Below are 56,032 nucleotides of genomic sequence, written 5' to 3'. Positions count from 1 at the left end.
GCCAGCGTTTTATGCTTCTTCGTCGTCACGCAGCGGAACAATCAACATGTCGACGTGGACAGTGTTGATCAGTTGGCGCGCGGAGGACATTAGCTTGCTCCAGAAATCCTGGTGGTGACCACAAACGACCAGATCCATGTCGTATTTTTTGATGGCATCAACCAGAACCTGACCCAGGTCGCCGCTACCGCTCAGGGTTTCGGTGATAGGGTAGCCTGCGTTGGTGGAAAGCTCGGTTAGCGCGTGGTGGGTTTCTTCAGAAATGCGTTTCTGCATGTCGCCCAGATTCACGTCGATAAGCCCGGTGTACAGGTCGGAATAGTTTACGTCAACGTGGATAAGGGAGACTTTAGCATTGTAAGGCCGCGCCATAGAGACCGCTTTTTCAACCAGAACTTTGCTTTCCGGAGAAAGATCAACCGCGATAAGAATGTGTTTATAAGCCATAGTGTTACTCCTTCCATAAGTTGTCGATGACTAGCCTGCTGGCGTTTACCTGCCGCCGCGTCATCCGCATCCTGCGAACCTTGCGCGCGGGGCTAGCCCAGTCGTAAAAACGTACCATATAAGGACTATCCTTACATTATAGCGACCAGGATAATCCGTCAATCCGCCTTGCTTGCCAAGCAGTTAAACAAATTTTTTAGTTAATTGCATTGATAGCGATTAACCTTCTGGCAAAAAAATTAACTAATCTCCTACACTATCTAGAGAGGCGTTCGGATGCGTGATACTAATACGAACGGTTCGGCTGTACTCTTCACTGAATGGTTTGGCAGGGTATCGGGGAGCGGTAGTCCCGGAAAGGAGTTCCGTGGGCGGGTCGCCGGGGAGGAGGTATGATAAGCACCATTGCATTGTTCTGGGCTTTATGTGTCGTTTGCATTGTTAATATGGCGCGCTATTTTTCTTCGCTACGCGCACTGTTAGTGGTACTTCGTGGTTGCGATCCATTGCTTTACCAGTATGTAGATGGTGGGGGCTTTTTTACCTCGCATGGGCAACCGAACAAGCAGATGCGTCTGGTGTGGTATATCTACGCTCAGCGTTACCGCGATCATCATGATGATGAGTTTATTCGCCGCTGTGAGCGGGTTCGCGGTCAGTTCATCCTCACCAGCGCGCTATGTGGCCTGGTGCTAATCAGCATGGTTGCGCTGATTATCTGGCACTGATGCCAACGACAGATACAAAAAAAGCGGGTCAGAAAACTGACCCGCTTTTTTACCGTGCATTCGCTTAGATAAGCTTCAGAGAGAGCCAGTAAAGCCCGCCGGAAAGAAGAATTGCGGCTGGCAGGGTGAAGACCCAGGCCATCAGAATGCTGGTCACCGTTTTACGCTGTAAACCGCCGCCATCAACAACCATCGTCCCCGCAACGGAAGAGGAGAGAACGTGGGTGGTGGAAACGGGCATACCGGTGTAACTGGCGAGACCGATAGAGACTGCGGCGGTCATCTGTGCCGACATCCCCTGGGCATAGGTCATGCCTTTCTTACCGATTTTCTCACCAATGGTGGTGGCTACGCGACGCCAGCCGATCATGGTACCAATGCCCAGCGCCAGTGCGACGGCCATAATGATCCAGATAGGCGCGTACTCAATGGTGCTCAGCATGTCAGCTTTCAGTTTCTTCAGCAGACGCTGATCGTCAGTGCTTACGCCAGGCAGTTTCACCACTTTATCGGTGGTATCAGAGATGCACAGCATAATGCGACGCAGTTGACCGCGCTGTTCGACGCTTAACTTGTCGTAGGTTTCCAGGTTCGCCAGCATACCTTTCGCACGTTCCAGCGCGTTGATGGTATTCGCCGGGTGGCAATGGAACTCTGTCGTCGTCGCTGGTGCCGCGTCCGTCGGGGACGGAATCAACTGGTCTACGCCTGTGGCCTGTTTAAGCAGGTCAGGACGCTGCTGGAAGAAGACTTCGACGTTATTGATGGCATCACGGGTACGGGTAATCTCGTAACCGGAAGCATTCATATTCACCACGAAGCCTGCAGGCGCTACGCCAATCAGCACCAGCATCACCAGACCAATGCCTTTCTGCCCGTCGTTAGCGCCATGAGAGAACGCCACGCCGATAGCGGAGAGGATTAGGGCAATACGGGTCCAGAACGGCGGCTTTTTCTTGCCATCTTTCTTTTCACGTTCTGCTGGCGTCAGGTGGATACGGGCACGTTTTTTTGTACCGCTCCAGTAGCGACGCAGAATGAAAATAAGACCGCCCGCAACCACCAGACCAACAATTGGCGAGATGATAAGCGAGGCAAAAATACCGATAACTTTCGGAATGTTAAGTGCATCCACCACAGAAGTGCCAGTCATCAGCGCATTGGTTAAACCAATACCGATAATGGCGCCAATTAGCGTGTGGGAGCTGGATGCAGGCAAACCAAAGTACCAGGTACCCAGGTTCCAGATAATTGCCGCCAGCAGCATGGAGAACACCATGGCGAGGCCATGTGACGATCCCATATTGAGCAGCAGATCCGTTGGCAGCATATGCACGATGGCATATGCCACGCTGAGACCGCCCAGCAAAACACCAAAGAAGTTGAACACCGCAGCCATGACCACCGCCAATTGCGAACGCATTGCACGGGTATAGATCACGGTTGCGACAGCATTGGCTGTATCATGGAAGCCGTTAATCGCTTCGTAGAACAGCACAAAAGCCAGAGCAAGCAATAGTAAAAGCCCGGTATGTAAATCCAGGCCAGCAAACAAATGTAGCATAGGACGTTACGCCATTTTGAGGACATGAACGCGGCGCATTATCAGTGACTTTGGCGGCGCGGGCAAAGTGAAATATAGAGTTTTTTTGATTTGTCTCCTGCTTTGTTTTACACCACTAAAGAATTATCCTATATATTTCAGTTAAATACCCTTTATCGGTAGTTTGGTGCTGGTGCGACCACTGAGGAATCTTTACAATTCACACCCGCTTTTTAGAGAGGATCGCAACGTGGAAAGGTTTGATACCGTTATTATAGGCGCTGGCGCAGCGGGTATGTTTTGTGCCGCGCAGGCAGGACAAGCAGGTAGTCGCGTACTGCTGATTGATAATGGTAAAAAGCCGGGGCGTAAGATTCTCATGTCTGGCGGGGGACGCTGCAACTTTACCAATCTTTATGTCGAGCCTGCCGCCTATTTGAGCCAAAACCCCCATTTTTGCAAATCGGCGCTGGCGCGTTACACGCAGTGGGATTTTATCGACCTGGTGGGCAAACACGGTATTGCCTGGCACGAAAAAACGCTAGGCCAGCTGTTCTGCGATGATTCCGCACAGCAAATTGTCGATATGCTGGTAGACGAGTGTGAAAAAGGTAACGTAACTATGCGGTTACGTAGCGAAGTCCTGAGCGTCGAGCGAGAGGGTGAGGATTTCATTCTCGAATTGAACGGGATGACCGTTGGCACGAAAAAGCTGGTTATTGCCTCCGGTGGTCTCTCTATGCCGGGTCTGGGGGCAACGCCGTTTGGTTATAAAATTGCCGAACAGTTCGGTCTGAACGTATTGCCAACGCGCGCAGGACTGGTGCCCTTTACGTTGCATAAGCCACTGCTGGAGCAGCTTCAGGTGCTCTCTGGCGTGTCCGTTTCTTCCGTTATCACCGCCGAGGACGGCACCGTCTTTCGTGAAAATCTGCTCTTTACGCACCGCGGGCTTTCTGGTCCGGCCGTACTGCAGATTTCCAGTTTTTGGCAGCCAGGCGAATTTGTCAGCATTAATTTGTTGCCGGATGTTGACCTTGCGAGCTTCCTCGATGACCAACGCAGCGCCCACCCTAATCAGAGCTTAAAGAATACGCTTGCTATGCAGTTGCCAAAACGGCTGGTGGAATGTTTACAGCAGTTAGGGCAAATCCCGGACGTCTCGCTGAAACAGCTTAATGTGCGTGATCAACAAACGCTGGTTGAGACGCTGACCGATTGGCGGGTGCAGCCGAACGGTACAGAAGGGTATCGTACCGCTGAAGTCACGCTGGGCGGCGTTGATACCAATGAGCTTTCATCGCGCACGATGGAAGCACGTAAAGTGCCGGGACTCTATTTTATCGGCGAAGTTATGGACGTTACCGGCTGGTTGGGAGGCTATAACTTCCAGTGGGCATGGTCGAGTGCCTGGGCGTGCGCGCAAGATTTAGCGCCAGCCTGACTGTGACGCCCGACAACCTGAGCTGCCGGGCGTTATCATTAGTTCAGACCAAGAAAGTGCTGGGCGATTTTAAAGTAGATAATTAACCCGGTACCGTCGATAAGCGTGGCGATAAACGGGGCCGAAACCACGGCGGGATCAATGCCGATACGCTTGAGCACCATGGGGATCACTGATGACACCACGGCGCTCCACAGCGTAATGCAAACCAGCGTCAGGCTGACGATCAGCGTGATTTCCATACCGATGCCCATCATCCACGCGCGCAAGCACCCTGCCAGGCCCAGCGTCAGAGCGATCAGCAGCGAAGTTGAAACTTCTTTGCGGATCACCCGGCCCATATCGCGCAGCCGCACTTCTCCCAGCGCCATTGAACGTACCAGCGTCGAAGTAATCTGCGTACCGCTGTTGCCGCCAGTACCAATTAATAGCGGAATAAAAAAGGCCAGGGCAATTGCAGATTCCAGCGCCTCTTCAAAATGCTGAAGCACGCTGCTGGTATAGGCTTCTGCGACAAACAGCAGCAGGAGCCAGACCGAACGTTTTTTCCACAATGTCCACGGACTAATTTCCAGATAGGGTTTTTCCAGCGGTAGCGTGGCGCCCTGAAGCTGAACGTCTTCGGTAACATCATCTTCCTGTAGATGAGCGATCTCTTTTTCCATCAGACAACCGACCAGCTCACCTCTCTCAACGACAGCAACCAGATCGACTTCGCGTTCGGCTAACTCGGCAACGACCTGCGCCCGTTCATCATCAGGCTTTACATGAAATAAACAGCTGTCCGTAAGATGATTGATGTTCAGCGACGTATCTTTTTCCTGCAATAAGCGCTTGATGGATAACACCCCGCGCAGCGCTTTTCCGGCCACAACAAAGACCTGGCCTGGGATGTCATCCGTTGTGAGTTGGGAGACAAAGTACTCGCGAGCGCCGTTCACGCTGAGATGGTCCGGCAGAGTAATAAAATCGGTGCGCATATATTGGGCGATAGCGTCGCCGTTGAAATCCGGCATAGGATGATGAGCGGCGCAGAGTGGCATAGATGACATGGTGTAATTCCCTATAAAAATCTCTCATAGGGGCGAACAAGACAGGGTTAGCACAGGCAGATCCCTACGTCCTGGTTTTAGCACTGAACAACGTATCTGTCCGATGGTGAAATCGTCAGAAGTTACCTTGGCAACACCTTGATTCGATGGATGCCTGTATTTCCCTGAGTGGTCTCTCTCGATACCAGCAGGGCGGTAACTTGTATTTGTACAGGAGCCTCGCCATAACGAGATCGGTAAATGGGCCGCTATTATAGGGATGCCTAATCATTGATTATGTTTATAGTTGCGATTGTTTATCAATCGTTGATATACGAAATATTTCTTGTGCCAGGGCTGAACTGGAAACGACAACCGAATAGACATATTGAATCCAGGTGTTAGTATTCAATAGACAGCAGTTATGAGTATGCGTGTTTCATTTCCGGCCAGGAACGCTGATGATGACAACATTAGTACCCGATTTCGCAGCATTTTCATCACTCACTTCTTTCGCGGCGTGCGTTGCTATTACGCCTGTCCGCACTCTGGCCATTATTTCTCATTCCTTCTCATCCCGGATGGAATCTCCCGCTGAATAGCTGTTCAGTGGGCTTTGTGACACGCATCGTTTGATAACAGGGATTACGGCGGGTCGGATATGGAAAAGATTAAGCGTCATCTGGTGTGGTGGGGCGCGGGTATTGTGGTGGTTGCTGCAATAGCATGGTGTATGTTGCGTCCTGCGGGGATTCCGGAAGGTTTCGCGGCCAGCAACGGCAGAATAGAAGCTACCGAAGTGGATATTGCCACCAAAATTGCCGGGCGTATCGATACGATCCTCGTATCGGAAGGACAGTTCGTTCGTCAGGGCGAGGTGCTGGCGAAAATGGATACCCGCGTGCTGCAGGAGCAGCGACTGGAAGCTGTCGCACAAATCAAAGAAGCCGAAAGCGCGGTGGCGGCGGCACGAGCGCTGCTGGAACAGCGGCAAAGTGAAATGCGCGCCGCGCAGTCGGTGGTAAAACAGCGAGAGGCGGAACTGCAGTCGGTCTCTAAACGTCACGTTCGCTCCCGTTCGCTATCCCTGCGTGGGGCTGTATCCGAGCAACAACTGGATGACGACAGGGCAGCGGCTGAAAGCGCTCGCGCGGCACTGGAATCCGCAAAGGCGCAGGTCTCTGCGGCAAAAGCCGCAATTGAAGCCGCTCGTACCAGCATCATTCAGGCGCAAACCCGCGTAGAAGCCGCGCAGGCTACCGAACGTCGCATTGCCGCTGATATTGATGACAGCGAGCTGAAAGCCCCGCGCGATGGTCGCGTGCAGTACCGTGTCGCCGAACCGGGCGAGGTGCTTTCCGCGGGCGGTCGCGTACTGAATATGGTCGATCTCAGCGATGTCTACATGACGTTCTTCTTACCTACCGAACAGGCTGGTTTATTGAAGATTGGCGGTGAAGCTCGCCTGGTGCTGGATGCTGCGCCGGATCTGCGTATTCCGGCGACCATTAGCTTTGTGGCTAGCGTCGCGCAGTTCACGCCGAAAACGGTCGAAACCAGTGATGAACGGCTGAAGCTGATGTTCCGCGTTAAAGCGCGTATCCCGCCAGAGCTGTTGCAGCAGCATCTGGAGTACGTGAAAACCGGTCTGCCGGGCATGGCGTGGGTGCGTGTTGATGAAAATCGCCCCTGGCCTGACGACCTGGTGGTGAGGTTGCCGCAATGACGCATCTGGCGCTGGTTCCCGTTCCTCCCGTGGCGCACCTTGACGGCGTGAGTCAGCATTACGGGAAAACGGTCGCGCTGAACAACATCACGCTGGATATCCCTGCCCGCTGTATGGTGGGGCTTATTGGCCCGGATGGCGTCGGAAAATCGAGCCTGCTGTCGCTCATCTCCGGCGCGCGGGTCATTGAACACGGCAACGTGATGGTGTTGGGCGGCGATATGCGCGACCCAAAACATCGACGGGATGTCTGCCCGCGCATTGCCTGGATGCCGCAGGGGTTAGGGAAAAACCTGTACCATACGCTGTCGGTGTATGAGAACGTCGATTTCTTTGCCCGGCTGTTTGGTCATGATAAAGCGGAACGCGAAGCGCGGATTACCGAGCTGCTGAACAGCACCGGCCTGGCACCGTTTCGCGACCGTCCCGCCGGGAAACTCTCGGGCGGGATGAAGCAAAAACTGGGGCTGTGCTGCGCGTTAATCCACGACCCGGAACTGTTAATTCTCGATGAACCCACCACCGGGGTCGATCCGCTGTCCCGCGCCCAGTTCTGGGATCTAATTAACAGCATTCGCCAGCGGCAGACCAACATGAGCGTGCTGGTTGCGACCGCTTACATGGAAGAAGCCGAGCGCTTTGACTGGCTGGTAGCGATGAACGCCGGGGAGGTGTTAGCCACCGGGAGCGCCCAGCAGCTACGCGAACAAACCAACAGCAACACGCTGGAGCAGGCGTTTATCGCGCTGCTACCTGAAGCCCAGCGCCAGGCACATAAGCCGGTGGTGATCCCGCCGTATCACGCTGAGCAGGAAGAGATTGCCATCGAGGCGAAAGACCTGACTATGCGCTTCGGTAAGTTTGTCGCCGTTGACCACGTTAACTTTCGTATTCCGCGCGGGGAAATCTTCGGTTTTCTCGGCTCCAACGGCTGCGGTAAATCCACCACCATGAAGATGCTCACCGGTCTGCTACCCGCAAGCGAAGGTGAGGCCTGGTTGTTTGGGCAAGCGGTTGACCCGAAGAATATCGATACCCGCCGCCGGGTGGGCTATATGTCGCAGGCGTTTTCGCTCTACAGCGAGCTGACCGTCCGGCAAAACCTCGAACTACACGCGCGGCTGTTCCATATCCCCGAAGCGGAAATCCCCGGGCGTGTACAAGAGATGAGCGAGCGTTTTTCGCTGACCGATGTCGAAGACGCGTTGCCCGGCGCGCTGCCGTTGGGGATCCGTCAACGCCTGTCGCTGGCGGTGGCGGTGATCCATCGCCCGGAAATGCTCATTCTTGATGAGCCGACCTCCGGGGTCGATCCGGTGGCGAGGGACATGTTCTGGCAACTGATGGTCGATCTGTCGCGGCAGGACAAAGTGACCATTTTTATCTCCACCCACTTTATGAACGAAGCGGAGCGCTGCGACCGGATGTCGCTGATGCACGCCGGAAAAGTACTGGCCAGCGGCACGCCGCAGGAACTGGTGAAACAGCGTGGTGCCGCCAGTCTGGAAGAGGCGTTTATCTCCTGGTTACAGGAAGCGGCAGGCCCGGCACCGGAAGCTCAGTTACCGCCAGCCAATGTTCCGATAGCGCATGAAAATAGTCAGCCGCCGCGGCAGGGCTTTAGCCTGCGGCGGTTGTTCAGCTACAGCCGCCGTGAAGCGCTGGAACTACGACGCGATCCGGTACGTTCAACGCTGGCGCTGATGGGCACAGTGATCCTGATGCTGATCATGGGCTACGGCATCAGCATGGATGTGGAAAATCTGCGTTTTTCGGTGCTCGATCGTGACCAGACCGTCAGCAGCCAGGCGTGGACGCTGAATCTGGCGGGATCGCGCTATTTTATCGAACAGCCGCCGCTCACCAGTTATGACGAGCTGGACAAACGGATGCGTTCGGGCGAAGTGGCGGTAGCAATAGAGATCCCGCCAAACTTTGGCCGCGATATCGCGCGTGGCACGCCGGTGAAGATTGGCGTCTGGGTCGATGGTGCAATGCCGAGCCGCGCTGAAACGGTCAGAGGCTACGTACAGGCGATGCACCAGACCTGGCTGCAGGATGTGATGGCGCGTCAACCCAATGCCAGTGGGCAAAACGGGCTGATGACCATTGAAACTCGCTATCGTTACAACCCGGATGTAAAGAGTCTGCCGGCGATTGTTCCGGCGGTGATCCCGCTGCTGCTGATGATGATCCCCTCGATGCTCAGCGCCCTCAGCGTAGTGCGTGAGAAAGAGCTGGGGTCGATTATCAACCTGTACGTTACGCCCACGACCCGCAGCGAGTTTTTACTCGGCAAACAGTTGCCGTACATCGTGCTGGGGATGCTGAACTTCCTGCTGCTGTGTGCGCTGTCGGTGTTTGTGTTCGGCGTCCCGCATAAAGGGAGTTTTTTAACCCTGACGCTGGCCGCGCTGCTGTACGTCACCATTGCCACCGGGCTTGGGCTATTAATCTCCACGTTTATGAAAAGCCAGATCGCGGCCATTTTTGGAACGGCGATTATTACGCTGATCCCGGCGACGCAATTCTCCGGGATGATCGACCCGGTCGCCTCGCTCGAAGGGCCTGGACGCTGGATTGGCGAAATTTACCCGACCAGCCATTTTCTGACCATCGCGCGCGGGACGTTCTCTAAAGCGTTGGATCTGACCGATCTCTGGCAGCTGTTTATTCCGCTGGCGGTAGCCATTCCGGTGGTGATTGGTCTGAGCGTATTACTGCTGAAAAAACAGGAGGGGTGATGCGCCGATTACGCAATATTTATAACCTCGGTATCAAAGAGTTGCGCAGCCTGCTGGGTGACAAAGCGATGCTGACGCTGATCGTCTTTGCCTTCACGATTTCGGTTTACTCTTCTGCGACGGTGCTGCCCGGGTCGCTGCATCTGGCTCCGATTGCTATTGCCGATATGGACCAGTCGCAGTTGTCGAACCGGATTGTGAACAGCTTTTATCGCCCGTGGTTTTTACCGCCGGAGATGATCACCGCTGATGAGATGGATGCCGGACTGGACGCCGGGCGCTACACCTTCGCCGTGAACATTCCACCTGATTTTCAGCGTGATGTGTTGGCCGGTCGGCAGCCGGATATACAGGTTAACGTCGATGCCACGCGGATGAGCCAGGCCTTTACCGGCAACAGCTATATCCAGAATATCATCAGCGGCGAGGTGAACAGCTTTGTGGCGCGTTACCGTGACAACAATGAGCCGCCGGTGGCGTTGGAAATGCGTATGCGCTTTAACCCTAATCTGGAACCCGCCCGCTTTGGCGCGGTGATGGCGATTATCAACAACATCACCATGCTGGCGATCGTGCTTACCGGGTCGGCGCTGATCCGCGAGCGCGAGCACGGGACAATAGAACATCTGCTGGTTATGCCGGTGACGCCGTTTGAGATCATGATGGCAAAAATCTGGTCGATGGGTCTGGTGGTGCTGGTGGTTTCCGGTTTATCGCTGATGCTGATGGTAAAAGGCGTGCTCGGCGTACCGATTGAAGGTTCGATACCGCTGTTTATGCTGGGCGTGGCGCTGAGCCTGTTCGCCACCACTTCGATCGGTATTTTTATGGGCACGCTGGCGCGCTCTATGCCGCAGCTGGGGTTACTGATGATTCTGGTACTGCTGCCGCTACAGATGCTCTCTGGTGGTTCTACACCGCGTGAAAGCATGCCGCAGGCGGTGCAGGACATAATGCTGACTATGCCAACTACCCATTTTGTCAGCCTCGCGCAGGCGATACTTTACCGCGGCGCAGGGTTTGGCATCGTCTGGCCGCAGTTCCTGACGCTGTTGGCGATTGGCAGCGCGTTCTTCCTGATAGCGCTGCTGCGCTTTAGAAAGACGATTGGCACGATGGCGTAATTGGTTGGCTTCATATCTTGACTGCATTGTATGCTGTTATAATATGACTTCAAAGGATGAAGTCATAAGGACATGCGATGAAGGAAAAAGTGTTGTCTTTACGCAAAAAGCAAAAGAACACGCTGGATCAGCTTTTTAAAGCACCGACGCCGCAGGGAATCAAGTGGTCGGAAATTGAGTCACTGATCAAGGCGTTAGGTGGCGAAATCAAAGAAGGACGAGGCTCGCGATGTAAATTTCTTTTAAATAAGAGCATTGCGAGTTTTCATAGACCACATCCTTCTCCGGATACAGATAAAGGCGCGGTCGAAAACGTACGTGACTGGTTAACAAGTATAGGGGTAAAACCATGATCAAACCCAAAACGCCAAACTCAATGGAAATCGCCGGTCAACCTGCGGTGATTAATTATGTCCCTGAGCTTAATGCGTTTCGCGGTAAGTTCCTGGGATTGTCAGGCTATTGTGATTTTGTCTCTGACAGCATTCAGGGGCTGCAAAAAGAGGGGGAGATCTCCTTACGAGAGTATCTTGATGATTGCTCTGCCGCAGGGATAGAACCTTACGCAAACCCGGAAAAGCTGAAGACGTTTACTCTGCGCTATCCAGAGTCTTTCGGAGAACGTTTAAGTTTTGCGGCAGCGGAAGAACAGGTATCAGTCAATACATGGATCATCGAAACGCTCAGCAAAAGTCTCAAACAGGCATAGTTGCTAGTTGGTTTGCTCATTATTGCCAGGGGGCTTCGCTTGCCTGGCCTACAAACGGTAACGGAGTAGGCCGGATAATGCGTAGCCGCCATCCGGCAACGAAACAGGCAATTACTCTTCTTTCGGCAGGCACTGCAAATGACCGTGGCGCACGCCGCGTTGGGAGATCACGTCATCGGCAAAATGCTGTACATCGCCCATGTCGCCTTTTAGTACGGCGATTTCCAGGCAGTCGTCATGGTTGATGTGCACGTGCAGCGTGGCGACCGATAAATCGTGGTGGTGGTGTTGGGTAGAAACAATGCGGCTCGCCAGGTCACGCTTCTCATGCTCATAAACATACGAGAGCACCGCGAAGCCCTGAGTGCCGTGCTCCTGAGTGGTTTCCTGCGCCAGTGCGCCGCGCAGAATATCGCGGATCGCTTCGGAACGGTTGTTGTAGCCACGGCGCTGACTCAGGCCGTCGAGCGTTTCTAATAAATCGTCATCAAGTGTGATGGTGATACGTTGCATCAGATTTCAACCTTACGATATTGCGCGGCGGCGCACGGGAATGAAAACATTACAGCCTGTGTACGGCGTCGGCGGTCAGGGTAAATGGCGTGGGGGTGCAAACCGCCAGGCTCAGGGTATCGATCTGGCACTGGCTGACGGAGAGTGAGGAGGTCAGTGCGGTACTGTCGACGCTGACGATTTGCCAGGCACTGCCGCCGCGCTGTTTCACGATAGCTTCTTTACGCGTCCAGATGCGCCAGAACGCCGCCAGCTGTTGCTCCGGGTGTTCGGCTTCAACTTCAGCGTGTTCCCCAAGACTGAATACCGTATTTGCCAGCGTTTGCCAGTTATCGCGCGGGCGAATAACTTCAATATCGCAGCCGACTTCCCCTTCGTCGCTGAGCAGCAGGACGATGTCATCGCCGCTATGGCTGAGATTGAACCACAGCGGCGTGTCGGCGGAAAAGGCCGGTTTTCCTTGCTCGCCATAGATGATGTTCGGTAATGGCGAAAGGGCATGGGAAAGCAGCACGCGACCAGCCAGCCAGCGCGCACGGCGAACACCTTGCGGCGCTTGCTCTTTCATCGCGGCAGGCAGTTCGCCAGCGCTTAAAACAGAAACTTTCCCATGAACGATCCGGTACATATCAGGACTAACCTTTAGTAATAATGGGGTTGTGTACCACTCTTCACATGCTGTTTGCAAGTTTATCCCGGTAATCGACTTTTGGGCCTGCCGGGTCCCAGTAAAATTGCCAGTTTGCTACCGCCTGTGGTCGTTTCCATCCAGATTTTACACACGCTGGTTAGCGGCACGGAGAGCAGCATGCCTACCGGGCCGAGCAGCCATCCCCATACCAGCAAAGAGAGGAAGACGATAAGCGTCGATAATCCCAGCCGATGCCCCATCATGCGGGGTTCGAGGATATTGCCAATAACCATATGCACCACCAGGAACAGCGCACCAACCAGTACGCATTCGTAAATGCCGTTGAACAGCAGCGCCTGGATCATGGGCGGGACGGCGGAAATGACCGAGCCAATGTTGGGCACGTAGTTTAGCAGGAAGGCCAGCACGCCCCACATCAGAGCAAACTGAATCCCCATCAGCGCCAGACCCAGCCAGATGATGGCACCGGTCCATAAGCTGAGCAACGTTTTCAGTGCCAGATAGTGAGATACGCCCTTGAGCGCCCGATGCAGCCCCGCAATATGGATTTGTGGGTTGTTCAGCGAAAAGCGCAGCTTATAAGGAACATGACGTACCTCAAACAGCATAAAGACGACTGTCATCACCAGCAGAACGACGCTGGCCATGGCGCCGGAAAGACTTGTCATCAGCGTGGTGGTGAAGGTCATTATTTTGTCGGAGTCCATGCGTTGCAGCATGCGTTCCGGGGACATATGCAGATTTAAAAAGGGAACCATCTCTTGCAGATACAGGACCTTACGTGTCAGCTCCTTGTTGTATTTGGGTAGCATGGCCATGAATTCCGTGATCGAAGACGCGAGGACGCCGATCAGTGCCGTGAGGACGAACAGCATCACCACCACTACGAGCGTAATGGCAACCGGGCGACGTACTCCCCGGCGAATAAACCAGGCGACCAGCGGATTCAATACAATGGCAAAAAAGAGGGCCAGCAGCAGTTGCACAATGATATCCGCCGCGGCATGAATACCGGCGAGGATCACCACCAAAGCAGCCAGTTTGAGTAAAATGTGCAAACCCGTTTTATCGGGCTGAGCGGTTGTCATATTTTCTTCCTGTTTGCGTTTTTGCATTAAGTGTAGCGGCTGGCTTGCGGCTGAGATTCCTAAACTGACTGCTGATTTCTGCGCGGCAACATGGTAGAAATGAAACACTGTTGTGAAAATGTGGTGACCTCCATGCCCGAACCCGTCGCTGAACCGACGCTGAGCGGTTTACGCCTTAACCTGCGCATTGTCTCTGTGGTGATGTTCAACTTCGCCAGCTATCTGACCATCGGCCTGCCGCTCGCGGTCTTGCCGGGCTATGTTCATGATGTGATGGGGTTCAGCGCCTTCTGGGCTGGGCTGGTTATCAGCCTGCAATATTTCGCTACGCTGCTGAGCCGTCCGCATGCCGGTCGCTATGCCGATCTGCTGGGGCCAAAGAAGATTGTGGTATTCGGGCTGTGTGGCTGTTTTTTAAGTGGTCTGGGCTATTTGCTGGCGGGATCAACGAACGGCTGGCCGCTGGTCAGCCTGCTGCTGCTGTGTCTGGGGCGGGTGATTCTCGGGATCGGGCAAAGCTTTGCCGGAACAGGCTCTACGCTGTGGGGCGTGGGGGTAGTTGGCTCAATGCACATCGGACGGGTGATTTCCTGGAATGGCATCGTGACCTATGGCGCGATGGCGATAGGCGCGCCGCTGGGCGTTCTGTTTTATGCCTGGGGGGGCTTACAGGGGCTGGCGCTGACCGTGATGGGCGTGGCGCTGGTGGCGATACTGCTGGCGCTCCCTCGTCCTGCGGTGAAGGCCAGCAAAGGCAAACCGTTGCCGTTTCGCGCGGTGCTCGGGCGCGTCTGGTTGTACGGTATGGCGCTGGCCCTGGCCTCCGCTGGATTTGGGGTGATCGCCACGTTTATTACCCTGTTTTATGATGCCAAAGGCTGGGACGGCGCAGCTTTCGCGCTGACGCTTTTTAGCTGCACATTTGTCGGCACTCGACTGTTGTTCCCAAATGGTATCAACCGTTTAGGCGGGCTGAATGTGGCGATGATTTGCTTTAGCGTCGAGATTGTCGGGCTGCTGCTGGTCGGGATGGCTTCCATGCCGTGGATGGCGAAAATCGGCGTTCTGCTGGCTGGGGCTGGGTTCTCACTGGTTTTCCCGGCGCTGGGCGTGGTCGCGGTAAAAGCAGTCCCGCAGCAAAATCAGGGCGCTGCGCTGGCGACCTACACGGTGTTTATGGATTTATCGCTGGGGGTTACCGGGCCGCTGGCCGGGTTGATAATGACGTGGGCGGGCGTGCCGGTTATCTATCTGGCGGCAGCTGGGCTGGTGGCGGTGGCGTTATTGCTGACATGGCGGCTAAAAAAACGGCCTCAGGTGGTGTCACCGGAGGCCGCGTCATCGTCTTAACCGTTACTGGATAACCAGCGTGTTAATGATGTTTTCTGCGGTAGTCTGCGCTTTTTGCTGATCGTCAGCAGGCAGCGTGATTTGCAGGGTCAGCAGTTGATTGTCCACTTTACCCAGCACTACGGAAGAGTAAGCGGTCTGGCCTTTGGCTGAGATGATGCTGTCTAACTGCTGCAGCGTGTGGCCTTTCAGCTCAATAGATTTATTGGTGACGACCTGCAGTTGTGGGTCGCGGCTACGCTGCTGATCTTCCAGACGTTTTGCCAGCACGGCCAGGTCTTCGTTGGTGTTGTCGCCAACAATCACAATCACCGCTTTCTGGCCGGTTGCGTCAGAATAGACGTGCATATTGTTCGCCTGGGTGCCCAGCTTGCCGCTCTGATCGGTCATATCTGCTGGCAGGGAAAAACTGAGTTTGCCGTCCAGCAGGCTGACCGGTTGTCCGCTGGCGCTACTTTCTGCGGCAGCACCCTCGGCTGGCGCTTTTGTATCGCTATTATCACAGGCTGCAAGCCCCATAACCAGCAGGCCAATACCGACATATTTAACCAGATTGCGCATTGACTTCTTCCTTTCGATAAACGGCCATAACGGCTCATTCGTCCATCTTATCACAACTCGGAAAATGAACCTTTAACTCGTCTGCAATGCAGCGATTTCGGATTTATCTGCCAGCCTTTTCAGCAACATATTCAGCAGCACGCCGTACATTGGCAGGAAGAAAATAATGCTGATCAGCACCTTGAAACAGTAATCGACCAGCGCGATTTCCATCCAGTGCTCGGCCATGAAGGCATCCGGACTACGCCAGAAAGCGATAAAGAAGAAGGCCAACGTATCGCTGATATTGCCAAATAGTGTGGACGCTGTCGGTGCCAGCCACCAACGACGGTTCTGGCGCAGGCGGTTAAAGACATGCACATCCAGAATTTGTCCCAGCGCGTAAGCCATAAAGCTGGCGGCGGCGATACGGGCAACAAACAGGTTAAAGTGCAGCAGTGCGCCAAATCCCTGCCACGATCCCATATAAAACAGGGACGAAACGACATAGGAGATCAGCAACGCGGGGATCATCACCGCAAAGATGATACGTCGAGCCAGCGGCGCGCCAAAAATACGCACGGTCAGGTCGGTCGCGAGGAAAATAAACGGAAAGCTAAACGCGCCCCATGTGGTATGGAAACCAAAAATGGAGATTGGAAGCTGCACCAGATAGTTGCTGGAGGTGATCACCAGCAGATGAAATAGCGATAGCCAGAACAACGCTTTTACGCGCTGAGTTTGTGTAAACGGAGTCATATTGTGACCTTTTTGTTGGATGGGGTGAGGGAACCCAATAAAAAACCGTCGCATGATACTGCTTTAAGAGCACATTGCAATGGTTGTTTTTCACGCAATCGTTAACCTGATTGGCTTACGCCACAACAGAGCGTAAAATAACGCCGTTTTTGTATGAATGAGACGACGATGAGCGACCTGTTTACTTCCCCCGACCATACTCTTGATGCCCAGGGACTGCGCTGCCCGGAACCGGTGATGATGGTGCGTAAAACCGTACGTGGCATGCAGGCCGGTGAAACACTGCTGATTGTCGCCGACGATCCGGCAACAACCCGCGATATTCCTGGCTTCTGTACCTTTATGGAGCATGAGCTGGTGGCCAAAGAGACCGACTCGCTGCCGTACCGCTATCTGCTGCGTAAAGGTCACTAGTTTTGTTTGCCGAATGGCGCCAGCGCTTATCCGGCCTACAAAGAACGTGTAACCCGTAGGCTGGATAAGGCCACGCCGTCATCCGGCAAAAAACTATCCTTTACGTAACAACCGCAGCGCGTTAGCGGTCACCAGTACCGTTGCCCCCGTATCGGCCAGCACTGCCAGCCACAATCCGGTTATCCCGAGCAGCGTGGTGACGAGGAAAATCCCCTTCAGGCCCAGCGCAATCGCAATGTTCTGGCGAATATTGGCATGGGTGGCCCGCGCCAATTGAATCATTTGCACCAGACCGCGCAGGCGGTTGTGGGTCAGGGCGGCATCGGCGGTTTCCAGCGCGACGTCGGTCCCGCTTCCCATCGCAATGCCGATGGTAGCCGCTTTCATTGCCGGAGCGTCGTTGATACCGTCGCCAACCATCGCCAGCGGCGATTGTCGGTTGAGATGGGTAACGGCCTGCACCTTATCTTCCGGCAAGAGTCCTGCTTTAAATTCGAGACCCAGTTCACTGGCAATGGCGGCCGCCGCACGCGGGTTATCACCGGTCAGGATCACGCCTTTCACGCCAATCTGATCAAGCTCGGCGATAGCGCTGCGAGCGTCGTCGCGCAGCGTGTCCTGTAGGGCCAGCACGCCGAGTACAGTATCGTTACGCAGCACCAGCACCACCGTTTGGCCCGCGCTTTCCAGCTCGCTTATCTGCCCGGCAAAGGCATCAGCAGGCTGCTTACCGGCGGCGCAAATCAGCACGCGTTCGCCGTTGACCAGCGCTTCAATTCCAGAGCCAACCAGAGCCCGTTGCTCTCTTGCGACAGGAATAGTCAGTTCGCGTGTTTGTGCTTCCCGGACAATCGCTTGTGCCAGCGGGTGTGTCGCACCTTGCTCTACCGCTGCCGCCAGCGCCAGCAGTTCAGCTTCGCCAATACCACTCGCCGGGTGAATCGCAGTGACGCGCGGTTTACCGATGGTCAGGGTGCCAGTTTTATCAAACGCCACCTGCGTGACCCTACCCAACTGTTCCAGCGCGGCACCGCCTTTGATTAACGCTCCACGACGCGCCGCGGCGGCAAGACCAGAGGTAATGGCTGCGGGGGTTGAAATCACCAGTGCGCAAGGACAGCCAATCAACAGCAGCGTCAGTCCTTTATAAATCCACTCCTGCCAGGATGCGGCAAACAGCAGCGGCGGTACGAGGGTGACCAGCAGCGCAACCGCCATAATAGCTGGAGTGTAAATTCGACTGAAACGGTCAATAAAGCGCTCAATGGGGGCGCGACGTTCTTCCGCTTCTTCAATCAGCTTCAGAATACGATCAATGGCGCTGGCGCCCGGTTCGGAGAGCACTTCCAGCGTAACCAGACGGTCCACGCTGGTAGCACCTGCCGGGACTTTCTCGCCGGTGGCGCGTTCAACCGGGATCGATTCGCCGGTCAGTGCGCTTTCATCAAAACTGGCAAAGCCGGAAACCAGTTTGCCGTCGGCAGGTAAACGCCCGCCCGCGGCAACTTCAATAACATCGCCAGGCCGGAGGGTATTGATAGCCACCTCTTCGCGCTCGCCGTTACGCAGGCGCGTGGCGGTTTCCGGTTTGAGCGCCATCAGTGCGCTGACCCCTTTACGGGCCCGGCTGGCGGCCCATCCTTCCAGGCGTTCGCCAATTAAAAACAGCAGCAGCACCATGGCGGCTTCCGCCGTCGCGCCGATAAACAGTGCGCCGATGGCGGCCACGCTCATCAATGTTTCAATGGCAAAGTAGCTGCCGGTTTTCATCAGACGCAGGGCCTGACGGGCAATGGGATACAGACCGACCAGCGTGGTGGCGATAAACGCTATCTGACCGAAGGGATGATTGAACTGCTCCAGCCCCCAGCTAATCGCCATCATAATAATCAGCGAAATCAGCGGTAGGTTTTCTTTAAAACGTGACTCGGGGGCGGCGTCCGTCGCGTGCTCATCGCGCAGGGTATAGCCTGCTTTTTGCACCGCGTTTTCAACTTGCTGGCGGATATCGGAACCGGCATCGACCACCAGTTTTTCAGTGGCGAACAGAACCTGGACCTGGTTGACGCCGCTGACCTGGCGGACCGCATTCTCTACTTTGCGGGCGCAGGCTGCACAGTCCATGCCCGCCACTTTCCAAGAATAGCGGGTACCTAGTACGGTATCGGATACGGGCGGTGTAGTGGAGCAGCTTCCTTCGCAGCAGCAGTCATCCGCCTTTTGTGGCGCAGGCGCTGGCTTGAAAGAAGAAAATTGTGGGGCCTTTTTGCCACTGGTATCAGGTGTCGACATGGCATCCTCCGGTTGATAATCATTTCGTATTAACCGGAGGATACACTCTGGAGTCGACTCCAGAGTCAAGCGTTTTAAAGATACAACGAACGAACAATCAGGAAATGTCCGGCGAAGTAGCAGGCGGCGGCAATGGCGTTATCGGCGCGAAAGCGACGACGGTAATGGCTACCCAGCCAAACAATATTGCCAATGAACAGGAGCGATGCGCCCATAAATGCCGACAGCGCCGGAGCGGTCGGGCGGAAGAACCACAGTTCGCCAGCCATCCAGACCATCATCAGCGTGATGCCAATAAAGGTACAAATAGCAATGCGCAACTCTTCCAGACGCGTCCAGATCACGGCGATCAGCAACGCCCCCAGTACCGCCAGCACCAACGGCAAAGGCCAGAAGAACGACAGCGTCATTTGGCTGGCGAAGTAAATGGTATACAGCAGATGCGACAGGAAGAATGCCCCCACGGCGTACAGCAGGCGTTGGCGCGGCAATAACGTCAGCGCATCGCCCAGCAGCGAGGCCAGCAGACCAGCCAGCACCAGATAGCTGATAGCGTTAAACATTGGCGCCTGCCAGGCCAGCAGTGCCAGCAGGAGTAACGTCAGGGGTTTAAAGACCCAGCGTTGCCAGGCGGGCCCACGATAGGAAGCATCCACGAACAACCATGCGGAAAGGCAGACAGCGATAAACGACCAAAGCATCTTAGTTCCTTGAATTCGTTATTTTTTCGTAAGCGGGGTGCTTACGGCTCTACTGTCCAGTGTAGAGGTCGACACTGCCAGATGACAACACCATAACGGGCAATGTATGCTTATTTCCGCATTTTCTGATGGGTTAATACTATGAGCAAACCACCACTTTTTTTCATTGTTATCATTATCTTAATTGTTGTCGCCGCGTCGTTTCGCTTTGTTCAGCAGCGGCGTGAAAAAGCCGATAATGATGCGGCGCCGCTGGTGCAAAAGCAGGTGGTGGTGAGTAACAAACGGGAAAAACCGCTTAACGATCGACGATCCCGTCAACAGGAAGTGAGCCCGGCGGGAACCAGCATGCGCTATGAAGCCAGCTTTAAGCCACAAAACGGCGGCCTGGAGCAGACGTTTCGTCTGGATGCTCAGCAGTACCATGCGCTAACGGTCGGGGATAAAGGCACGCTAAGTTACAAAGGTTCGCGTTTTGTTGATTTTACGCTTGAACGCTAAGGTGTCATCTGACTGATGCCGGATGGCGGCTTACGCCTTATCCGGCCTACAGATTTTTTCGCCCCGGCTCGCAACGTGCCGCCGGGCGAAAAGAGCGTAGTTACTTCTTCAACTGATCTTTAATCTTCTTCTGCCACACCAGTAGCTCAAAGACGCCGAACAGAAAAATACGGATTTTCTCTCCGTTGGTCATCTGCGGGCCATCTTTAGGCATGGTGCTTTTTAGTAGCGCCAGCTGCATGCCATGCATCAGCACCATAAATATCAGTGCGACGTTAACGAAGATGTTAAGCGGGCGTGGAAAGGGTTGGAAAATATTCAGTAGTAAAAATGCCCAGACGCACAGCATCAGCAGGCGTCCCAGGTTAATCAACATCGTGTTCTCCTCGTGCTTCACGTTGGTACAGGCGATAGGCGACCTGTCCGGCAACTTTCTCACGGTATAGCGACCAGTTCACCGGAACCGGCGGCAAACCGTTTTCTACTTCGCTTTCAACGTAAATATACGCTTCATTTGCCAGCCAGCCATGAGTTTCCAGAAGCGTTAATGTTTCTTCCAGTAACCCTTTGCGAAACGGCGGATCCACAAATACCACGTTATGCGGCGTACCCGTCTGAGCCAAAAATGCCAGCGTATTGGTATTGACGACGCGGGCATGGGAGGCTTTCAACGTGGCGAGATTCTTTTGTAGCTGCTGAGATACCGCGCGATCCATCTCCAGAAGCGTCGCATTTGCCGCATAGCGAGAGAGGGCTTCCAGCCCCAGCGCGCCGCTGCCGGCGAAGCAGTCCAGACAGTGAGCATCGACCATTACCGGGGCCAGCCAGTTAAACAACGTTTCGCGCACACGGTCGGTGGTCGGACGCAGGCCGGGGCTGTCCGGAACCGGGAGTTTACGGCCACGCCATTGCCCGCCAATAATGCGGATCTGGCCGCTACCAGAGTGATTCGGTTTTTTCATTTCTATTATTGCTCAATCCGCCTATAGCATGTCATTCCAGGCGGTGATGTGAGTTAAGTTAACCCGTCGCCTTTCAAGTTACCTCTTCGTTGGCTGCACTTACTCACCCGAATCACTTACTAAAAGTAAGCTCATCGGGATTCGTGCGCTTGCCGCCTTGACGTAACTCGAAATTCATTGGGTATAAGTGATAGACTATTTCATCATTTTTTTAGCTGCTATGTACATAGCGTTGACGCTGTGCCATGAAGCAACAGCGGGGGAGTGTAGTCGCAAATGGCGAAAGAGAAAAAACGTGGCTTTTTTTCCTGGCTGGGCTTTGGTCAAAAAGAGCAGGCACCGGAAAACGAGACAGAAGTAAAAAACGAAGAACAACAGCCGGTTGCTGAAGAAACTACCGTCGTTGACGAACAGCCGCGCGCCGAGGAAACCCGTAGCGAGGCGGAAACGCAAGCCTTTGCAGCTGAAGTCGTTGAAGTAACTGAACAGGTTGCGGAAATTGAGAAACTGCAGCCGGAAGAAGAACCTGTCGCCGAACAAGCGCAGCCGGAAATTGAGCCGGTTGCTGAACCCGTTGCTGAAACTGTAGTGGAAACGCCAGCGGCGGTGGTTATCGAACGCGAAGAATTACCGCTGCCGGAAGAGGTGAAAACCGAAGAAGTTTCTGCCGAAGAGTGGCAGGCCGAAGCGGAAACCGTGGAAATCGTTGAGGCGGCTGAAGAAGAAGCTGAAAACGAGCCGCAACTGACCGACGAAGAGCTGGAAGCCCAGGCGCTGGCCGCTGAGGCTGCTGAAGAAGCGGTTATGGTGGCGCCGGTAGAAGAACCTGCTGTAGAAGAACCGGTAGAAGAAGAGGTAGTCCAGGAGCAGGAAAAACCAACCAAAGAAGGTTTCTTTGCGCGTCTGAAACGCAGCCTGCTGAAAACAAAAGAAAACCTCGGTTCCGGATTTATCAGTCTGTTCCGTGGTAAAAAGATCGACGATGATCTGTTTGAAGAGCTGGAAGAGCAGCTGCTGATCGCCGATGTGGGCGTAGAAACGACCCGTAAGATCATTGCGAATCTGACAGAAGGTGCCAGCCGCAAGCAGCTTAAAGATGCGGAAGCGCTGTACGGCCTGCTGAAAGAAGAGATGGGCGAGATTCTGGCGAAGGTTGACGAACCGCTGAATGTTGAGGGCAAAACACCATTTGTTATCTTAATGGTTGGCGTCAACGGTGTGGGCAAAACCACCACTATTGGTAAGCTGGCGCGTCAGTTTGAGCAGCAGGGTAAATCAGTAATGCTGGCGGCGGGCGATACTTTCCGTGCGGCGGCGGTAGAACAGCTGCAGGTCTGGGGTCAGCGTAATAATATCCCGGTGATTGCTCAGCATACCGGTGCGGATTCCGCGTCCGTTATCTTTGATGCCATCCAGGCGGCGAAGGCGCGTAACGTAGACGTGCTGATCGCTGATACCGCAGGGCGTTTGCAGAATAAATCGCACCTGATGGAAGAATTGAAAAAAATCGTTCGCGTCATGAAGAAGCTGGACGAAGATGCGCCGCATGAAGTTATGCTGACTATCGACGCCAGCACCGGGCAGAATGCGATAAGCCAGGCCAAACTGTTCCATGAAGCGGTGGGCTTAACCGGTATCACCCTGACCAAGCTGGACGGTACGGCGAAGGGCGGGGTTATCTTCTCGGTTGCCGATCAGTTTGGCATCCCTATCCGCTATATCGGTGTGGGCGAACGTATCGAGGATTTACGTCCGTTTAAAGCGGACGACTTTATAGAGGCACTTTTTGCCCGAGAGGATTAACAATGATTCGCTTTGAACATGTCAGCAAGGCCTATCTCGGTGGGAGACAAGCGCTGCAGGGAGTGACCTTCCATATGCAGCCTGGCGAGATGGCGTTTCTGACCGGCCACTCCGGCGCGGGGAAAAGTACCCTGCTGAAGCTGATTTGTGGAATTGAACGGCCCAGCGCCGGGAAAATCTACTTTAGCGGGCATGACATCAGCCGTTTGAAAAACCGCGAAGTGCCGTTTCTGCGTCGTCAGATTGGCATGATTTTTCAGGATCACCACCTGCTAATGGACAGAACCGTGTTTGATAACGTGGCAATTCCGCTGATCATCGCGGGCGCCAGCGGGGACGATATTCGTCGTCGCGTGTCAGCGGCGCTGGATAAGGTCGGGCTGTTGGACAAAGCGAAAAACTTCCCTATTCAGCTCTCGGGCGGTGAACAACAGCGCGTCGGCATTGCCCGTGCGGTGGTGAATAAACCAGCGGTGCTGCTGGCGGATGAACCAACGGGGAACCTGGATGACGCGCTGTCGGAAGGGATCCTGCGCCTGTTCGAAGAGTTTAACCGCGTCGGGGTCACGGTATTAATGGCCACGCACGATATTGGCCTGATCTCCCGTCGCTCCTATCGCCAAATGGTTCTGAGCGATGGACATCTGCATGGAGGCCTGGCGCATGAATAGACGTGACGCTATTAACCAAATCAAACAGTTCGGTGGCCGACTGGATCGCTTTCGTAAATCGGGCGGTGCGCCGGGTGACGGCGGTCGCAACGCGCCTAAGCGTGCGAAGGCCGCGCCAAAGCCGAACTCGCGTAAAACCAATGTCTTTAATGAGCAGGTACGTTATGCGTTCCAGGGCGCGTTACAGGACCTGAAAAGCAAGCCGCTGGCGACGTTCCTGACGGTGATGGTTATTGCCATCTCCCTGACGCTGCCAAGCGTGTGCTACATGGTTTATAAGAACGTAAACCATGCAGCAAGTCAGTATTATCCGTCCCCGCAGATCACCGTTTACCTGCAAAAAACGTTGGATGATGATGCGGCGGCGCGGGTGGTTGGTCAGTTGCAGGCCGAGCAGGGCGTGGATAAAGTGAATTATCTTTCCCGTGACGACGCGCTGGGCGAATTCCGTAACTGGTCTGGATTTGGCGGTGCGCTGGATATGCTGGAAGAGAACCCGCTGCCGGCCGTGGCGGTGGTGATCCCGAAACTGGATTTCCAGGGTACGGAGTCGCTAAACACGCTGCGTGACCGCATCGCACAAATCAACGGTATTGATGAAGTGCGGATGGATGACAGCTGGTTCGCTCGCCTGGCGGCGCTGACGGGCCTTGTCGGACGCGTTTCCGCGATGATTGGCGTGCTGATGGTAGCGGCGGTCTTCCTCGTCATCGGTAACAGCGTGCGTCTGAGTATTTTTGCGCGTCGCGATACCATTAACGTGCAAAAACTGATTGGCGCGACGGATGGATTTATCCTGCGTCCGTTCCTCTACGGCGGGGCACTGCTCGGTTTTTCCGGTGCATTTCTTTCACTGATTTTGTCAGAAATTTTGGTGATGCGTCTGTCGTCAGCGGTGACTGAAGTGGCACAGGTATTTGGAACCAAGTTTGATATCAATGGCTTATCATTCGATGAATGCCTGTTATTGCTGCTGGTGTGCTCGATGATTGGCTGGGTGGCAGCCTGGCTTGCCACGGTTCAACATTTACGCCACTTTACCCCCGATTAAAAAATCTCTGGTATAATCTTTCCCTGCACTGAGTAGTTCGCTCTGCAGGGAAAGAGTCCCTGTGATCTCTTCCCGGCGTATTCATTGTGATGTCACATTTTGTGCGTAATCTATACACATTACGACATGGAACTTGTGGATAAAATCACTGTCTGATAAAAGATTGAATGATATTCTCGTTGCTCATAAGCTCTGGCATGGTTGTTGCTATTGGTTTTAGCCAATGCGCCAGATGAAAAGATTGAGAGGATTTGAATGACCAAAGAAATGCAAAATTTAGCTTTAGCCCCTGTTGGTAACCTGGAATCTTACATCCGGGCTGCGAACGCGTGGCCGATGTTGTCGGCTGACGAGGAGCGGGCACTGGCTGAAAAGCTGCATTACCAGGGCGATCTGGAAGCAGCTAAAACGCTGATCCTGTCTCACCTGCGCTTTGTTGTTCATGTTGCTCGTAATTATGCGGGCTATGGCCTGCCGCAGGCGGATTTGATTCAGGAAGGTAATATCGGCCTGATGAAAGCCGTGCGCCGTTTCAACCCGGAAGTGGGTGTGCGCCTGGTTTCCTTCGCTGTGCATTGGATCAAAGCTGAGATCCACGAATACGTTCTGCGTAACTGGCGTATCGTTAAAGTCGCGACCACTAAAGCGCAGCGTAAGCTGTTCTTTAACCTGCGTAAAACCAAGCAGCGTCTGGGCTGGTTTAACCAGGACGAAGTTGAAATGGTTGCTCGCGAGCTGGGTGTTTCCAGCAAAGACGTGCGCGAAATGGAATCCCGTATGGCGGCGCAGGACATGACGTTTGACATGTCTTCAGACGATGAGTCTGACAGCCAGCCGATGGCCCCGGTGCTGTATCTGCAGGATAAATCTTCTAACTTTGCCGACGGCATTGAAGAAGATAACTGGGAAGATCAGGCCGCGAACAAACTGACCCACGCAATGGAAGGTCTGGACGAGCGTAGCCAGGACATCATTCGTGCTCGTTGGCTGGACGAAGACAACAAGTCGACGTTGCAGGAACTGGCCGATCGCTACGGCGTTTCCGCTGAACGTGTTCGTCAGCTTGAAAAGAACGCCATGAAAAAATTGCGCGCGGCGATCGAAGCATAATCTTCCAGCCGACCTGGAAATGCTGATAAACCCTGGATGAAAATCCGGGGTTTTTTGTTTTTATCTCTCCCCCTCTCTCCTGACGTTTATGCTTTTTGTCATCAAGTTGTTATCTGCATGTCAAATTTAGCTATTCCAAAATAATAAAAATCGGGTATGTTTTAGCAGAGTATGCTGCTAAAGCACGGGTGGCTATCCAATAATCGAAATAAAGTGCTGAACAACAACATCACAACACACGTAATAACCACAATAATGGGGATTGTCAGGATGAATATGAAGGGTAAAGCGTTATTGGCAGGATGTATCGCCCTGTCTTTGAGCAATATGGCGTTTGCTAAGGATATTAAAGTTGCTGTCGTCGGCGCGATGTCCGGTCCGGTAGCGCAGTATGGCGATCAGGAATTTACTGGCGCAGAGCAGGCTATTGCAGATATCAATGCCAAAGGCGGTGTGAAAGGCGACAAACTGGTCATGGTGAAATATGACGATGCCTGTGACCCGAAACAAGCGGTAGCGGTAGCTAACAAAGTGGTCAACGACGGGATTAAATATGTTATCGGCCACCTGTGCTCATCTTCCACTCAGCCTGCGTCAGATATCTATGAAGACGAAGGCATTCTGATGATTACCCCAGCGGCAACGGCGCCGGAGCTGACCGCGCGCGGTTATAACCTGGTGTTACGTACCACCGGTCTGGATTCCGATCAGGGCCCGACTGCTGCCAAATATATCGTTGAAAAAGTGAAGCCGAAGCGCATTGCGATCGTTCACGACAAACAACAGTATGGTGAAGGCCTGGCGCGTTCCGTGCAGGACAACCTCAAGAAAGCCAACGCTGACGTGGTGTTCTTCGATGGGATCACCGCTGGCGAGAAAGATTTCTCTACTCTGGTGGCGCGTCTGAAGAAAGAGAATATCGATTTCGTTTACTACGGTGGTTACCACCCGGAAATGGGGCAGATTCTGCGCCAGGCACGCGCTGCGGGTCTGAAAACCCAGTTTATGGGACCAGAAGGGGTAGCGAACGTGTCGTTGTCTAACATCGCGGGTGAGTCTGCAGAAGGCTTACTGGTAACGAAACCGAAGAACTACGATCAGGTTCCGGCGAACAAACCGATTGTGGACGCGATCAAAGCCAAGAAACAGGATCCGAGCGGTGCATTCGTATGGACCACCTACGCCGCGCTGCAATCCTTGCAGGCCGGTCTGAACCAGTCTGACGACCCGGCTGAAATTGCCAAATACCTGAAAGCAAACTCAGTGGAAACCGTAATGGGGCCGCTGTCATGGGATGCGAAGGGCGATCTGAAGGGCTTCGAATTCGGCGTGTTTGACTGGCATGCAAACGGGACGGCGACCGACGCCAAATAATTTTCCTGGCGCCTTTCGCGCTGCAGACGCGTTGGCTGCGTTATTCAACCCCGGTCACTTACTTATGTAAGCTTCCGGGGACTTCATAACTTGCCGCCTTCCTGCAACGTGAAATTCTTGGAAAATTGCGAGGTGGTTTTTTATTTTTTGCTCCCAGCATGTAGGCCGGATAAGCGTCAGCGCCATCCGGCTTTTTTATCTTTTTTCCCAGCCATTTTCCTGGGCCGTAAACCCTAACGCCTGCATAAACGCGGCCATCACGCTGCGGTCTTCAACGCCGACGTCGGCCATCCACCATGAACTCACGTCAGGGTTTTCCCGGATCACTTCTTCGATCAAATACTGCCCGACGCCGCGGCGGCGGGTGATATCGCGTACGCGCAAGGAATCCAATGCGCCTTGCGTGCCGCTCAGGGTTACGCGAACTGCGCCTAACAGACGCTCGTTAAAGCGCGCGGCGTAGATCCGGTGCGTTTCATCTACGCTTAATGATGAGGCGGAATATTCCGGCCAGATTTTGCCCAGATCAATCTGGTCCTGGTCGCTAAAGTTCTCTAAACGAACGATGGTCAGCTTCATTAACAGCATGTCCAAATCACAAAAGATGGAATGAGTGTACCGAAATAATTCACCCGGATGCTTTCTCTTTTTTATGTGAATAACCAGATTAATAATTTTGTAACAACAGTAATGACAGTTTGAAACCGTAGAGATTGAAAAACAGGCAGAATAATACCCTGGAATGCAGCATTTTATTCGGCTCTTTGTACCGTTATTTTATGCTGACAAACGTGCTTTTTTTTGTTTATCTATAGTGAAAAGCAGAATATTATCTTTTCTTAATCGACTGAAAAATAGAGATTTTAGCCTGATTTTGCTTAAATGACTGCGCTAAACCATTAATGAGACTGGTAAAAATAGTGCAGTTCAAAAAAAGCACAGACTGCTTTTTAACCACATAAATACAAAATATTAATTACGTCACGAATGGGGATTCAGGTAATGAAACGGAATGCGAAAACAATCATCGCAGGGGTGATAGCACTGGCAATGTCACACGCGGTCATGGCGGAAGATATCAAGGTCGCTGTTGTCGGCGCGATGTCAGGTCCGGTCGCGCAGTGGGGTGATATGGAATTTAATGGCGCACGTCAGGCCATTAAAGATATCAATGCCAAAGGCGGGGTCAAAGGCGACAAACTGGTTGCTGTGGAATATGACGACGCCTGCGATCCGAAACAGGCCGTTGCGGTAGCGAACAAAATCGTCAATGACGGCATTCAGTACGTTATTGGACATCTGTGCTCATCTTCCACGCAGCCCGCATCAGATATCTATGAAGATGAAGGCATTCTGATGATTTCTCCGGGCGCCACAAACCCGGAACTGACCCAGCGCGGTTACGCTCACATTATGCGTACAGCGGGCCTGGACTCCTCTCAAGGGCCGACCGCCGCGAAATACATTCTGGAGAAGGTGAAGCCGCAGCGCATTGCCATCATTCACGATAAACAGCAATACGGTGAAGGCCTGGCGCGTTCAGTGCAGGACAGCCTGAAAGCGGGCAAAGCCAACATCGTTTTCTTTGACGGTATCACCGCCGGGGAAAAAGATTTTTCTGCGCTGATCGCTCGCCTGAAAAAAGAAAATATCGACTTTGTTTATTACGGCGGCTACTACCCGGAAATGGGGCAGATGCTGCGCCAGGCACGTTCCGTCGGGCTGAAAACCCAGTTTATGGGACCAGAGGGTGTCGGCAATGCGTCGCTGTCTAACATTGCTGGTGATGCAGCTGAAGGCATGCTGGTGACCATGCCAAAACGCTATGACCAGGATCCGGCGAATAAAGCTATCGTCGATGCGCTCAAAGCTGACAAGAAAGATCCAACTGGACCGTACGTGTGGATCACTTATGCAGCCGTCCAGTCATTGTCGACAGCAATGGATCGCAGCGGTAGCAAAGAGCCGCTGGACCTGGTGAAAGATCTGAAAGCACACGGGGCTGATACCGTGATTGGGCCGCTGAAATGGGACGAAAAAGGCGATTTGAAGGGATTTGAGTTTGGTGTCTTCCAGTGGCATGCGGACGGTTCATCGACCGTCGCGAAGTAATACCTGAAGACGAGTTATCCCACCGCCCGTGTAAAATGGGCGGGTATAAAAAGGTTACCTTATGTCCGAGCAGTTCCTCTATTTCTTGCAGCAGATGTTTAATGGCGTCACGCTGGGAAGCACCTACGCGCTGATCGCCATCGGTTACACGATGGTGTACGGCATTATCGGCATGATCAACTTCGCCCATGGCGAGGTGTATATGATCGGCAGCTATGTCTCCTTTATGATCATCGCCGCGCTAATGATGATGGGCATTGATTCCAGTTGGCTACTGGTCGCGGCGGGCTTCGTCGGCGCGATTGTGATTGCCAGCGCCTACGGCTGGAGCATTGAACGCGTGGCGTATCGACCCGTGCGCAGCTCTAAGCGCCTGATCGCGCTGATTTCCGCTATCGGGATGTCCATCTTCCTGCAAAACTACGTCAGCCTGACGGAAGGTTCGCGCGATGTGGCACTGCCCAGCCTGTTTAATGGCCAGTGGACCGTTGGCAGTAGCGAAAACTTCTCTGCTTCCATCACCACCATGCAGCTGGTTATCTGGATTGTAACCTTCCTGGCGATGCTGGCGCTGACGCTGTTTATCCGTTACTCCCGTATGGGGCGCGCCTGCCGTGCCTGCGCGGAAGACCTGAAAATGGCCAGCCTGCTCGGCATCAACACCGATCGCGTGATTGCGCTGACCTTTGTGATTGGCGCGGCAATGGCGGCGGTCGCGGGCGTGCTGCTTGGTCAATTCTATGGCGTAATTAACCCGTACATCGGCTTTATGGCCGGGATGAAGGCCTTTACCGCAGCGGTGCTTGGCGGCATCGGCAGCATTCCTGGGGCGATGATCGGCGGCCTGATTCTGGGTGTCGCGGAAGCGCTCTCCTCTGCTTATCTGAGTACTGAATACAAAGACGTCGTTTCATTCGCGCTGCTGATTCTGGTGCTGCTGGTGATGCCGACCGGTATTCTGGGTCGCCCGGAGGTAGAGAAAGTATGAAACCGATGAATTTTGCAATGGCGCTGCTCTCTGCCGCCATGTTCTTCGTCCTGGCGGGCGTCTTTATGGGCGTTCAGTTAGAGCTTGACGGCACCAAACTGGTGGTGGATTCCGCGGCGGATATTCGCTGGCAGTGGGTGTTTATTGGTACAGGCGTGGTCTTCCTCTTCCAGTTGCTGCGTCCAGCTTTCCAGAAGGGCATGAAGAGCGTCTCCGGACCGAAGTTTATTCTGCCGGCGATTGACGGCTCCACCGTTAAACAGAAGCTGTTCCTGGTGGCGTTGCTGGTGATTGCCGTGGCGTGGCCGTTTATGGTCTCGCGCGGTACGGTGGATATCGCCACGCTGACGATGATTTATATCATCCTCGGCCTCGGCTTAAACGTGGTGGTGGGGCTTTCCGGCCTGCTGGTGCTGGGCTACGGCGGCTTTTATGCCATTGGCGCTTACACCTTCGCGCTGCTGAACCACTATTACGGACTCGGCTTCTGGACCTGTCTGCCGCTGGCGGGGCTGGTTTCCGCTGCTGCGGGCTTCCTGCTCGGCTTCCCGGTACTGCGCCTGCGCGGTGATTATCTGGCTATTGTGACCTTAGGCTTCGGTGAAATCGTCCGTATCCTGCTGCTCAACAACACCGAAGTGACCGGTGGCCCGAACGGTATCAGCCAGATCCCGAAACCGACCTTTTTCGGTCTGGAGTTTAGCCGTACCGCCCGTGAAGGCGGCTGGGATACCTTCAGCAACTTCTTTAACGTCAAGTACGATCCCTCTGACCGCGTCATTTTCCTCTATCTGGTGGCGCTGCTGCTGGTGGTCTTCTCGCTGTTTGTGATTAACCGTCTGCTGCGTATGCCGTTGGGCCGTGCGTGGGAAGCGCTGCGTGAAGATGAAATAGCCTGTCGCTCGCTGGGCTTAAACCCTACGCGCATCAAACTGACAGCTTTTACCATCAGCGCCGCGTTTGCCGGTTTTGCCGGTACGCTGTTTGCCGCGCGCCAGGGCTTCGTCAGCCCGGAATCCTTCACCTTTGCCGAGTCGGCCTTTGTGCTGGCAATTGTGGTATTGGGCGGAATGGGCTCACAGTTTGCGGTGATCCTCGCGGCCATCCTGCTGGTAGTGTCACGCGAGCTGATGCGTGATTTCAATGAATACAGCATGTTAATGCTGGGTGGTTTAATGGTACTGATGATGATCTGGCGTCCGCAGGGCTTGTTGCCGATGACCCGTCCACAGTTGAAGCTGAAAAACGGGGAAGCGAAAGGAGAGCAGGCATGAGTCAGCCATTATTATCCGTTAACGGCCTGATGATGCGCTTCGGCGGTCTGCTGGCGGTAAACAACGTTGAACTGGAACTGCGGCCGCAGGAAATAGTTTCGTTAATCGGGCCAAACGGCGCGGGAAAAACCACGGTCTTTAACTGTCTGACCGGTTTTTATAAGCCGACCGGCGGGACGATTAAGCTGCGCGACCAGCACCTGGAAGGACTACCGGGTCAGCAAATCGCGCGTATGGGCGTGGTGCGTACTTTCCAACACGTACGTCTGTTTCGCGAAATGACGGTGATTGAAAACCTGCTGGTGGCGCAACATCAGCAACTGAAAACCGGCGTCTTCTCCGGCCTGTTGAAAACTCCGTCGTTCCGTCGCGCGCAGAGTGAAGCGTTGGATCGTGCCGCCACCTGGCTGGAGCGTATTGGTTTGCTGGAGCACGCCAACCGTCAGGCGAGTAACCTGGCCTATGGCGATCAACGTCGTCTGGAGATTGCCCGTTGCATGGTGACCCAGCCGGAAATTCTGATGCTCGACGAACCCGCTGCGGGACTCAACCCGAAAGAGACCAAAGAGCTGGACGAGCTGATTGCTGAACTGCGTAACCATCACAACACCACCATTTTGTTGATTGAGCACGACATGAAGCTGGTGATGGGGATTTCTGACCGTATTTACGTGGTGAACCAGGGCACGCCGCTGGCGAATGGGACGCCGGAACAGATTCGTAATAACCCGGATGTTATCCGCGCCTATTTAGGTGAAGCATAATGGGGGCGAGGATTAATATGGATAAGGCGATGTTATCGTTCGACAAAGTCAACGCCCACTACGGCAAGATACAGGCGCTGCATGACGTCAGCTTGTATATCAACCAGGGTGAAATCGTTACTCTGATTGGTGCCAACGGCGCGGGAAAAACCACGCTGCTCGGCACATTGTGTGGCGACCCGCGAGCGACCAGCGGGCGAATCGTCTTTGATGGTAAAGACATTACCGACTGGCAGACGGCGAAAATCATGCGCGAAGCGGTAGCGATTGTGCCGGAAGGGCGTCGCGTGTTTTCCCGTATGACGGTGGAAGAGAACCTGGCGATGGGCGGTTTCTTTGCCGAGAAAGACCAGTTTCAGGAACGCATCAAGTGGGTGTATGACCTGTTTCCTCGCCTGCATGAGCGTCGTATTCAACGTGCGGGAACGATGTCCGGCGGTGAACAGCAGATGCTAGCGATAGGCCGTGCGCTGATGAGCCAGCCGAGGCTGCTACTGCTTGATGAACCGTCGCTGGGTCTGGCGCCGATTATCATCCAGCAGATCTTTAACACTATTGAGCAACTGCGCGAGCAGGGGATGACCATCTTCCTCGTCGAACAGAACGCTAACCAGGCGCTGAAGCTCGCCGATCGCGGCTACGTGCTGGAAAACGGTCATGTGGTGCTGGAAGACACCGGCGATGCGCTACTGGCTAACGAAGCGGTGCGCAGTGCGTATCTTGGCGGTTAATCATTCTCTGAATAGACAAGGGGCCCGCTGTGGCCCCTTTTTATTGCTCTATGTTATTATTGAGAATGATTATCAATAATAAAAAATGAACATGGAGAAAGGATGATTCGTTCAGGTACCTGCATGATGATTGGCAGTTTGTTTTTGACGCTTTCTTTAACTACCCTGGCCTCGACACCGCCAGCGTTTGACCCGCGCGATCCCGCAATCTGGGAAGAGAAATCGGACAACCCGTTAGCGCAATCCGACTCGCCCTGCGAAGTGTTTACCAGCTCGGTATGCCCGGGCTGGGAAGATGATAAATCAGATATCCAACGTGAACGTGAGCGGCGAGAGCAGCAGCGTTTACAGAATGAGTACGAACGACGCTGGCGCAGAGATTAAGTCTATCCAGAGATAATGAGGTCGTACGTCAGGCAACGTATCCACGATTACATGCGCTGACTGATGCTTCTCTTTTGTACGCTTCAGTTGTACAATTAAGATGTACATATGAGGAGGCTTTATGCGCACTATGAACTATAGTGAAGCTCGACAAAACCTGGCTGAAGTGCTGGAGAGCGCTGTCACTGGTGTGCCTGTTACCATTACGCGCCGTGGTCATAAACCTGCGGTAATCATCAGCGCGGAAGAGTTTGAACGCTATCAGGCCGCCAGGCTTGATGATGAATTTGCCGACATAATGATGATTCATGGTAATGAAATCAGGGAGCTGGCGGATAAATGACGCTACAGATTATCTCAGCGGAAGAGATAATACAGTTTCACGACAGGCTGCTCCGCGTGACGCCTGGTGTCGCAGGTATGCCTGACCCCGGTCGTGCGGAAGCGCTGATGTATCGGGTATTGAATCAAATCGAATATGAAGGTGTGACTGACGTGTGGCTACTGGCGGCAATGCATTTGTTAGCCATTTCCCGTGGGCATATCTTTAATGATGGTAACAAGCGTACTGCGTTATTTATTACGTTGCTGTTTTTAAAACGTAATGGGATCGTATTATCTGCAAACCCTGATTTTGTCGCCATGACGGTTGAATCGGCAGCAGGACAACTCACGTTAGAACAAATTGCGCATCGTCTGCGCCATTAATGCATCATCTCGATATCTGAACCGCTATTAGACCGGGTAAGGCATACCGCTACCCGGCTTTGTTGTGCACCACTCCGCATTTTCCTGTCACTACGCTTTCACCGCCTTGCCATCTGTTTGTCGCCTTACTATCTTTTTTTTGTAATAAAAAAGTTATTTTTCTGTCATTCGAGCATGTCATGTTACCCCCGCGAGCATAAAACGCGTGATATCGCGCATCCGGCACAACAAGAGAGATAACCGATGATATCGTTACGACATACAGCTTTAGGACTGGCACTTAGCCTGGCGTTTGCAGGTCAGGCACTGGCGGTCACCACCATCCCATTCTGGCACTCAATGGAAGGCGAACTGGGTAAAGAAGTTGATTCTCTGGCGCAACGTTTTAATGCCGCCAATCCCGACTACAAAATTGTTCCGCAGTACAAAGGCAACTACGAGCAGAGCCTGAGTGCAGGAATTGCCGCTTTCCGTACCGGAAACGCGCCCGCGCTGCTACAGGTTTATGAAGTGGGTACAGCAACGATGATGGCTTCGAAAGCCATTAAACCGGTCTATGAAGTATTCAAAGAGGCTGGTATTAACTTCGATGAGTCTCAGTTCGTACCGACGGTTTCCGGTTATTACACCGACTCTAAAAGCGGACATTTGCTTTCTCAACCGTTTAACAGCTCCACTCCGGTGCTGTACTACAACAAAGATGCCTTTAAAAAAGCTGGTTTAGACCCTGAGCAGCCGCCGAAAACCTGGCAGGACCTGGCGGAGTACACCGCGAAGCTGAAAGCGGCAGGCATGAAGTGCGGTTACGCCAGCGGCTGGCAGGGATGGATTCAGATTGAAAACTTCAGCGCCTGGAACGGTCTGCCGGTAGCAACCAAAAACAACGGTTTTGACGGTACTGACGCAGTGCTGGAGTTCAATAAACCGGAACAGGTAAAACATATCGCTCTGCTGGAAGAGCTGAACAAAAAAGGCGATTTCAGCTACTTCGGGCGTAAGGACGAATCCACTGAGAAGTTCTATAACGGGGATTGTGCCATTACCACCGCCTCTTCCGGTTCGCTGGCTGATATCCGCCATTACGCGAAATTCAACTATGGCGTCGGAATGATGCCGTACGATGCCGATGTGAAGGGCGCGCCGCAGAACGCAATTATCGGTGGGGCCAGTCTTTGGGTGATGCAGGGCAAAGACAAAGCCACCTACGAAGGCGTGGCGAAGTTCCTCAACTTCCTGGTGAAGCCTGAAATTGCTGCCGAATGGCATCAGAAGACCGGCTATCTGCCGATCACCACAGCTGCCTACGACCTGACCCGTGAGCAGGGCTTCTATGATAAGAACCCTGGGGCTGATATTGCCACCCGCCAGATGCTGAACAAGCCGCCGTTGCCGTTCACCAAAGGGCTGCGTCTGGGCAACATGCCGCAGATCCGTACCATTGTGGATGAAGAGCTGGAAAGCGTCTGGACCGGGAAGAAAAACCCGCAGCAGGCGCTGGATGCCGCCGTTGAGCGTGGCAATCAGTTACTGCGCCGCTTTGAGCAATCGACCAAATCGTAATGTGAAATGCCGGGTGGCGGCTGTGCCTTACCCGGCCTACAAATGCGCGTAGGCCGGATAAGCGTAGCGCCATCCGGCGCTGTTCAGGAATCAAACTTCCATGTCTTCATCTCGTCCGGTGTTCCGTTCGCGCTGGCTTCCCTATTTACTGGTGGCTCCGCAGCTGGTTATCACCGTTATTTTCTTTATCTGGCCTGCCGGTGAAGCGCTGTGGTACTCGCTACAATCCGTTGATCCGTTTGGTCTTTCCAGCCAGTTTGTCGGACTGGAAAACTTTGTCGCGCTGTTTCATGACCCGTACTACCTCGACTCATTCTGGACCACCATTAAGTTCAGTACGTTAGTCACGCTAAGCGGTCTGCTGGTGTCGTTATTTTTTGCGGCGTTGGTGAATTACGTGGTGCGCGGCAGCCGTTTTTACCAAACGCTAATGCTGTTGCCTTACGCCGTTGCGCCCGCCGTTGCCGCCGTATTGTGGATCTTCCTGTTTAACCCAGGGCGCGGGCTGATTACCCATTTTCTCGGTGAGTTTGGCTATGACTGGAACCATGCGCAAAACAGCGGTCAGGCAATGTTCCTGGTGGTGTTTGCGTCGGTCTGGAAGCAGATTAGTTACAACTTCCTGTTCTTCTTTGCCGCACTGCAGTCTATTCCTCGCTCGCTGATCGAAGCCGCCGCGATTGACGGTGCGGGGCCGGTTCGCCGCTTCTTTAAACTGGAGCTGCCGCTCATTGCCCCGGTGAGCTTCTTCCTGCTGGTGGTGAATCTGGTGTATGCCTTCTTTGACACCTTCCCGGTGATTGATGCTGCCACTGCAGGCGGGCCGGTACAGGCGACCACGACGCTGATTTATAAGATCTATCGCGAAGGTTTTGTCGGGCTGGATCTGGCTTCTTCCGCTGCACAATCGGTGGTGCTGATGTTCCTGGTCATTATTTTGACGGTGGTGCAGTTCCGCTATGTGGAAAGTAAGGTGCGTTACCAATGATTGAGAACCGTCGTGGGCTGACAATATTCAGCCATGCCATGTTGATTATGGGGATCATGGTAATCCTGTTTCCGTTGTACGTCGCGTTTGTCGCGGCGACGCTGGACAACAAAGCGGTGTTTGAGACGCCGATGACGCTGGTTCCCGGCACGCAGCTGCTGGAAAACATGAAATACATCTGGGTCAACGGCGTGGGCGTCAACAGCGCGCCGTTCTGGCTGATGATGCTCAACAGTTTCATCATGGCGTTCAGCATTACGGTAGGGAAAATTACTGTCTCTATGCTTTCCGCATTTGCCATCGTCTGGTTTCGCTTTCCGCTGCGCAACCTGTTCTTCTGGATGATTTTTATCACCCTGATGCTGCCGGTTGAGGTGCGTATTTTCCCGACGGTAGAAGTGATCGCCAACCTGAAGATGCTCGACAGCTATGCGGGTCTGACACTGCCGTTGATGGCATCTGCGACAGCGACTTTCCTGTTCCGTCAGTTCTTTATGACCCTGCCGGATGAACTGGTTGAGGCGGCGCGTATTGACGGCGCGTCACCAATGCGTTTTTTCCGCGATATCGTACTACCGCTGTCAAAAACCAATCTGGCGGCGCTGTTCGTTATTACCTTTATCTACGGCTGGAACCAGTATCTGTGGCCGTTGTTAATTATTACCGACGTCAATTTGGGCACTGCGGTGGCGGGTATCAAAGGCATGATTGCCACCGGTGAAGGCACCACGCAGTGGAACCAGGTAATGGCCGCCATGCTGCTGACGCTCATCCCTCCGGTAATCATCGTGTTAGCCATGCAGCGTGCCTTCGTACGTGGCCTGGTCGATAGTGAGAAATAAAAATGGCTGGTTTAAAACTACAGGCAGTAACCAAAAGCTGGGACGGCAAAACCCAGGTGATTAAACCGTTGACGCTGGACGTCGCGGACGGGGAATTTATTGTGATGGTTGGGCCATCCGGCTGCGGTAAGTCTACGCTGCTGCGGATGGTGGCAGGGCTTGAACGGGTAAGCGGCGGCGATATCTGGATTGATAATAAACGCGTCACCGAGATGGAGCCGAAGGATCGCGGCATTGCGATGGTCTTTCAAAACTATGCTCTCTACCCGCATATGAGCGTGGAAGAAAACATGGCCTGGGGGCTGAAAATCCGCGGGATGGGCAAGGAGCATATTGCTGAGCGGGTAAAAGAGGCGGCACGTATTCTCGAGCTGGGTGAGCTGCTCAAACGTCGTCCGCGCGAACTTTCCGGCGGCCAGCGCCAGCGCGTAGCGATGGGACGAGCGATTGTGCGTGACCCGGCGGTATTCTTGTTCGATGAGCCGCTTTCTAACCTTGATGCCAAGCTGCGCGTACAGATGCGTCTGGAGTTACAACATCTGCATCGCCGACTGAAAACCACCTCGCTGTACGTGACGCACGATCAGGTTGAAGCGATGACCCTCGCCCAACGGGTAATGGTAATGAACAAAGGTATTGCCGAGCAAATCGGCACCCCAGTTGAGGTGTATGAAAAACCCGCCAGCCGCTTTGTGGCGAGCTTTATTGGCAGCCCGGCGATGAATCTGCTCGATGGGCGCATCAGCGCTACGGGTACCCATTTTGAGCTGGAGGGCGGCATGACGTTACCCATTGGCAGAAGCGCCAGGGAGTGTATTGGGCGTAACATGACGCTGGGTATCCGCCCGGAGCATATTGCGCTAAGCTCGCAGGCCGAAGGCGGCGTGCCGCTGGTCGTCGACACGCTGGAAATGCTGGGTGCGGATAATCTGGCACATGGACGTTGGGGTGAGCAAAAGCTGGTGGTGCGACTGGCGCATCAGCATCGCCCGACGGCAGGCAGTACGCTGTGGCTGCATCTGCCAGAACATCATCTGCATCTTTTTGATGGCGAAACAGGACAACGCGTATGAATAACTGGCCTTACCCCCATATTGTCGCCCATCGCGGCGGCGGTAAGTTAGCCCCGGAAAACACCCTGGCGGCAATCGACATGGGGGCGCAATATGGGCATACCATGATCGAGTTTGACGCTAAATTGTCGAAAGACGGTGAGATCTTCTTACTGCATGACGACAACCTGGAACGCACCAGTAACGGCTGGGGCGTGGCTGGCGAATTGAACTGGCAGGATCTATTGCGCGTGGACGCCGGCGGCTGGTTTAGCGGTGAGTTTAAAGGCGAACCGTTGCCGCTGCTCTCGCAAGTTGCTGAGCGCTGTCGCCAGCACGGCATGATGGCAAATATTGAGATCAAACCCACCACCGGGACGGGGGCGCTCACCGGGAAGGTCGTGGCGCTGGCCGCACGTGAACTGTGGGCGGGAATGACGCCACCACTGTTGTCATCCTTTGAAATTGATGCGCTAAAAGCGGCGCAGCAGGCGGTGCCTGAACTGCCGAGAGGTTTGCTGCTGGATGAATGGCGCGAGGACTGGCGTGAGCTGACCACGCGGCTTGGCTGCGTCTCTATTCATCTTAATCATAAGCTGCTGGATGAGGCGCGCGTGGATGCGCTGCGCGATGCTGGGCTACGTATTCTGGTTTATACCGTCAACCGACCCCAGCGCGCGGCAGAACTGCTGCGCTGGGGCGTAGACAGCATCTGTACCGATGCCATTGATACCATTGGTCCGGATTTCCAGCCCAGTTAAGGCCCAATCGTTTTTAACGGAACGTTAGGTTGCGGCGTGCTGGAGGGCTTCAGCATGTCGCCGTTCTTTTTCTCCGACAGCATATGTTGCTTATTCAGCGAGCTGTCCGGATTACGGGTTCCACTCAACATCCCTCCGTTGCTGTTAGGCAGCATTTGCTGCTGTCCAGGATTCAACTCGCCCGGCTGAGACTGCAGCACGCGCTGGGTGTTGGTGTTGATTTGGTTTTCCATATGCTGTTGCTGCATGCGCGTCTGCGTTTGCAACTGCTGGTTGAGCATCCCTTTCTGCTGAATCTGCTGTGATTGCATTTGGGTTTGCATACGCTGCTGACTCGGGATCTGATAACCGGGTTGATTCGGGTTATTCATGGTGTTGATGGGCTGTGCAAAGCCTGCAAAAGGCAAGAGCATGGCTAAAAGTAAGAGTCGTTTCATCGCTTTTCTCCTCTCGGGGATCATTTAAGTTTACTCCTTTCTCGCCGTTACGATGATTATTTCAGAGTTATGCACCAGGCTTAGTGGGGGCCGACCCCCGTACATCTGGAGAATAACGATGATAAAACCGACATTTATACGCCGGGTAGCCATTGCTGCTCTGCTCTCAGGAAGTTGTTTTAGCGTGGCTGCCGCGCCGGCTGCGCCACCGCCGGTATCCTACGGTGTCGAGGAAGATGTGTTCCATCCCGTTCGCGCGCAACAGGGGATGGTGGCTTCCGTAGATGCTTTAGCCACCCAGGTTGGGGTGGATATTCTGAAACAGGGCGGGAATGCCGTTGATGCCGCTGTAGCCGTTGGTTACGCGCTGGCGGTGACGCATCCGCAGGCGGGCAATCTGGGCGGCGGCGGGTTTATGCTGCTGCGTACCAAAGACGGTAACACCACGGCGATCGATTTTCGTGAAATGGCTCCCGCTGGCGCGACCCGCGACATGTTCCTCGATGAACAGGGCAACGCCGATGCGAAAAAGTCGCTAACCTCACATCTGGCATCCGGTACGCCGGGTACCGTGGCGGGTTTCTCGCTGGCGCTGGAGAAATACGGCACGATGCAGCTGAACAAAGTCGTGCGCCCGGCAATGAAGCTAGCGGAAGAAGGCTTTGTGGTTAACGACGCGCTGGCTGACGATCTGAAAACCTATGGCAGCGAAGTGCTCCCTAATCACGAGAACAGCAAAGCCATTTTCTGGAAAGACGGCGAGCCGCTGAAAAAGGGCGACAAGCTGGTGCAAACGAACCTGGCGAAAAGCCTGGAGATGATTGCCGAGAACGGTCCGGATGCGTTTTATAAAGGGGCAATTGCCGATCAGATTGCGGAGGAAATGCAGAAAAACGGCGGGTTGATGACCAAAGAGGATTTAGCCAGCTATAAAGCCGTGGAGCGTACGCCGATTAGCGGCGACTATCGCGGGTATCAGGTCTTCTCCATGCCACCGCCGTCCTCTGGCGGTATTCACATCGTGCAGATCCTCAATATTCTCGAAAACTTCGATATGAAGAAGTACGGGTTTGGCAGCGCTGATGCCATGCAGGTAATGGCTGAAGCGGAGAAATATGCCTACGCCGACCGCTCGGAGTATCTGGGCGACCCGGATTTTGTGAAAGTACCGTGGCAGGCGCTGACCAATAAAGCCTATGCCAAATCGCTTGCCGATCAAATTGATATCAACAAGGCTAAGCCTTCCAGCCAGATCAAACCTGGCAAGCTCGCGCCGTATGAAAGCAATCAGACCACCCATTTCTCGGTGGTGGATAAAGACGGTAATGCCGTGGCGGTGACGTATACCCTGAACACCACCTTTGGCACCGGGATTGTGGCGGGTAACACCGGCATTCTGCTTAATAACGAAATGGACGATTTCTCCGCCAAGCCGGGCGTGCCGAACGTTTATGGGCTGGTGGGTGGCGATGCTAACGCGGTTGGGCCGAAGAAGCGTCCGCTGTCATCAATGTCGCCGACTATCGTGGTAAAAGACGGGAAAACCTGGCTGGTTACCGGCAGCCCTGGCGGGAGCCGAATCATCACCACCGTGCTGCAAATGGTAGTCAACAGCATTGATTTTGGAATGAACGTCGCCGAAGCGACCAACGCGCCGCGCTTCCATCATCAGTGGTTGCCCGATGAACTGCGCGTTGAGAAAGGGTTTAGCCCGGATACTATTAAACTGCTGGAGCAAAAAGGGCAAAAAGTCGTGCTAAAAGAGGCGATGGGCAGTACGCAGAGCATTATGGTTGGACCGGATGGTGCACTGTATGGCGCGTCCGACCCACGTTCCGTGGATGATTTAACGGCGGGATACTGATTTTTGATTAATAGCCCGGTGTCAGGCACCGGGCGTTTTGTTGGCTATGCCGTGAGCAACCGCGCTGGGTTATCAATACAGAGCCTGCGTAGAGTATCGTTGTCTACTCCACGGGCGGCCAGATAGGCGAGGAAAACATTCGGGACAAATCCCCAACCGTTCCCCCCATTTTTTGCCCACATCTGTTTGAGAAAAACATCATGGCTTAAAACTATCTGATCGGCGTAACCCAATTCAATCAGATGTGCTACCGCATCTGCGGTTTCCTGAACGCCTGGGGCGATACCTTCTTTTGGGAAAGTGATGTCCAGGCCAATCATGTCAAATTCAAGCCATACGCCTCGATCGAGCATTTTTCGTTGATAGGCAACATCTTTTCCCGAAGGGTCTGAATGCGCCAGCGAGACTTTTGCCGGAGAGACGTTCATCTCTTCAAGGACAATATCCAGCACCTCATCACCCAGCCGCAGCCACCCTGGCATATGGATATTCATCGCAGTATGAGGATTATTACGTTGTGCCAGAGAAGCCGCTCGCAGACTGTTGCGTTCCGCCTGCGTAAAAGCGGGTGATACGCCAATTTCACCTATCATGCCGGCGCGAATATCCGTCTCGCCTATCCCCTGATTCAGTTCCTTATCAATAAGTGAGGCTAACAACTCGACAGGTTTGTGGATCCTGGCACTTTCAAACTTCTCCAGATAAGGTCCTGATGAAGCTACGATGTTCAAACCGGTTTTTAATGCCACTTCTCGCAATGACAAGACATCTCGACCGATAGATTCAGAACCTGTCGCGTCGACAATCGTCCTGCCTCCCAGTGACATAAAGTTGTTGATTTCAAAGATGACATCATCAATTTCCTTTCTGTCCATGTTATCGGCGCAGCAGTAGGGATCATGTTTCAATCCCCACTGCAGATCAGCGCTGACCTTTTTCCCCACGAGTTGCTGTGAGAATTCATAATGCGGTTCGTCAACAACCGATGATAAATCGTTAAACAGATGCTCATGCGGTAGCGTCAGACCCATATCCGTGTGCGCCACTGGGCCTGTCACGGTTTGCAGGAAACCTTTCATCCTGACACCTCCATTTTTTGCGCCATTTTGGATGCTCTGTATTCGGGGATGGTGGTAACAATTGCGCCTATTAGCGCAAACAGCGTCCCAATGATCGTGACCAGATAGACCGTATTACCCAGTGACGGGATAAGTTCATCAATCAACACTGAGCCAAGCAATTGACCCGCGGTAGAAGCAACACCGAGCATCAACAGCCCTAAGCCTCTGACCAGAATCGCCATCAGCCCGATGGACAGCAGACCCAGCGGGCCACCGAGATACATCCACCACGTATCGGGTAACTGGACGGTGACATGACCTAATGCGACACGTATCGCCAGCGCAGCGCCCAGCACACAAAAGCCGACGATGAAGTTCCAGGTAATGGAAACCAGCATAGAGCCCGTTGCCTCGGCAACTTTGGCATTTCCAGCAGGCTGCCAGCCAGCGAGTAATCCTGCCAAAAATGGAAGGATAGCGAGCAGGATAAAGGAGGTTGAATGCCACTGTGGTGACACGACAAAAATCGTGGCAATAACAGCGAACAATGCGCCAGTAACGCGCCATGGCGTGAAGTATTTCTTCTCATCCACACCGACACCAAAACGGTCGCACAGCAGGCCGGAAAGGAGGAGGGCGGAAATTAATGCAGTTTGAAACGTGGCAACGCCCAACGCGCTGGCTGATGCCCCTTCCGAAAATACAACCATCGCCCCGCATAATCCGGCAAACCAATTCCACAACGGGATTTTTCGCGTTTTAATCAGGGCTGGGATCGACGCGAATTGCTGGCGTGTTTCTTTGCGCGCAATAATAATAAAAAACATGACGACCAGACCACTGGCGAATGAGATTACTGCGCAAGCATTTCCATCCTGCAACCAGTGTCCCAATTGTCCATTAACGGCAGACTGCATAGGGGAAAGCATACCGGCTAAGATAGTTGCAAGCATCAGTAAGGGGGTTGAGTACTTATTCTTGTTCATACATCAATCCTTATATTTTATAAAAGGAGTAACTTTCGTTACTCCATTGTTTTTTATTTTCTGGCGATGAATTGAAGCGTGTTAACCCACAGGTCGGTATAAAACGGCCAGGACATAAATTGCTGTGTTCCCCAGTGCGGCGAACAGTCGCTCATGAAGCAGGCGGTTTTACCCTGTTGGTATTCACCGAACACTAACAGTGGGTCATTATTTATTGTTAAAACAACATCGGCATCTTCTCTGGCGACAACCTGGTTATATCCAAGAAATACCGGGTAGTCGGAGAATCCGTTAACGACAGGATGTTCAGGGGAAATAGCCTCAGCGTAGATACCCTCTGGTTTTTCTACCCGGTCATCGCCGTTAAACATAATAACTGGTAAAACCTCGGCAAGAATGGTGTTCTTGTAATTAGCTTTTGCCTCAATACCCATAAATGACAGATAGCCGCCAATCATGAGCAGTCCACCACCATTTTTGACATACTCTTTAATTGATTCCAGGGCATTCGGCTTTATTTTTAGCTGATAGAACGTCTCGTTTTGCAGCAGGAACGTATTGCTGCCGATATCGCTAATGACAATGACATCGTAACGGTTTAGCTCATTAACGCTTTCTGGAAATGCGATTTGCACGGTGTGAGCGGGCATGTAATCAACTTCTACTCCACCTTTCTTTAAGCATTCCAGTAACCATGTGGCACCCTCTTCATATTTACTGGAGGTAAAACTGTCATAGCCTTTTGAATGGATCATGTGAATATGCCAGGATTCTCCAATAAAGAGCACCTTTAGTTTTTTCTGTGTATTATTCATAGTCTGCTCCTTCATTTAGTGAGTCGAGATAGTTTGTTTGTAATGCGAACCTTGAATGCGATGAAGAACGGATTCGTTTTCTGGCATGTCAGAGGCATTGGGTGTTTCAACAGCAAGCGAGGCGAATGCACTGGCGTAGCACAATGCAGATGCCAGTGATTTTCCTTTAGCAAGGCCAGATGCGAGTGCACCATTGAAGGCATCGCCCGCTCCTGCGGTATTTTTTACAACTGCCGGGAATGCCGGAGAATAGATGAATTGTGTTCCGTCATAAGCGAGGGAGCCTTTGCTCCCTAGGGTGATAATGGTATTTTTGACGCCTTTCTGATGAATAATCTTTGCCGCACTTTTTGCCGACTCAATATCATTGACGGACATATTTGCCAGCAGACCCGCTTCGGTTTCATTTGGCGTGATATAATCAATATTATCAATGATGGTATTGACCATTTCATTGTATGGTGCTGGGTTGATAATGACAGGGATATCATTTTTCTGTGCGAGACGAATGGTTTGGTGAAGCGCCTCGTAATTTGTCTCCAGTTGTACGAGAACAATATCTGAATGAACGATGGCTTCTTTTTGTATGGTGATTTCATCAGGGGAAATTGTCATGTTAGCACCGGGGTAGATAGCGATGACGTTATCCCCGGTATCTCCATTCACCATAATAGTAGCTGTACCTGTTTGTGTTTCTTTGGTCTGATAGATAACGCTTTTATGGATTTTTGATGAGTTTATAAAATTAATGGCGTAATCACTGAAATGGTCTGACCCTACTTTAGTAATAAAATGCACATCAGAATCGGCATAGCTTGCAGCTAATGCCTGATTGCATCCTTTACCTCCGGGCGAAAAAATAAATTTATCGGCAAGTAATGATTCGCCTGTCGAGGGGAGCCTCGGTAGGTAACTGATAATATCAACATTGAACGAGCCAATAACACATACATTATTCTTCATGGCAGAGAGACCTTTTTTTATTTTCTGCGCTGATTCATATTTTTCCAGCACATAAGCAATTTCGTTTTTTGCAACGTTATCAAGAGAGTCAAGGGTAATAAATGCACCACCATGACAGCGAGTGAGATATCCCTGTCCGGCAAGTTCATTGAGATCTGAGCGAATAGTTTCCTTTGTTACCTTGAGACTTTTCGCCAGATTTGAAACTTTTACAACTCCCGAAATACTGATTTCTTTCAATATTCTATGATGGCGTTCAAATTTCATTTTTTACCTCACCGTGGTTAAGTTAGTCCCAGGGGAAGTATATTGTTGTGATTGTCACCATAAAGTGATGGCAGAAACCAAAAAAAAACAAAAATGTAATATTAATATTATTAAAGTTAAGATAAATAGCGATGAAGATAGTAAGTAAAATAACCCTATGATTCAGGTGGTTGTTACGCCTGAAGATGACGGCGGAGGCGATGGACTGCAATCAACAACTTTATGCCAGGATTGGATGGCAATTCCGCTTTTGGATGTAACGACGGGGAAATTAAGGATAATGACCTACAGCCTTCTGAACGTTGCAGGTCTTATTAGTTCCTTAAGGAACATACTGTTGCAGTGATTCAGACCAGTGAAATATTTGGCTGCTTTTATCCTGCAGGTTCACGACCTCTAAATCATAAAATCCCTGCGTCTTTGCCGACCGCAATTTCAGGATGTACTTACTCTCGCTGATGTCGTGCTGCCTTGTGCCGTCTTTATTCCAGTCTCCGGCGATATCCGAATAGTAATAAACAAGGTCAGAAAACACGTTGATTATCTTGCTGTCTTTGATGGTGTAGAGTTCCAGCACTTCATAAAACGCTCCGCCGCCGGAGTAGGCATCGGAGTAGCCACCGCGCACTCCGAACGCCAGAGTATCGGGAGCGATCCGGTACGGTGCCAGATCCAATTTTGTATAATAAGCCAGCGGTCTGACGGACTCATCATCGCTCTCTTTCTCGGCAGCTTTATTCCACGCTGAGATCTGGTTTAATGGTTTTTCCGAGCGGGCAATCGGCTGCAGCTGTTGGTTCTGCCAGGAGAAAACGCCGAGATATAATTTATTGGCGCGTCCGTTGTTGTAGTTTTCCGGACAGGTGTTATCCGCATACTTTTTTGCCTGCCCGGCATCGGCCTGATTGTCAGCAAAACAGGCAATGCCAATATATTTACCCTCTTTTCCCCAGGCTTTGGCGCCGGTGAGGATCAGATTATTAGGATTTTCGTTCGGCGCAACCCAGCCAATCCACTGGTTCTCTGATAATCCCTGTGGAAGTTCACCAAATCCTTTCGCAGGTGTTGCCCCTGCCATTTGCTCAGCAAAAATCTGTTTACCTTCAGTATGTTGAATAACGCCGGGTACGGCATCGAGATTTTGTACGGTAGTGGCAAAAGCTGGGGAGAGCGAGGCCAGTAAAACCAGGGGAACAAACTTTTTCACTATTGCGTCCTTTCAATAAGCAGGGCGATAAGACTCGCCCTTAAATTTATTTCACGCGTGCCATAAAATATGCATCCACGTACTCGCCGTTGCGCAGGCCGTATTTCTTACCTGTCCCTTCGATCTCAAAGCCATGCTTTTTATAGACCGCAACCGCAGGTTCGTTATCCACAAACACTGTTAACTCGATACGGTCGACGCGCAGCCAGTTGTCGCACATGTCGATCATCGTACGGAGAAGCGCGCTGGCAACACCGCGATTCTGCCAGCGGGCATCAACGCAGATACCAAAATCGGCCACGTGGCTGCGGCGCGGGCGCTGCGCGACCTCAATACAGAGATGTCCGACGACGATATCGTCAATGCACGCGACCAGTTGTTTGATTCCGACCCGTTCGGTTAGTCGCTCTTGCCACATCTCCATGGAAGGATGAGGAACCTGTAGCGTGTTGTGATACACCTCTGGCTGGGCATGGATCTGACGAATTGCGTCGTAATCTTTCGGTTCAGCGTGGCGTATCACTATCTCACTCATTCCTTATCTCCTTCAGGGTTAATTGAGTCTTTACCCTCGCTGAGAAAGAAAATTCCGTCAACTGCATTTTTTTGCAAAAAGAAGTAGACAAGTGCGAATGAGAATGATTATTATTGCTCTGCGTTCAGGGGAACCCCTACGGAGAACCTGAAAGCACGACATTGCTCACATTGCTTCCAGTATTACTTTAGCCAGCTTTTGCTGGCTTTTTTTTTTGGGGTTTTGTTTCAGCCTGGCTTACTTGTCATTTTGTCCCCGGGATGATGCCGGATGGCGCTTGCGCTTATCCGGCCTACGGCTGAGACCTGGGTTTTGTAGGCCGGATAAGGCAACGCCGCATCCGGCAAAGAATCCAACATTCAGTCTCCAGCCGCTTTGCGCTATGGTGTAGACAATCACCTTCAAAAGGACTGTCTCATGACCTTACACTGCGCATTTATTGGTTTTGGTAAAAGTACCACTCGCTACCATTTGCCGTACGTCCTCAACCGCAAGAATAGCTGGCATGTCGCGCATATTTTCCGCCGTAACGCCAGGCCGGAAGAGCAGGCCCCGCAGTATTCACATATTCACTTCACCAGCGACCTCGACGAGATCTTAAACGATCCGCAGGTGAAGTTAGTGATCGTTTGTACCCATGCTGACAGCCATTTTGACTACGCCAAACGTGCGCTTGAGGCGGGTAAAAACGTGCTGGTTGAGAAACCGTTCACGCCGACGCTGGCAGAAGCAAAAGTGCTGTTCGAACTGGCGCAAAGCAAAGGGCTGACCGTTACGCCGTATCAGAATCGCCGTTTTGACTCCTGCTTTCTCACTGCTAAAAAAGCGATTGAGAGCGGCAAGCTCGGCGAAATTGTTGAGGTTGAAAGCCATTTCGATTACTACCGTCCCGAGGCGGAAACTAAGCCGGGACTGCCGCAGGACGGCGCATTTTATGGCCTGGGCGTACACACCATGGATCAGATTATCTCGCTGTTCGGACGCCCCGATCATGTGGCCTATGACATCCGCAGCCTGCGTAATAAAGCGAACCCGGACGATACCTTTGAAGCGCAGCTGTTTTACGGCGACCTGAAAGCCATTGTTAAAACCAGTCATCTGGTGAAAATCGACTATCCGAAGTTTATCGTCCATGGCACCAAAGGCTCGTTTGTGAAGTACGGCATCGACCAGCAGGAAACCAGTCTGAAGGCCAATATCATGCCGGGTGAGCCAGGTTTCGCTGCTGATGATTCCATCGGAATGCTGGAGTATGTCAACGATGACGGCATCACAGTAAAAGAAGAGGTGAAGCCGGAGGTGGGGGATTACGGTCGCGTCTATGATGCGCTGTACCAGACGCTGACCGCCGGTACGCCTAATTACGTCAAGGAATCTGAAGTTCTAACCAACCTGGAGATCCTCGAACGCGCCTTCGAACAGGCATCTCCGGCGACGATAACCCTCGCCAAATAGCCTGCACAGACTCCTCTGGGTTTATTCATATTTTTTGAACAGAGGAGTCAATTTTCACCCTCTATGATCCCAGGCGGATTGAGTCCACACTTACTCCATCGAAAACATCTGGGGGTGAACACAATGATCTATTTACGCAAAGCTAACGACCGCGGTCATGCGAATCATGGCTGGCTCGATTCCTGGCATACCTTCTCTTTTGCCAACTACTATGACCCGAACTTTATGGGGTTCTCGGCACTGCGCGTGATTAACGATGACGTGATTGACGCAGGCCAGGGCTTTGGCACTCACCCCCATAAAGACATGGAAATCCTGACCTACGTGCTGGAAGGCGCGGTGGAACATCAGGACAGCATGGGCAACAAAGAGCAGGTGCCGGCCGGAGAGTTTCAGATTATGAGCGCCGGGACGGGGATCCGTCACTCGGAGTACAACCCGAGTAATACTGAGAAGCTGCATCTGTATCAGATCTGGATCATGCCGCAGGAAAACGGTATTACGCCGCGCTATGAACAGCGCCGTTTCGATGCCGCTCAGGGTAAACAACTGGTGCTGTCGCCTGATGCCCGCGATGGCTCACTGAAAGTGTACCAGGATATGGAGCTGTACCGTTGGGCGCTGGTCAAAGATGAGCAGTCGGTACATCAGATTGCCGCTGAACGTCGCGTCTGGATCCAGGTCGTTAAAGGCAACGTCACCATTAACGGAACCAAAGCGACTACCAGCGACGGTCTGGCAATCTGGGATGAACAGGCAATTTCGATTCATGCCGACAGCGACAGCGAAGTATTGCTGTTTGACTTGCCGCCTGTATAACGTGCTGGAACCTGATGTAGGCCGGATAAGACGCGAAAGCGTCGACATCCGGCTTTTCATCGTTTGTCATTAATTCCATGCGTCCGTGGTAAACTGGGGGAATCTATCCCTTTTTAACGCTTCAGGACGATGAAAAAGAAAAGACCCGTACTTCAGGATGTAGCCGACCGCGTGGGCGTGACCAAAATGACGGTCAGTCGCTTTTTGCGTAACCCGGAGCAGGTCTCCGTGGCGCTGCGGGGCAAAATTGCCGCTGCACTTGATGAGCTGGGTTATATTCCCAATCGCGCTCCTGATATTCTTTCTAACGCCACCAGTCGCGCTATCGGCGTGTTGTTACCGTCTCTCACTAACCAGGTTTTTGCTGAAGTGTTACGCGGCATTGAGGCCGCCACCGACGCCCATGGTTATCAAACTATGCTCGCGCACTACGGCTATAAGCCAGAGATGGAACAAGAGCGCCTGGAATCGATGCTGTCGTGGAATATCGATGGCCTGATCCTCACCGAACGTAGCCATACGCCTCGTACGCTGAAAATGATTGAGGTCGCCGGTATCCCGGTGGTTGAGCTGATGGACAGCCAGTCCCCGTGCCTGGATATCGCCGTCGGTTTCGACAACTTTGAAGCCGCGCGCCAGATGACTGCCGCTATCATCGCCCGCGGGCACCGTCATGTTGCCTATCTTGGCGCACGTCTTGATGAACGTACTATCATCAAACAGAGGGGCTACGAGCAGGCAATGCGCGATGCCAACCTGGTGCCGTACAGCGTGATGGTGGAACAGTCTTCTTCCTACTCCTCCGGTATTGAACTCATCCGTCAGGCGCGGCGCGAATACCCGCAGCTCGACGGCATTTTCTGTACCAACGATGACCTGGCGGTAGGGGCGGCCTTCGAATGCCAGCGTTTAGGGCTAAAAATCCCGGATGACATGGCGATTGCCGGATTCCACGGTCACGACATCGGACAGGTGATGGAGCCGCGTCTGGCGAGCGTGCTCACGCCGCGTGAACGCATGGGCAGCATTGGTGCTGAACGCCTGCTGGCGCGCATCCGTGGTGAAGCAGTCACACCTAAAATGTTAGATTTAGGTTTCACCTTGTCACCGGGCGGATCTATTTAAGCCAACAAGTTTGAAGTAGCTCACACTTATACACTTCGAGCACGAATGGATATTGCTTCCCTATTTATCCGGCTGGACAATGTTACCGATAACAGTTACCCGTAACAATTTCCAGATTCTTGTACCAGTGGGGGCAACGCTTTGAGCACGACTAATCATGATCACCACGTTTACGTTCTGATGGGCGTATCGGGCAGCGGTAAATCTGCTGTCGCCAGCGAAGTGGCGCATCAACTGCAGGCCGCGTTTCTTGATGGCGATTTTCTCCATCCGCGCAGCAACATCATGAAAATGGCTTCCGGTGAGCCACTCAACGATGATGACCGTAAACCGTGGTTACAGGCGCTGAATGACGCCGCCTTTGCGATGCAGCGTACCAACAAGGTTTCGCTGATCGTCTGTTCCGCTCTGAAAAAAGTCTATCGCGACCAGCTACGCGAAGGTAACCCGAACCTCTCTTTCATCTATCTGAAAGGGGATTTTGACGTTATCGAAAGCCGTCTAAAAGCGCGTAAAGGCCACTTCTTCAAAACGCAGATGCTGGTGACCCAGTTTGAAGCGCTGGAAGAACCAGGTGCGAATGAAAACGATGTACTGGTGGTCGATATCGATCAACCACTGGACGGTGTGGTCGCCAGCACCATTGAGGTTATTAACCAGGGCAGTAAGTAGTGAGTACATTAACGCTTGTTTTAACAGCAGTAGGGTCCGTTTTATTACTGCTGTTTTTAGTGATGAAGGCGCGTATGCACGCCTTCCTTGCTTTGATGGTGGTGTCTATTGGTGCAGGTCTCTTTTCCGGTATGCCGCTCGATAAAATCGCCGCGACTATGGAAAAAGGGATGGGAGGCACGCTCGGTTTCCTGGCGATTGTTGTGGCGTTGGGGGCGATGTTCGGCAAGATTTTGCATGAGACCGGCGCAGTTGATCAAATTGCCGTCAAAATGCTGAAATCCTTCGGCCACAGCCGCGCACATTACGCGATTGGCCTGGCCGGGCTTATCTGTGCGCTACCGCTGTTCTTTGAGGTGGCGATTGTGCTGCTGATCAGCGTGGCGTTCTCGATGGCGCGTCACACCGGTACCAACCTGGTTAAATTAGTCATTCCGTTGTTTGCAGGCGTAGCGGCGGCTGCGGCGTTTTTACTGCCGGGGCCAGCGCCGATGTTGCTGGCTTCGCAGATGCACGTTGACTTTGGCTGGATGATCCTGATTGGCCTGTGTGCCGCGATTCCGGGCATGATTATCGCCGGGCCGCTGTGGGGTAATTTCATCAGCCGTTACGTTGAGCTGAACATTCCTGATGACATTACCGAGCCGCATCTGGGCGAAGGTAAAATGCCGTCCTTCGGCTTTAGCTTGTCGCTGATCCTGCTGCCGCTGGTATTGGTTGGTCTGAAAACCATCGCCGCGCGCTTTGTGCCGGTTGGTTCTTCAACTTACGAATGGTTTGAGTTTATCGGTCACCCGTTTACCGCGATTCTGGTTGCCTGTCTGGTGGCGATTTACGGTCTGGCGATTCGCCAGGGTATGCCAAAAGACAAAGTGATGGAGATCTGCGGTCATGCGCTGCAACCGGCGGGGATTATCCTGCTGGTGATTGGTGCAGGTGGCGTGTTTAAACAAGTGCTGGTTGATTCCGGCGTCGGTCCGGCGCTGGGCGAAGCGTTAACCGGAATGGGTCTGCCGATTGCCATTACCTGCTTCGTGCTGGCGGCAGCGGTGCGTATCATTCAGGGTTCCGCGACTGTGGCCTGCTTAACGGCGGTCGGTCTGGTGATGCCGGTGATTGAACAGTTAAACTTCTCCGGCGCACAGATGGCGGCACTGTCTATTTGTATCGCAGGCGGCTCGATCGTGGTCAGCCACGTTAACGACGCCGGTTTCTGGTTGTTCGGTAAATTTACCGGCGCAACGGAAGCACAAACGTTGAAGACCTGGACGATGATGGAAACCATCCTCGGTACGGTCGGCGCGATTGTCGGTATGATTGCTTTCCAGCTGTTGAGCTGAGTCTTGTTGCCCGGTGGCGCTTGCGCTTACCGGGCCTGGAAACGAGCACACATCCGCATCGTAGGCCGGGTAAGCGCAAGCGCCACCCGGCTTTTTTACAGCACCATCACACCATCCTCGGTTTTCAACCAACGCGGCGCTTTCAGCGTGTCGGCGAAATAGCCCACCAAATCCTGCAACAAATCACCCGCTACTCGCTCCATATCATCAGAAAGCGTTTTGCTCATCAGCAAATGCGTCAAAAGCTGGCAGTAACGCCCCATCTGGTCGGGCTCAGGCTCGAAAAGGGGAAAACGGGTCGGTAAGGTTTCTACCGTCAGGCTGGCCTGTAGATGCTGCGGTACAGGCTCCGTTAAGGTCGGTTGTAATAACGCCAGACAGGCCGACAGACGTGCACAAATCGCCAGTTTTTCAACCGGGTCATGGCATTCAACCAGCCCTTCGACAAAACGCTCGCAGTTATCCGCCAGTTCGGTGAAGTCCGTGGCATGGCTAAAGGGCAGGATAAATAAAGAGTGTGAAAAGAGAGGGGTAGTCGCCATAGGGCAGCCTCCAATGAGTGAAATTTACCACCACCGAAGGGACCAACCTTTGGGTGGCGGACTGAACGGAGTTGGTCCTACCGGCCTCATTGGATACCGGCGCGCCTTACGACGCCACCGTCCAGCCCACCATTGAGGTGTAGCTGGTCGCACGATAAAAGTGAATTTTATCGCGAATGAGGTAATCAGGGGACCAATCCTGACACCTGATTTTGCAGGTGCAGCGAGAAGATAATGCTAATCCACGATGCTGACAAGAGGGCATTCCGGAAGGCGCTTCGCAGAAATGAAAATACGTTATATCAGCGACTTAAAAGCATAAGGAATACCTGAAATTACAGCGCAATACCGTTCAGTTAAGCATGTAGGGTGAACATGTGATTATTGCTCAGGTTTCCGTTCACCTCAGTGGTGTCATTTCTTTGAAGCGCTGACACCCGTGAACGTGCAAGGGAGGCTCACCGCCGCCTCCCTTGCAACCCAGGCTCCCGGCGGGAAAATCGTCGCTGCGCGAGTTATTCGTCTTATTCCGTCTGCCTGTCGGGTCGGGGCCGAGCCTGCGTCCCTGCAGGCCGTCCCCTCTGCCCGCATCCCTGCGGGCAGACCCGGTCAGCCGTCAACGCCTCATCGATTTTCAGCCGGACCGGTGTCATCGCTTCAACGCTCTGACTTCCAGTTAAATTTGTTTTGCTGTCCAAACCTGTTCAAATAAAAACGCAGATGGTCAGGTGTGGGCTGGCCCGGCTGAAAATTGCCGACGTGTTTCCGTAAGGCCGGGGGAGCCAGCATGGATGCTGGCTCAGGGCGCGTTTTACAGGGACGTTTCCTCGCGCCCGGCCCGGTAGCCTGGAGGAATAAGCGGAGGGTATTGCGCAGCAACAATTTTCCTGCCGGAGAGCCGGGATTGTTAAGGGGGCTGCGTAGCCCCCTTAACACGTTCACCGATGAAGAAACTCCAGAGAAGCAACGAACATAACGTGAACGGAACCGTTCTCTGAAATGCCATGTTCTTCCAGTTTCAACACCATTGCTCGGTGGCGCTATGCTTACCGGGCCTACAAATGAGCACACATCCACATCGTAGGCCGGGTAAGGCGAAGCCGCCACCCGGCGTGAAACGAGTACATCACCCCTTCATCCACATCCGTACGCCGTCGAGGAACATCTGGGTGGCCATCATCACCAGAATCAGCCCCATCAGGCGCTCCAGCGCGTTCACCCCTTTCTCCCCCAGCAGACGCAAAAACAGCGACGACTGCAACAGAATCACAAACGTACCGCCCCAGGCGATCAGCAGCGCAATCACCAGATGCCCCATCTGGTTTGGGTATTGATGCGACAACAGCATTAATGAAGCCAGGATTGTCGGACCGGCTACCAGCGGGATCGCCAGCGGCACGATAAACGGCTCTTCACCCGCCGGAAGCCCGGTGCTATTCCCGGTGGCGCTGGGGAAAATCATCTTAATGGCGATCAGGAACAAAATGATGCCCCCGGAAATCGACACGGTTTCCGCGCGCAGATTCAGAAATGCCAGAATTTTCTCGCCCGCAAACAGGAATATCAGCATCACCAACAGCGCAATGAACAGCTCGCGAATCATAATCGCGCGGCGGCGTTTTGGTTCGGTATGTTTCAATACGGACATGAAAATGGGCAGATTTCCGAGTGGATCCATAATCAGGATCAATAAAACTGCCGCTGAAATGATTTCATTCATAACTCAAATTCCCTGATAATTACCACGGACTTTCTGCTTGCTTGCGCAGCGGGATAAGTCGCATTACTGATGGCTTCGCTATCATTGATTAATTTCACTTGCGACTTTGGCTGCATTTTGTATGGTGAAGGATATGCCACCAGGACACTGGCATACATACACAGCACACATCTCTGCAGGAAAAAACGCTATGAAAAATGTTGGTTTTATCGGCTGGCGCGGTATGGTCGGCTCTGTTCTCATGCAACGCATGGTTGAGGAGCGTGACTTCGACGCCATTCGCCCTGTTTTCTTTTCTACTTCCCAGCTCGGGCAGGCGGCACCGACATTCGGTGGAACCGCGACCGGCACGCTTCAGGACGCTTTTGATCTGGATGCGCTGAAGGCGCTCGATATCATCGTGACCTGTCAGGGCGGCGATTATACCAACGAAATCTATCCAAAGCTTCGTGAAAGCGGTTGGCAGGGTTACTGGATTGACGCGGCCTCTTCGCTGCGTATGAAAGACGACGCCATCATTATTCTCGATCCGGTTAACCAGGATGTCATCACCGATGGCCTGAATAAAGGTATTAAGACCTTTGTCGGCGGTAACTGCACCGTTAGCCTGATGCTGATGTCCCTCGGTGGCCTGTTTGCCAACGACCTGGTCGATTGGGTCTCCGTGGCGACCTATCAGGCGGCTTCCGGCGGCGGCGCGCGTCACATGCGCGAGCTGCTGTCTCAGATGGGCCATCTGTATGGCCATGTGGCCGAGGAGCTGGCGACCCCATCCTCTGCTAT

58 protein-coding genes, 1 pseudogene and 1 riboswitch (1 of these 60 cut by a window edge) are annotated in these 56,032 nt (G+C 53.1%); of the genes and pseudogenes, 35 read left to right on the top strand and 24 right to left on the bottom strand.

Annotated elements, in window-relative coordinates; genetic code table 11:
• Nucleotides 1-9: 9 nt before the first annotated feature.
• Nucleotides 10-447: a universal stress protein UspA gene (gene uspA, locus C2U41_RS21140; protein WP_003023368.1), complete on the bottom strand. Its 438-nt coding sequence runs from the start codon at nucleotides 445-447 to the stop codon at nucleotides 10-12.
• 392 nt (nucleotides 448-839) lie between these two features.
• On the opposite strand from uspA, the gene uspB reads away from it, so the two are divergent.
• Entirely contained in the window at nucleotides 840-1,175 is a 336-nt protein-coding gene (uspB, locus tag C2U41_RS21135; RefSeq protein WP_003023371.1) for a universal stress protein UspB, read from the top strand.
• A 64-nt stretch (nucleotides 1,176-1,239) separates the two neighbouring features.
• Here the strand turns inward: uspB and pitA are convergent, their stop codons facing one another.
• Nucleotides 1,240-2,739, bottom strand: a complete 1,500-nt coding sequence (gene pitA / locus C2U41_RS21130; RefSeq protein WP_003023373.1) for an inorganic phosphate transporter PitA — start codon at nucleotides 2,737-2,739, stop codon at nucleotides 1,240-1,242.
• Between the two features lie 229 nt (nucleotides 2,740-2,968).
• Here pitA and C2U41_RS21125 point away from each other — a divergent pair, with 229 nt between their 5' ends.
• Nucleotides 2,969-4,162, top strand: coding sequence for an NAD(P)/FAD-dependent oxidoreductase (locus C2U41_RS21125; RefSeq protein WP_103848238.1), 1,194 nt, complete (start codon nucleotides 2,969-2,971; stop codon nucleotides 4,160-4,162).
• Nucleotides 4,163-4,200: 38 nt separating this feature from the next.
• Here C2U41_RS21125 and C2U41_RS21120 read toward each other — a convergent pair whose 3' ends face one another.
• Entirely contained in the window at nucleotides 4,201-5,214 is a 1,014-nt protein-coding gene (locus tag C2U41_RS21120) for a magnesium transporter (protein WP_003837796.1), read from the bottom strand.
• A 55-nt stretch (nucleotides 5,215-5,269) separates the two neighbouring features.
• Nucleotides 5,270-5,453: riboswitch (M-box (ykoK) riboswitch) on the bottom strand.
• Nucleotides 5,454-5,854: 401 nt separating this feature from the next.
• Between C2U41_RS21120 and C2U41_RS21115 the strand changes: the two genes are divergently transcribed.
• From C2U41_RS21115 to C2U41_RS21095, 5 genes are all read left to right on the top strand, one after another.
• A complete protein-coding gene (locus C2U41_RS21115) occupies nucleotides 5,855-6,919 on the top strand; it encodes an HlyD family secretion protein (RefSeq protein WP_103848239.1) in 1,065 nt (354 codons plus the stop codon).
• The gene (gene rbbA / locus C2U41_RS21110; protein WP_049025788.1) at nucleotides 6,916-9,663 is read left to right on the top strand and encodes a ribosome-associated ATPase/putative transporter RbbA; all 2,748 of its coding nucleotides are present in this window, start codon (nucleotides 6,916-6,918) and stop codon (nucleotides 9,661-9,663) included. The genes C2U41_RS21115 and rbbA overlap by 4 nt, the downstream gene beginning before the upstream one ends.
• Complete coding sequence (locus C2U41_RS21105) at nucleotides 9,663-10,787, top strand: ABC transporter permease (protein WP_003837801.1); 1,125 nt, start codon at nucleotides 9,663-9,665, stop codon at nucleotides 10,785-10,787. The genes rbbA and C2U41_RS21105 overlap by 1 nt, the downstream gene beginning before the upstream one ends.
• A gap of 77 nt (nucleotides 10,788-10,864) precedes the next feature.
• Nucleotides 10,865-11,140: a type II toxin-antitoxin system HicA family toxin gene (locus tag C2U41_RS21100; RefSeq protein ID WP_003837806.1), complete on the top strand. Its 276-nt coding sequence runs from the start codon at nucleotides 10,865-10,867 to the stop codon at nucleotides 11,138-11,140.
• Nucleotides 11,137-11,496 (top strand): type II toxin-antitoxin system HicB family antitoxin, encoded by a 360-nt coding sequence (locus C2U41_RS21095; protein WP_003837808.1) that lies wholly within the window; start codon nucleotides 11,137-11,139, stop codon nucleotides 11,494-11,496. The genes C2U41_RS21100 and C2U41_RS21095 overlap by 4 nt, the downstream gene beginning before the upstream one ends.
• Before the next feature lie 111 nt (nucleotides 11,497-11,607).
• Here C2U41_RS21095 and nikR read toward each other — a convergent pair whose 3' ends face one another.
• The 3 genes from nikR to C2U41_RS21080 all read right to left on the bottom strand — a co-directional run bounded on the left by nikR (nucleotide 11,608) and on the right by C2U41_RS21080 (nucleotide 13,749).
• Nucleotides 11,608-12,009, bottom strand: a complete 402-nt coding sequence (gene nikR, locus C2U41_RS21090) for a nickel-responsive transcriptional regulator NikR (RefSeq protein ID WP_003023387.1) — start codon at nucleotides 12,007-12,009, stop codon at nucleotides 11,608-11,610.
• Between the two features lie 49 nt (nucleotides 12,010-12,058).
• A complete protein-coding gene (gene acpT, locus C2U41_RS21085; protein ID WP_003837810.1) occupies nucleotides 12,059-12,637 on the bottom strand; it encodes a 4'-phosphopantetheinyl transferase AcpT in 579 nt (192 codons plus the stop codon).
• Nucleotides 12,638-12,699: 62 nt separating this feature from the next.
• The gene (locus tag C2U41_RS21080; RefSeq protein ID WP_103848271.1) at nucleotides 12,700-13,749 is read right to left on the bottom strand and encodes an AI-2E family transporter; all 1,050 of its coding nucleotides are present in this window, start codon (nucleotides 13,747-13,749) and stop codon (nucleotides 12,700-12,702) included.
• Between the two features lie 99 nt (nucleotides 13,750-13,848).
• Between C2U41_RS21080 and C2U41_RS21075 the strand changes: the two genes are divergently transcribed.
• Nucleotides 13,849-15,099: an MFS transporter gene (locus tag C2U41_RS21075; protein WP_146051392.1), complete on the top strand. Its 1,251-nt coding sequence runs from the start codon at nucleotides 13,849-13,851 to the stop codon at nucleotides 15,097-15,099.
• A 3-nt stretch (nucleotides 15,100-15,102) separates the two neighbouring features.
• On the opposite strand, the gene C2U41_RS21070 is transcribed toward C2U41_RS21075, so the two are convergent.
• Nucleotides 15,103-15,660, bottom strand: a complete 558-nt coding sequence (locus C2U41_RS21070; protein ID WP_003837816.1) for a DcrB family lipoprotein — start codon at nucleotides 15,658-15,660, stop codon at nucleotides 15,103-15,105.
• 72 nt (nucleotides 15,661-15,732) lie between these two features.
• Nucleotides 15,733-16,398 carry a 7-cyano-7-deazaguanine/7-aminomethyl-7-deazaguanine transporter gene (locus C2U41_RS21065; protein WP_003837818.1) on the bottom strand — a complete coding sequence of 222 codons (666 nt, stop codon included), beginning with the start codon at nucleotides 16,396-16,398 and terminating at the stop codon, nucleotides 15,733-15,735.
• A gap of 168 nt (nucleotides 16,399-16,566) precedes the next feature.
• Here C2U41_RS21065 and tusA point away from each other — a divergent pair, with 168 nt between their 5' ends.
• Nucleotides 16,567-16,812, top strand: a complete 246-nt coding sequence (gene tusA, locus C2U41_RS21060; protein ID WP_003023404.1) for a sulfurtransferase TusA — start codon at nucleotides 16,567-16,569, stop codon at nucleotides 16,810-16,812.
• A gap of 93 nt (nucleotides 16,813-16,905) precedes the next feature.
• On the opposite strand, the gene zntA is transcribed toward tusA, so the two are convergent.
• Complete coding sequence (zntA, locus tag C2U41_RS21055) at nucleotides 16,906-19,104, bottom strand: Zn(II)/Cd(II)/Pb(II) translocating P-type ATPase ZntA (RefSeq protein WP_103848240.1); 2,199 nt, start codon at nucleotides 19,102-19,104, stop codon at nucleotides 16,906-16,908.
• A 74-nt stretch (nucleotides 19,105-19,178) separates the two neighbouring features.
• A complete protein-coding gene (locus C2U41_RS21050; protein ID WP_003846172.1) occupies nucleotides 19,179-19,805 on the bottom strand; it encodes a lysoplasmalogenase in 627 nt (208 codons plus the stop codon).
• A 141-nt stretch (nucleotides 19,806-19,946) separates the two neighbouring features.
• On the opposite strand from C2U41_RS21050, the gene C2U41_RS21045 reads away from it, so the two are divergent.
• Nucleotides 19,947-20,306 (top strand): DUF2500 domain-containing protein, encoded by a 360-nt coding sequence (locus C2U41_RS21045; protein WP_003023413.1) that lies wholly within the window; start codon nucleotides 19,947-19,949, stop codon nucleotides 20,304-20,306.
• Between the two features lie 100 nt (nucleotides 20,307-20,406).
• Here the strand turns inward: C2U41_RS21045 and C2U41_RS21040 are convergent, their stop codons facing one another.
• On the bottom strand, nucleotides 20,407-20,682 hold the full coding sequence (locus tag C2U41_RS21040) for a DUF1145 family protein (RefSeq protein ID WP_003023415.1): 276 nt from the start codon (nucleotides 20,680-20,682) through the stop codon (nucleotides 20,407-20,409).
• Complete coding sequence (gene rsmD, locus C2U41_RS21035) at nucleotides 20,672-21,268, bottom strand: 16S rRNA (guanine(966)-N(2))-methyltransferase (protein WP_016151121.1); 597 nt, start codon at nucleotides 21,266-21,268, stop codon at nucleotides 20,672-20,674. Before rsmD ends, C2U41_RS21040 begins: the two co-directional genes overlap by 11 nt.
• 276 nt (nucleotides 21,269-21,544) lie before the next feature.
• Between rsmD and ftsY the strand changes: the two genes are divergently transcribed.
• The 5 genes from ftsY to livJ all read left to right on the top strand — a co-directional run bounded on the left by ftsY (nucleotide 21,545) and on the right by livJ (nucleotide 27,277).
• Nucleotides 21,545-23,071, top strand: coding sequence for a signal recognition particle-docking protein FtsY (gene ftsY / locus C2U41_RS21030; protein ID WP_103848241.1), 1,527 nt, complete (start codon nucleotides 21,545-21,547; stop codon nucleotides 23,069-23,071).
• A 2-nt stretch (nucleotides 23,072-23,073) separates the two neighbouring features.
• Nucleotides 23,074-23,742 carry a cell division ATP-binding protein FtsE gene (gene ftsE / locus C2U41_RS21025; RefSeq protein ID WP_003023420.1) on the top strand — a complete coding sequence of 223 codons (669 nt, stop codon included), beginning with the start codon at nucleotides 23,074-23,076 and terminating at the stop codon, nucleotides 23,740-23,742.
• Nucleotides 23,735-24,793, top strand: coding sequence for a permease-like cell division protein FtsX (ftsX, locus tag C2U41_RS21020; RefSeq protein WP_048217071.1), 1,059 nt, complete (start codon nucleotides 23,735-23,737; stop codon nucleotides 24,791-24,793). Before ftsE ends, ftsX begins: the two co-directional genes overlap by 8 nt.
• A 255-nt stretch (nucleotides 24,794-25,048) precedes the next feature.
• A complete protein-coding gene (gene rpoH, locus C2U41_RS21015) occupies nucleotides 25,049-25,903 on the top strand; it encodes an RNA polymerase sigma factor RpoH (RefSeq protein ID WP_003023425.1) in 855 nt (284 codons plus the stop codon).
• A 270-nt stretch (nucleotides 25,904-26,173) separates the two neighbouring features.
• Nucleotides 26,174-27,277 (top strand): branched chain amino acid ABC transporter substrate-binding protein LivJ, encoded by a 1,104-nt coding sequence (gene livJ, locus C2U41_RS21010; protein ID WP_003023428.1) that lies wholly within the window; start codon nucleotides 26,174-26,176, stop codon nucleotides 27,275-27,277.
• Nucleotides 27,278-27,360: 83 nt separating this feature from the next.
• On the opposite strand, the pseudogene C2U41_RS30195 reads toward livJ, so the two are convergent.
• Nucleotides 27,361-27,488: pseudogene (locus C2U41_RS30195) on the bottom strand (hypothetical protein).
• The gene (gene panM / locus C2U41_RS21005; RefSeq protein WP_003846184.1) at nucleotides 27,473-27,856 is read right to left on the bottom strand and encodes an aspartate 1-decarboxylase autocleavage activator PanM; all 384 of its coding nucleotides are present in this window, start codon (nucleotides 27,854-27,856) and stop codon (nucleotides 27,473-27,475) included. Before panM ends, C2U41_RS30195 begins: the two are co-directional and overlap by 16 nt.
• Before the next feature lie 423 nt (nucleotides 27,857-28,279).
• On the opposite strand from panM, the gene livK reads away from it, so the two are divergent.
• From livK to ugpQ, 13 genes are all read left to right on the top strand, one after another.
• Nucleotides 28,280-29,389, top strand: coding sequence for a high-affinity branched-chain amino acid ABC transporter substrate-binding protein LivK (gene livK, locus C2U41_RS21000; RefSeq protein WP_087879322.1), 1,110 nt, complete (start codon nucleotides 28,280-28,282; stop codon nucleotides 29,387-29,389).
• Nucleotides 29,390-29,450: 61 nt separating this feature from the next.
• Nucleotides 29,451-30,377, top strand: coding sequence for a high-affinity branched-chain amino acid ABC transporter permease LivH (livH, locus tag C2U41_RS20995; RefSeq protein ID WP_003023435.1), 927 nt, complete (start codon nucleotides 29,451-29,453; stop codon nucleotides 30,375-30,377).
• A complete protein-coding gene (gene livM, locus C2U41_RS20990; RefSeq protein WP_103848242.1) occupies nucleotides 30,374-31,651 on the top strand; it encodes a branched chain amino acid ABC transporter permease LivM in 1,278 nt (425 codons plus the stop codon). Before livH ends, livM begins: the two co-directional genes overlap by 4 nt.
• The gene (livG, locus tag C2U41_RS20985) at nucleotides 31,648-32,415 is read left to right on the top strand and encodes a high-affinity branched-chain amino acid ABC transporter ATP-binding protein LivG (RefSeq protein WP_003023438.1); all 768 of its coding nucleotides are present in this window, start codon (nucleotides 31,648-31,650) and stop codon (nucleotides 32,413-32,415) included. Before livM ends, livG begins: the two co-directional genes overlap by 4 nt.
• Nucleotides 32,416-32,432: 17 nt before the next feature.
• A complete protein-coding gene (gene livF, locus C2U41_RS20980) occupies nucleotides 32,433-33,146 on the top strand; it encodes a high-affinity branched-chain amino acid ABC transporter ATP-binding protein LivF (protein WP_003827581.1) in 714 nt (237 codons plus the stop codon).
• 102 nt (nucleotides 33,147-33,248) lie between these two features.
• Nucleotides 33,249-33,530 (top strand): hypothetical protein, encoded by a 282-nt coding sequence (locus tag C2U41_RS20975; protein WP_003023442.1) that lies wholly within the window; start codon nucleotides 33,249-33,251, stop codon nucleotides 33,528-33,530.
• 121 nt (nucleotides 33,531-33,651) lie between these two features.
• The gene (locus C2U41_RS20970) at nucleotides 33,652-33,873 is read left to right on the top strand and encodes a type II toxin-antitoxin system Phd/YefM family antitoxin (protein WP_032937236.1); all 222 of its coding nucleotides are present in this window, start codon (nucleotides 33,652-33,654) and stop codon (nucleotides 33,871-33,873) included.
• Entirely contained in the window at nucleotides 33,870-34,238 is a 369-nt protein-coding gene (locus C2U41_RS20965; protein ID WP_103848243.1) for a type II toxin-antitoxin system death-on-curing family toxin, read from the top strand. The genes C2U41_RS20970 and C2U41_RS20965 overlap by 4 nt, the downstream gene beginning before the upstream one ends.
• Nucleotides 34,239-34,481: 243 nt before the next feature.
• Nucleotides 34,482-35,798 carry a sn-glycerol-3-phosphate ABC transporter substrate-binding protein UgpB gene (gene ugpB / locus C2U41_RS20960; protein WP_103848244.1) on the top strand — a complete coding sequence of 439 codons (1,317 nt, stop codon included), beginning with the start codon at nucleotides 34,482-34,484 and terminating at the stop codon, nucleotides 35,796-35,798.
• Nucleotides 35,799-35,898: 100 nt separating this feature from the next.
• A complete protein-coding gene (ugpA, locus tag C2U41_RS20955; RefSeq protein WP_103848245.1) occupies nucleotides 35,899-36,786 on the top strand; it encodes a sn-glycerol-3-phosphate ABC transporter permease UgpA in 888 nt (295 codons plus the stop codon).
• Nucleotides 36,783-37,628, top strand: coding sequence for a sn-glycerol-3-phosphate ABC transporter permease UgpE (ugpE, locus tag C2U41_RS20950; protein WP_003023450.1), 846 nt, complete (start codon nucleotides 36,783-36,785; stop codon nucleotides 37,626-37,628). Before ugpA ends, ugpE begins: the two co-directional genes overlap by 4 nt.
• 2 nt (nucleotides 37,629-37,630) lie before the next feature.
• The gene (locus C2U41_RS20945) at nucleotides 37,631-38,701 is read left to right on the top strand and encodes a sn-glycerol-3-phosphate import ATP-binding protein UgpC (RefSeq protein WP_003837845.1); all 1,071 of its coding nucleotides are present in this window, start codon (nucleotides 37,631-37,633) and stop codon (nucleotides 38,699-38,701) included.
• A complete protein-coding gene (gene ugpQ / locus C2U41_RS20940) occupies nucleotides 38,698-39,441 on the top strand; it encodes a glycerophosphodiester phosphodiesterase (protein WP_103848246.1) in 744 nt (247 codons plus the stop codon). Before C2U41_RS20945 ends, ugpQ begins: the two co-directional genes overlap by 4 nt.
• On the opposite strand, the gene C2U41_RS20935 is transcribed toward ugpQ, so the two are convergent.
• Nucleotides 39,438-39,878 (bottom strand): DUF2756 family protein, encoded by a 441-nt coding sequence (locus C2U41_RS20935; RefSeq protein WP_003023456.1) that lies wholly within the window; start codon nucleotides 39,876-39,878, stop codon nucleotides 39,438-39,440. The genes ugpQ and C2U41_RS20935 overlap by 4 nt on opposite strands.
• A gap of 118 nt (nucleotides 39,879-39,996) precedes the next feature.
• On the opposite strand from C2U41_RS20935, the gene ggt reads away from it, so the two are divergent.
• Nucleotides 39,997-41,742 carry a gamma-glutamyltransferase gene (gene ggt, locus C2U41_RS20930; protein ID WP_103848247.1) on the top strand — a complete coding sequence of 582 codons (1,746 nt, stop codon included), beginning with the start codon at nucleotides 39,997-39,999 and terminating at the stop codon, nucleotides 41,740-41,742.
• Between the two features lie 44 nt (nucleotides 41,743-41,786).
• Here ggt and C2U41_RS20925 read toward each other — a convergent pair whose 3' ends face one another.
• The 7 genes from C2U41_RS20925 to C2U41_RS30020 form a co-directional block, all read right to left on the bottom strand.
• Nucleotides 41,787-42,821 (bottom strand): phosphotriesterase family protein, encoded by a 1,035-nt coding sequence (locus C2U41_RS20925; RefSeq protein ID WP_003023461.1) that lies wholly within the window; start codon nucleotides 42,819-42,821, stop codon nucleotides 41,787-41,789.
• Nucleotides 42,818-43,789: a DMT family transporter gene (locus C2U41_RS20920; RefSeq protein WP_003023463.1), complete on the bottom strand. Its 972-nt coding sequence runs from the start codon at nucleotides 43,787-43,789 to the stop codon at nucleotides 42,818-42,820. The genes C2U41_RS20925 and C2U41_RS20920 overlap by 4 nt, the downstream gene beginning before the upstream one ends.
• Nucleotides 43,790-43,842: 53 nt before the next feature.
• Nucleotides 43,843-44,604, bottom strand: coding sequence for a glutamine amidotransferase (locus C2U41_RS20915; protein WP_103848248.1), 762 nt, complete (start codon nucleotides 44,602-44,604; stop codon nucleotides 43,843-43,845).
• A 15-nt stretch (nucleotides 44,605-44,619) separates the two neighbouring features.
• A complete protein-coding gene (locus C2U41_RS20910; protein ID WP_003023466.1) occupies nucleotides 44,620-45,834 on the bottom strand; it encodes a PfkB family carbohydrate kinase in 1,215 nt (404 codons plus the stop codon).
• A 322-nt stretch (nucleotides 45,835-46,156) separates the two neighbouring features.
• On the bottom strand, nucleotides 46,157-47,041 hold the full coding sequence (locus tag C2U41_RS20905) for a hypothetical protein (RefSeq protein ID WP_032937247.1): 885 nt from the start codon (nucleotides 47,039-47,041) through the stop codon (nucleotides 46,157-46,159).
• A 46-nt stretch (nucleotides 47,042-47,087) separates the two neighbouring features.
• A complete protein-coding gene (gene yhhY, locus C2U41_RS20900) occupies nucleotides 47,088-47,576 on the bottom strand; it encodes an N-acetyltransferase (RefSeq protein ID WP_003023469.1) in 489 nt (162 codons plus the stop codon).
• 227 nt (nucleotides 47,577-47,803) lie between these two features.
• On the bottom strand, nucleotides 47,804-47,935 hold the full coding sequence (locus tag C2U41_RS30020) for a hypothetical protein (RefSeq protein ID WP_009364666.1): 132 nt from the start codon (nucleotides 47,933-47,935) through the stop codon (nucleotides 47,804-47,806).
• Between the two features lie 58 nt (nucleotides 47,936-47,993).
• Here C2U41_RS30020 and C2U41_RS20895 point away from each other — a divergent pair, with 58 nt between their 5' ends.
• The 5 genes from C2U41_RS20895 (at nucleotide 47,994) to gntU (ending at nucleotide 52,987) form a co-directional block, all read left to right on the top strand.
• Nucleotides 47,994-49,031: an oxidoreductase gene (locus C2U41_RS20895; RefSeq protein WP_003837856.1), complete on the top strand. Its 1,038-nt coding sequence runs from the start codon at nucleotides 47,994-47,996 to the stop codon at nucleotides 49,029-49,031.
• Nucleotides 49,032-49,154: 123 nt separating this feature from the next.
• Entirely contained in the window at nucleotides 49,155-49,850 is a 696-nt protein-coding gene (gene yhhW / locus C2U41_RS20890) for a quercetin 2,3-dioxygenase (protein WP_003023472.1), read from the top strand.
• Nucleotides 49,851-49,979: 129 nt separating this feature from the next.
• Entirely contained in the window at nucleotides 49,980-50,975 is a 996-nt protein-coding gene (gntR, locus tag C2U41_RS20885; protein ID WP_103848249.1) for a gluconate operon transcriptional repressor GntR, read from the top strand.
• A 141-nt stretch (nucleotides 50,976-51,116) separates the two neighbouring features.
• Nucleotides 51,117-51,647, top strand: coding sequence for a gluconokinase (gene gntK / locus C2U41_RS20880; RefSeq protein ID WP_044701393.1), 531 nt, complete (start codon nucleotides 51,117-51,119; stop codon nucleotides 51,645-51,647).
• On the top strand, nucleotides 51,647-52,987 hold the full coding sequence (gntU, locus tag C2U41_RS20875) for a gluconate transporter (RefSeq protein WP_103848250.1): 1,341 nt from the start codon (nucleotides 51,647-51,649) through the stop codon (nucleotides 52,985-52,987). The genes gntK and gntU overlap by 1 nt, the downstream gene beginning before the upstream one ends.
• Nucleotides 52,988-53,082: 95 nt before the next feature.
• Here the strand turns inward: gntU and C2U41_RS20870 are convergent, their stop codons facing one another.
• Together C2U41_RS20870 and yhgN are read right to left on the bottom strand one after the other, a co-directional pair.
• Nucleotides 53,083-53,529 (bottom strand): hypothetical protein, encoded by a 447-nt coding sequence (locus C2U41_RS20870; RefSeq protein ID WP_103848251.1) that lies wholly within the window; start codon nucleotides 53,527-53,529, stop codon nucleotides 53,083-53,085.
• Nucleotides 53,530-54,655: 1,126 nt separating this feature from the next.
• Complete coding sequence (gene yhgN / locus C2U41_RS20860; protein WP_003023480.1) at nucleotides 54,656-55,249, bottom strand: NAAT family transporter YhgN; 594 nt, start codon at nucleotides 55,247-55,249, stop codon at nucleotides 54,656-54,658.
• A 190-nt stretch (nucleotides 55,250-55,439) separates the two neighbouring features.
• Between yhgN and asd the strand changes: the two genes are divergently transcribed.
• Nucleotides 55,440-56,032, top strand: the 5' portion of a protein-coding gene (gene asd / locus C2U41_RS20855; RefSeq protein WP_103848252.1) for an aspartate-semialdehyde dehydrogenase. It continues 514 nt past the right edge of the window; the window shows 593 of its 1,107 coding nt (coding positions 1-593); it begins with the start codon at nucleotides 55,440-55,442; its stop codon lies beyond the right edge, outside the window.

Source organism: Citrobacter freundii complex sp. CFNIH4 (genome assembly GCF_002934505.1).
GTDB lineage: Bacteria > Pseudomonadota > Gammaproteobacteria > Enterobacterales > Enterobacteriaceae > Citrobacter > Citrobacter freundii.
This window is presented reverse-complemented; position numbering and strand designations above follow the sequence as displayed.

Coding starts and splice junctions, on each gene's coding strand:
- uspA (WP_003023368.1), bottom strand. CDS start 447: ATGGCTTATAAACACATTCTTATCGCGGTTGATCTTTCTCCGGAAAGC.
- uspB (WP_003023371.1), top strand. CDS start 840: ATGATAAGCACCATTGCATTGTTCTGGGCTTTATGTGTCGTTTGCATT.
- pitA (WP_003023373.1), bottom strand. CDS start 2,739: ATGCTACATTTGTTTGCTGGCCTGGATTTACATACCGGGCTTTTACTA.
- C2U41_RS21120 (WP_003837796.1), bottom strand. CDS start 5,214: ATGTCATCTATGCCACTCTGCGCCGCTCATCATCCTATGCCGGATTTC.
- C2U41_RS21115 (WP_103848239.1), top strand. CDS start 5,855: ATGGAAAAGATTAAGCGTCATCTGGTGTGGTGGGGCGCGGGTATTGTG.
- rbbA (WP_049025788.1), top strand. CDS start 6,916: ATGACGCATCTGGCGCTGGTTCCCGTTCCTCCCGTGGCGCACCTTGAC.
- C2U41_RS21105 (WP_003837801.1), top strand. CDS start 9,663: ATGCGCCGATTACGCAATATTTATAACCTCGGTATCAAAGAGTTGCGC.
- C2U41_RS21100 (WP_003837806.1), top strand. CDS start 10,865: ATGAAGGAAAAAGTGTTGTCTTTACGCAAAAAGCAAAAGAACACGCTG.
- C2U41_RS21095 (WP_003837808.1), top strand. CDS start 11,137: ATGATCAAACCCAAAACGCCAAACTCAATGGAAATCGCCGGTCAACCT.
- nikR (WP_003023387.1), bottom strand. CDS start 12,009: ATGCAACGTATCACCATCACACTTGATGACGATTTATTAGAAACGCTC.
- acpT (WP_003837810.1), bottom strand. CDS start 12,637: ATGTACCGGATCGTTCATGGGAAAGTTTCTGTTTTAAGCGCTGGCGAA.
- C2U41_RS21080 (WP_103848271.1), bottom strand. CDS start 13,749: ATGACAACCGCTCAGCCCGATAAAACGGGTTTGCACATTTTACTCAAA.
- C2U41_RS21075 (WP_146051392.1), top strand. CDS start 13,849: ATGAAACACTGTTGTGAAAATGTGGTGACCTCCATGCCCGAACCCGTC.
- C2U41_RS21070 (WP_003837816.1), bottom strand. CDS start 15,660: ATGCGCAATCTGGTTAAATATGTCGGTATTGGCCTGCTGGTTATGGGG.
- C2U41_RS21065 (WP_003837818.1), bottom strand. CDS start 16,398: ATGACTCCGTTTACACAAACTCAGCGCGTAAAAGCGTTGTTCTGGCTA.
- tusA (WP_003023404.1), top strand. CDS start 16,567: ATGAGCGACCTGTTTACTTCCCCCGACCATACTCTTGATGCCCAGGGA.
- zntA (WP_103848240.1), bottom strand. CDS start 19,104: ATGTCGACACCTGATACCAGTGGCAAAAAGGCCCCACAATTTTCTTCT.
- C2U41_RS21050 (WP_003846172.1), bottom strand. CDS start 19,805: ATGCTTTGGTCGTTTATCGCTGTCTGCCTTTCCGCATGGTTGTTCGTG.
- C2U41_RS21045 (WP_003023413.1), top strand. CDS start 19,947: ATGAGCAAACCACCACTTTTTTTCATTGTTATCATTATCTTAATTGTT.
- C2U41_RS21040 (WP_003023415.1), bottom strand. CDS start 20,682: ATGTTGATTAACCTGGGACGCCTGCTGATGCTGTGCGTCTGGGCATTT.
- rsmD (WP_016151121.1), bottom strand. CDS start 21,268: ATGAAAAAACCGAATCACTCTGGTAGCGGCCAGATCCGCATTATTGGC.
- ftsY (WP_103848241.1), top strand. CDS start 21,545: ATGGCGAAAGAGAAAAAACGTGGCTTTTTTTCCTGGCTGGGCTTTGGT.
- ftsE (WP_003023420.1), top strand. CDS start 23,074: ATGATTCGCTTTGAACATGTCAGCAAGGCCTATCTCGGTGGGAGACAA.
- ftsX (WP_048217071.1), top strand. CDS start 23,735: ATGAATAGACGTGACGCTATTAACCAAATCAAACAGTTCGGTGGCCGA.
- rpoH (WP_003023425.1), top strand. CDS start 25,049: ATGACCAAAGAAATGCAAAATTTAGCTTTAGCCCCTGTTGGTAACCTG.
- livJ (WP_003023428.1), top strand. CDS start 26,174: ATGAATATGAAGGGTAAAGCGTTATTGGCAGGATGTATCGCCCTGTCT.
- panM (WP_003846184.1), bottom strand. CDS start 27,856: ATGAAGCTGACCATCGTTCGTTTAGAGAACTTTAGCGACCAGGACCAG.
- livK (WP_087879322.1), top strand. CDS start 28,280: ATGAAACGGAATGCGAAAACAATCATCGCAGGGGTGATAGCACTGGCA.
- livH (WP_003023435.1), top strand. CDS start 29,451: ATGTCCGAGCAGTTCCTCTATTTCTTGCAGCAGATGTTTAATGGCGTC.
- livM (WP_103848242.1), top strand. CDS start 30,374: ATGAAACCGATGAATTTTGCAATGGCGCTGCTCTCTGCCGCCATGTTC.
- livG (WP_003023438.1), top strand. CDS start 31,648: ATGAGTCAGCCATTATTATCCGTTAACGGCCTGATGATGCGCTTCGGC.
- livF (WP_003827581.1), top strand. CDS start 32,433: ATGGATAAGGCGATGTTATCGTTCGACAAAGTCAACGCCCACTACGGC.
- C2U41_RS20975 (WP_003023442.1), top strand. CDS start 33,249: ATGATTCGTTCAGGTACCTGCATGATGATTGGCAGTTTGTTTTTGACG.
- C2U41_RS20970 (WP_032937236.1), top strand. CDS start 33,652: ATGCGCACTATGAACTATAGTGAAGCTCGACAAAACCTGGCTGAAGTG.
- C2U41_RS20965 (WP_103848243.1), top strand. CDS start 33,870: ATGACGCTACAGATTATCTCAGCGGAAGAGATAATACAGTTTCACGAC.
- ugpB (WP_103848244.1), top strand. CDS start 34,482: ATGATATCGTTACGACATACAGCTTTAGGACTGGCACTTAGCCTGGCG.
- ugpA (WP_103848245.1), top strand. CDS start 35,899: ATGTCTTCATCTCGTCCGGTGTTCCGTTCGCGCTGGCTTCCCTATTTA.
- ugpE (WP_003023450.1), top strand. CDS start 36,783: ATGATTGAGAACCGTCGTGGGCTGACAATATTCAGCCATGCCATGTTG.
- C2U41_RS20945 (WP_003837845.1), top strand. CDS start 37,631: ATGGCTGGTTTAAAACTACAGGCAGTAACCAAAAGCTGGGACGGCAAA.
- ugpQ (WP_103848246.1), top strand. CDS start 38,698: ATGAATAACTGGCCTTACCCCCATATTGTCGCCCATCGCGGCGGCGGT.
- C2U41_RS20935 (WP_003023456.1), bottom strand. CDS start 39,878: ATGAAACGACTCTTACTTTTAGCCATGCTCTTGCCTTTTGCAGGCTTT.
- ggt (WP_103848247.1), top strand. CDS start 39,997: ATGATAAAACCGACATTTATACGCCGGGTAGCCATTGCTGCTCTGCTC.
- C2U41_RS20925 (WP_003023461.1), bottom strand. CDS start 42,821: ATGAAAGGTTTCCTGCAAACCGTGACAGGCCCAGTGGCGCACACGGAT.
- C2U41_RS20920 (WP_003023463.1), bottom strand. CDS start 43,789: ATGAACAAGAATAAGTACTCAACCCCCTTACTGATGCTTGCAACTATC.
- C2U41_RS20915 (WP_103848248.1), bottom strand. CDS start 44,604: ATGAATAATACACAGAAAAAACTAAAGGTGCTCTTTATTGGAGAATCC.
- C2U41_RS20910 (WP_003023466.1), bottom strand. CDS start 45,834: ATGAAATTTGAACGCCATCATAGAATATTGAAAGAAATCAGTATTTCG.
- yhhY (WP_003023469.1), bottom strand. CDS start 47,576: ATGAGTGAGATAGTGATACGCCACGCTGAACCGAAAGATTACGACGCA.
- C2U41_RS30020 (WP_009364666.1), bottom strand. CDS start 47,935: ATGTTGGATTCTTTGCCGGATGCGGCGTTGCCTTATCCGGCCTACAAA.
- C2U41_RS20895 (WP_003837856.1), top strand. CDS start 47,994: ATGACCTTACACTGCGCATTTATTGGTTTTGGTAAAAGTACCACTCGC.
- yhhW (WP_003023472.1), top strand. CDS start 49,155: ATGATCTATTTACGCAAAGCTAACGACCGCGGTCATGCGAATCATGGC.
- gntR (WP_103848249.1), top strand. CDS start 49,980: ATGAAAAAGAAAAGACCCGTACTTCAGGATGTAGCCGACCGCGTGGGC.
- C2U41_RS20870 (WP_103848251.1), bottom strand. CDS start 53,529: ATGGCGACTACCCCTCTCTTTTCACACTCTTTATTTATCCTGCCCTTT.
- yhgN (WP_003023480.1), bottom strand. CDS start 55,249: ATGAATGAAATCATTTCAGCGGCAGTTTTATTGATCCTGATTATGGAT.